The 57671-nt window shown below is 72.2% G+C and carries 45 protein-coding genes and 2 pseudogenes (2 of these 47 cut by a window edge); 18 read left to right on the forward strand and 29 right to left on the reverse strand.

Annotation, left to right across the window (positions count from 1 at the left end):
- The 3 genes from M8C13_RS33590 to M8C13_RS33600 all read right to left on the reverse strand — a co-directional run.
- On the reverse strand, positions 1-22 hold the 5' portion of the coding sequence (locus M8C13_RS33590; RefSeq protein ID WP_252484800.1) for a YafY family protein. The gene continues 956 nt to the left of window position 1, outside the view; the window shows 22 of its 978 coding nt (coding positions 1-22); it begins with the start codon at positions 20-22; its stop codon lies beyond the left edge, outside the window.
- Positions 19-990 (reverse strand): YafY family protein, encoded by a 972-nt coding sequence (locus tag M8C13_RS33595; RefSeq protein WP_252484801.1) that lies wholly within the window; start codon positions 988-990, stop codon positions 19-21. Before M8C13_RS33595 ends, M8C13_RS33590 begins: the two co-directional genes overlap by 4 nt.
- A gap of 101 nt (positions 991-1091) precedes the next feature.
- A complete protein-coding gene (locus tag M8C13_RS33600) occupies positions 1092-1895 on the reverse strand; it encodes a class I SAM-dependent methyltransferase (RefSeq protein WP_252484802.1) in 804 nt (267 codons plus the stop codon).
- Positions 1896-2010: 115 nt separating this feature from the next.
- Between M8C13_RS33600 and M8C13_RS33605 the strand changes: the two genes are divergently transcribed.
- The 4 genes from M8C13_RS33605 (at position 2011) to M8C13_RS33620 (ending at position 4757) form a co-directional block, all read left to right on the forward strand.
- A complete protein-coding gene (locus M8C13_RS33605) occupies positions 2011-2436 on the forward strand; it encodes a YciI family protein (RefSeq protein WP_252484803.1) in 426 nt (141 codons plus the stop codon).
- A gap of 66 nt (positions 2437-2502) precedes the next feature.
- Positions 2503-3759, forward strand: a complete 1257-nt coding sequence (locus M8C13_RS33610; RefSeq protein ID WP_252484804.1) for an RNA polymerase sigma factor — start codon at positions 2503-2505, stop codon at positions 3757-3759.
- Between the two features lie 33 nt (positions 3760-3792).
- Complete coding sequence (locus M8C13_RS33615; protein WP_252484843.1) at positions 3793-4128, forward strand: SRPBCC domain-containing protein; 336 nt, start codon at positions 3793-3795, stop codon at positions 4126-4128.
- Positions 4086-4757, forward strand: a complete 672-nt coding sequence (locus M8C13_RS33620; RefSeq protein WP_252484805.1) for an SRPBCC domain-containing protein — start codon at positions 4086-4088, stop codon at positions 4755-4757. Before M8C13_RS33615 ends, M8C13_RS33620 begins: the two co-directional genes overlap by 43 nt.
- A gap of 186 nt (positions 4758-4943) precedes the next feature.
- Here M8C13_RS33620 and M8C13_RS33625 read toward each other — a convergent pair whose 3' ends face one another.
- Complete coding sequence (locus M8C13_RS33625) at positions 4944-5189, reverse strand: hypothetical protein (RefSeq protein ID WP_252484806.1); 246 nt, start codon at positions 5187-5189, stop codon at positions 4944-4946.
- Positions 5190-5280: 91 nt separating this feature from the next.
- On the opposite strand from M8C13_RS33625, the gene M8C13_RS33630 reads away from it, so the two are divergent.
- Complete coding sequence (locus M8C13_RS33630) at positions 5281-5535, forward strand: hypothetical protein (RefSeq protein WP_252484807.1); 255 nt, start codon at positions 5281-5283, stop codon at positions 5533-5535.
- A 247-nt stretch (positions 5536-5782) separates the two neighbouring features.
- Here the strand turns inward: M8C13_RS33630 and M8C13_RS33635 are convergent, their stop codons facing one another.
- Positions 5783-6112: a hypothetical protein gene (locus M8C13_RS33635; protein WP_252484808.1), complete on the reverse strand. Its 330-nt coding sequence runs from the start codon at positions 6110-6112 to the stop codon at positions 5783-5785.
- On the reverse strand, positions 6109-7383 hold the full coding sequence (locus M8C13_RS33640; RefSeq protein WP_252484809.1) for a hypothetical protein: 1275 nt from the start codon (positions 7381-7383) through the stop codon (positions 6109-6111). Before M8C13_RS33640 ends, M8C13_RS33635 begins: the two co-directional genes overlap by 4 nt.
- A gap of 301 nt (positions 7384-7684) precedes the next feature.
- Between M8C13_RS33640 and M8C13_RS33645 the strand changes: the two genes are divergently transcribed.
- Complete coding sequence (locus tag M8C13_RS33645; RefSeq protein WP_252484810.1) at positions 7685-8449, forward strand: DUF3626 domain-containing protein; 765 nt, start codon at positions 7685-7687, stop codon at positions 8447-8449.
- 4 nt (positions 8450-8453) lie between these two features.
- On the opposite strand, the gene M8C13_RS33650 is transcribed toward M8C13_RS33645, so the two are convergent.
- Together M8C13_RS33650 and pafA are read right to left on the reverse strand one after the other, a co-directional pair.
- Positions 8454-9554 carry an NAD(P)/FAD-dependent oxidoreductase gene (locus tag M8C13_RS33650; RefSeq protein WP_252484811.1) on the reverse strand — a complete coding sequence of 367 codons (1101 nt, stop codon included), beginning with the start codon at positions 9552-9554 and terminating at the stop codon, positions 8454-8456.
- A gap of 129 nt (positions 9555-9683) precedes the next feature.
- Positions 9684-11042, reverse strand: coding sequence for a Pup--protein ligase (gene pafA / locus M8C13_RS33655; RefSeq protein WP_252484812.1), 1359 nt, complete (start codon positions 11040-11042; stop codon positions 9684-9686).
- Between the two features lie 67 nt (positions 11043-11109).
- Between pafA and M8C13_RS33660 the strand changes: the two genes are divergently transcribed.
- Positions 11110-12606 (forward strand): bifunctional phosphatase PAP2/diacylglycerol kinase family protein, encoded by a 1497-nt coding sequence (locus M8C13_RS33660; protein WP_374213239.1) that lies wholly within the window; start codon positions 11110-11112, stop codon positions 12604-12606.
- Here M8C13_RS33660 and M8C13_RS33665 read toward each other — a convergent pair.
- The gene (locus tag M8C13_RS33665) at positions 12592-13089 is read right to left on the reverse strand and encodes a hypothetical protein (protein WP_252484813.1); all 498 of its coding nucleotides are present in this window, start codon (positions 13087-13089) and stop codon (positions 12592-12594) included. The genes M8C13_RS33660 and M8C13_RS33665 overlap by 15 nt on opposite strands.
- A gap of 291 nt (positions 13090-13380) precedes the next feature.
- Here M8C13_RS33665 and M8C13_RS33670 point away from each other — a divergent pair, with 291 nt between their 5' ends.
- The 6 genes from M8C13_RS33670 to M8C13_RS33690 all read left to right on the forward strand — a co-directional run bounded on the left by M8C13_RS33670 (position 13381) and on the right by M8C13_RS33690 (position 18637).
- On the forward strand, positions 13381-14028 hold the full coding sequence (locus M8C13_RS33670) for a response regulator transcription factor (protein WP_252484814.1): 648 nt from the start codon (positions 13381-13383) through the stop codon (positions 14026-14028).
- A gap of 162 nt (positions 14029-14190) precedes the next feature.
- A complete protein-coding gene (locus M8C13_RS45880) occupies positions 14191-14316 on the forward strand; it encodes a keywimysin-related RiPP (RefSeq protein WP_374213242.1) in 126 nt (41 codons plus the stop codon).
- Between the two features lie 81 nt (positions 14317-14397).
- Positions 14398-16221: an asparagine synthase-related protein gene (locus M8C13_RS33675; RefSeq protein ID WP_252484815.1), complete on the forward strand. Its 1824-nt coding sequence runs from the start codon at positions 14398-14400 to the stop codon at positions 16219-16221.
- 11 nt (positions 16222-16232) lie between these two features.
- On the forward strand, positions 16233-16490 hold the full coding sequence (locus M8C13_RS33680; RefSeq protein WP_252484816.1) for a lasso peptide biosynthesis PqqD family chaperone: 258 nt from the start codon (positions 16233-16235) through the stop codon (positions 16488-16490).
- 20 nt (positions 16491-16510) lie between these two features.
- Positions 16511-16927: a lasso peptide biosynthesis B2 protein gene (locus tag M8C13_RS33685; RefSeq protein ID WP_252484817.1), complete on the forward strand. Its 417-nt coding sequence runs from the start codon at positions 16511-16513 to the stop codon at positions 16925-16927.
- A gap of 3 nt (positions 16928-16930) precedes the next feature.
- Positions 16931-18637, forward strand: coding sequence for an ABC transporter ATP-binding protein (locus M8C13_RS33690; protein WP_252484818.1), 1707 nt, complete (start codon positions 16931-16933; stop codon positions 18635-18637).
- Positions 18638-18693: 56 nt separating this feature from the next.
- On the opposite strand, the gene M8C13_RS33695 is transcribed toward M8C13_RS33690, so the two are convergent.
- The 3 genes and pseudogenes from M8C13_RS33695 to M8C13_RS33705 all read right to left on the reverse strand — a co-directional run bounded on the left by M8C13_RS33695 (position 18694) and on the right by M8C13_RS33705 (position 21807).
- The gene (locus M8C13_RS33695; RefSeq protein WP_252484819.1) at positions 18694-20178 is read right to left on the reverse strand and encodes an alpha/beta hydrolase; all 1485 of its coding nucleotides are present in this window, start codon (positions 20176-20178) and stop codon (positions 18694-18696) included.
- A gap of 16 nt (positions 20179-20194) precedes the next feature.
- Positions 20195-20423 (reverse strand): annotated as a pseudogene (locus tag M8C13_RS33700) (ABC transporter ATP-binding protein); the annotation flags it as partial.
- Between the two features lie 148 nt (positions 20424-20571).
- Complete coding sequence (locus tag M8C13_RS33705) at positions 20572-21807, reverse strand: multidrug effflux MFS transporter (RefSeq protein ID WP_252484820.1); 1236 nt, start codon at positions 21805-21807, stop codon at positions 20572-20574.
- Between the two features lie 60 nt (positions 21808-21867).
- Between M8C13_RS33705 and M8C13_RS33710 the strand changes: the two genes are divergently transcribed.
- Positions 21868-22356: a MarR family winged helix-turn-helix transcriptional regulator gene (locus tag M8C13_RS33710; RefSeq protein WP_252484821.1), complete on the forward strand. Its 489-nt coding sequence runs from the start codon at positions 21868-21870 to the stop codon at positions 22354-22356.
- 9 nt (positions 22357-22365) lie between these two features.
- Here M8C13_RS33710 and M8C13_RS33715 read toward each other — a convergent pair whose 3' ends face one another.
- On the reverse strand, positions 22366-23784 hold the full coding sequence (locus M8C13_RS33715; RefSeq protein WP_252484822.1) for an FAD/NAD(P)-binding protein: 1419 nt from the start codon (positions 23782-23784) through the stop codon (positions 22366-22368).
- A gap of 166 nt (positions 23785-23950) precedes the next feature.
- Between M8C13_RS33715 and M8C13_RS33720 the strand changes: the two genes are divergently transcribed.
- The gene (locus tag M8C13_RS33720; RefSeq protein WP_252484823.1) at positions 23951-25015 is read left to right on the forward strand and encodes a helix-turn-helix transcriptional regulator; all 1065 of its coding nucleotides are present in this window, start codon (positions 23951-23953) and stop codon (positions 25013-25015) included.
- Here M8C13_RS33720 and M8C13_RS33725 read toward each other — a convergent pair.
- The 5 genes from M8C13_RS33725 to M8C13_RS33745 are packed head-to-tail and all read right to left on the reverse strand — an operon-like array spanning position 25012 to position 30900.
- Complete coding sequence (locus M8C13_RS33725; RefSeq protein WP_252484824.1) at positions 25012-25644, reverse strand: TetR/AcrR family transcriptional regulator; 633 nt, start codon at positions 25642-25644, stop codon at positions 25012-25014. The genes M8C13_RS33720 and M8C13_RS33725 overlap by 4 nt on opposite strands.
- Positions 25645-25696: 52 nt before the next feature.
- Positions 25697-27304 (reverse strand): AMP-binding protein, encoded by a 1608-nt coding sequence (locus tag M8C13_RS33730; RefSeq protein WP_252484825.1) that lies wholly within the window; start codon positions 27302-27304, stop codon positions 25697-25699.
- A 4-nt stretch (positions 27305-27308) separates the two neighbouring features.
- Complete coding sequence (locus tag M8C13_RS33735) at positions 27309-28643, reverse strand: serine hydrolase (protein WP_252484826.1); 1335 nt, start codon at positions 28641-28643, stop codon at positions 27309-27311.
- A 25-nt stretch (positions 28644-28668) separates the two neighbouring features.
- Entirely contained in the window at positions 28669-30363 is a 1695-nt protein-coding gene (locus M8C13_RS33740; RefSeq protein ID WP_252484827.1) for a CocE/NonD family hydrolase, read from the reverse strand.
- Positions 30364-30381: 18 nt separating this feature from the next.
- The gene (locus M8C13_RS33745; protein WP_252484828.1) at positions 30382-30900 is read right to left on the reverse strand and encodes an SDR family NAD(P)-dependent oxidoreductase; all 519 of its coding nucleotides are present in this window, start codon (positions 30898-30900) and stop codon (positions 30382-30384) included.
- Positions 30901-30990: 90 nt separating this feature from the next.
- Between M8C13_RS33745 and M8C13_RS33750 the strand changes: the two genes are divergently transcribed.
- Positions 30991-31359: a DinB family protein gene (locus M8C13_RS33750; protein WP_252484829.1), complete on the forward strand. Its 369-nt coding sequence runs from the start codon at positions 30991-30993 to the stop codon at positions 31357-31359.
- 48 nt (positions 31360-31407) lie between these two features.
- On the opposite strand, the gene M8C13_RS33755 is transcribed toward M8C13_RS33750, so the two are convergent.
- The 3 genes from M8C13_RS33755 to M8C13_RS33765 form a co-directional block, all read right to left on the reverse strand.
- A complete protein-coding gene (locus M8C13_RS33755) occupies positions 31408-32478 on the reverse strand; it encodes a KR domain-containing protein (protein ID WP_252484830.1) in 1071 nt (356 codons plus the stop codon).
- A gap of 86 nt (positions 32479-32564) precedes the next feature.
- Positions 32565-33890 (reverse strand): amidohydrolase family protein, encoded by a 1326-nt coding sequence (locus M8C13_RS33760; protein ID WP_252484831.1) that lies wholly within the window; start codon positions 33888-33890, stop codon positions 32565-32567.
- A 65-nt stretch (positions 33891-33955) separates the two neighbouring features.
- Entirely contained in the window at positions 33956-34951 is a 996-nt protein-coding gene (locus tag M8C13_RS33765; protein ID WP_252484832.1) for a DMT family transporter, read from the reverse strand.
- A 70-nt stretch (positions 34952-35021) separates the two neighbouring features.
- Between M8C13_RS33765 and M8C13_RS33770 the strand changes: the two genes are divergently transcribed.
- Both M8C13_RS33770 and M8C13_RS33775 read left to right on the forward strand, forming a co-directional pair.
- Positions 35022-35507 (forward strand): Lrp/AsnC family transcriptional regulator, encoded by a 486-nt coding sequence (locus M8C13_RS33770; RefSeq protein ID WP_252484833.1) that lies wholly within the window; start codon positions 35022-35024, stop codon positions 35505-35507.
- Positions 35508-35630: 123 nt separating this feature from the next.
- Positions 35631-36332, forward strand: coding sequence for an MOSC domain-containing protein (locus M8C13_RS33775; protein ID WP_252484834.1), 702 nt, complete (start codon positions 35631-35633; stop codon positions 36330-36332).
- Positions 36333-36449: 117 nt separating this feature from the next.
- Here M8C13_RS33775 and M8C13_RS33780 read toward each other — a convergent pair whose 3' ends face one another.
- The 8 genes and pseudogenes from M8C13_RS33780 to M8C13_RS33815 form a co-directional block, all read right to left on the reverse strand.
- Positions 36450-37082, reverse strand: a complete 633-nt coding sequence (locus tag M8C13_RS33780; protein WP_252484835.1) for a TetR/AcrR family transcriptional regulator — start codon at positions 37080-37082, stop codon at positions 36450-36452.
- A gap of 4 nt (positions 37083-37086) precedes the next feature.
- Positions 37087-38271 carry an FAD-dependent monooxygenase gene (locus tag M8C13_RS33785; protein ID WP_308202886.1) on the reverse strand — a complete coding sequence of 395 codons (1185 nt, stop codon included), beginning with the start codon at positions 38269-38271 and terminating at the stop codon, positions 37087-37089.
- 48 nt (positions 38272-38319) lie between these two features.
- The gene (locus M8C13_RS33790; RefSeq protein WP_252484836.1) at positions 38320-41130 is read right to left on the reverse strand and encodes an AAA family ATPase; all 2811 of its coding nucleotides are present in this window, start codon (positions 41128-41130) and stop codon (positions 38320-38322) included.
- 90 nt (positions 41131-41220) lie between these two features.
- Complete coding sequence (locus M8C13_RS33795) at positions 41221-43557, reverse strand: hypothetical protein (protein WP_252484846.1); 2337 nt, start codon at positions 43555-43557, stop codon at positions 41221-41223.
- Positions 43557-44975, reverse strand: coding sequence for a type VII secretion protein EccB (eccB, locus tag M8C13_RS33800; protein WP_252484837.1), 1419 nt, complete (start codon positions 44973-44975; stop codon positions 43557-43559). The genes M8C13_RS33795 and eccB overlap by 1 nt, the downstream gene beginning before the upstream one ends.
- A gap of 4 nt (positions 44976-44979) precedes the next feature.
- Complete coding sequence (gene eccD / locus M8C13_RS33805; RefSeq protein WP_252484838.1) at positions 44980-46362, reverse strand: type VII secretion integral membrane protein EccD; 1383 nt, start codon at positions 46360-46362, stop codon at positions 44980-44982.
- The gene (eccCa, locus tag M8C13_RS33810) at positions 46359-51434 is read right to left on the reverse strand and encodes a type VII secretion protein EccCa (protein WP_252484839.1); all 5076 of its coding nucleotides are present in this window, start codon (positions 51432-51434) and stop codon (positions 46359-46361) included. The genes eccD and eccCa overlap by 4 nt, the downstream gene beginning before the upstream one ends.
- Positions 51431-57671 (reverse strand): annotated as a pseudogene (locus tag M8C13_RS33815) (hypothetical protein); its annotated part runs 3524 nt beyond the window's last position; the annotation flags it as partial. The gene eccCa and the pseudogene M8C13_RS33815, both read right to left, overlap by 4 nt.

Raw genomic sequence — 57671 nt, forward strand, 5'->3', positions numbered from 1 at the left:
CGGTGGAGGAGGAGGCGGTCATCGGGCCTCACCCGCCGCACCGGCGAGCAGCTGGTGCACGTGCGTGCGCAGCGACTCCGGTTCCAGCACCACCACATCGGGCCCGTACCCGGCGATCCAGCTGGCCGCCGAGTTCGGGTACACCAGGTCGATCTCCATCACCTCGCCGGCTTCGCCGTCCAGCTCCATCGCCTCCACCGCCTTGGCCCGCCGCCGCAACCCGTGCGCCCGCTCCAGCGCCACCCAGACCCTGGCCGGGGCCGACTGCGGCGCGTTGTCCTGGTCACCGGCGACGAAGTGCAGCAGGTCGACGCCTTCCGGCCGGCGCACCGCCCCGTCCCGCCCGGTGGCCTTGGGGATGCCGACCACCCTGGACAGCCGGAAGCAGCGCGGCGCGTTCCGGTCCCGGTCCTGCCCGACCAGGTACCAGCGCCCGCGCCAGGACACCACGCCCCACGGCTCGACGGTCCGCCGCTCCGGTTCGGGCGCGCTCTGCTTGCGGTAGTCGAAGCTGACCACCTTCCCGGCGTGCACCGCGGCCAGCAGCGGCCCGAACGCCGGCTCGTTCGCCCGCACCTTGGGCTCCACGATCGACGGCGCCGCCTGGTCCACGTCGACCCCGGCCGCGCGCAACTTCACCAGCGCGCCGTGCGCGGCGCCGGTCAGCTCCGGCGACTCCCAGAGCCGCACCGCCAGCGCCACCGCCGCGGCCTCGTCCGGCTCCAGGTCGATCTCGCCCAGCTCGTAGTCCCGCCGGGCGATCCGGTAGCCCTCGGGGTCGAACGCCGAGTGCCGGCCGGTCTCCAGCGGCACGCCCAGGTCGCGCAGTTCGGCCTTGTCCCGCTCGAACATGCGGAAGAAGGCTTCCTGGTTGGCCGCATCGGTGTACCCGGGCACGATCGACCGGATCCGGTCGGCGGTCAGGTACTGCCGGGTCGACAGCAGGCAGAGGACCAGGTTCACCAGGCGTTCGGCGCGGGCAACGGACACCGAAGCAGCTTACGGGTCCGCGCCAGCGCGCTGGGCCGAACGGGCCTTGTTGCTCCCCTCTCTGTGGTACGTGCCCGGTCAAGGACCGGCTGGTGGGCAGGTCAGCGGGTGCCGACGCCGATCAGCGAGTCCGCGCCGAGGTCGTTGATGCCTGCCGCGGCCAGCCGGTGCAGGAAGTCCGCGCGGACCGCCTCCACCTGCCGTTCGGTCAGCCCGGCCAGCCGGGCGCGCATGCCGGTGCCCAGCACGAAGCTCCACGCCAGCTGCTCGTCGATCGGGATGCGCAGGTCCACCTTGCGCACCGCCACCTCCGAGAGCCCGAGCCCGGCCAGCCAGCCGGCCAGCTTCTCCTCGGTGTTGATGCGCTGGGCGGCCAGGTTGACCGGCGAGTTGATCGGCAGCTCCGGCTTGTACACCCGCACCGCGTCGACCAGCTCGGAGCCGAACCCCTCCGTGGAGGCATCCGCCCAGGTGGTGACCACGAACTTGCCACCGGGCCGGACCAGCGCGATCAGCTTGCCCGCCGCGGCGTCCATCTCGGGCAGGAAGAACACGCCGTAGGCGCACTGCACCACGTCGTAGGGATCGCCGTCCGGCGCCGCCCAGACCGTGGCGTCGGCCTGGAAGAACCCGGCCTGGCGGAGCCCGCGCCGGGCGGCCACCTTGCGCGCGTAGGCCAGCAGCTCGCCTGCCAGGTCCAGCCCGTGCACCAGCCCCGCTTCGCCGACCAGTTCGGCCGCGGGCAGCGCGGAGGCGCCTGCCCCGCAGCACACGTCGAGCACCCGGTCGCCTGGCTCGAGCCCGGCCGCCTCCGCTGTCGCCGAGCCCATCGGGCCCCACAGCAGCGGCGACCAGTCCACGAACTCCGCGCGTCCCGCGTCGAACACCGCACCCACATCGGTCATGAACCGATCTTGCCAAAAAAAGACCGGCAGTCGTGTCGAAGTGCGCACTCGCCGATCGACGCACCGGTAGAACGGGGTCCCCACGATCCCGATGATCACGACGAAGGAGTCGACGATGCGTTTCATGGTTCTGGTCAAGGCCAACGAGGACACCGAGGCTGGCGCCATGCCCAGCGAGGCGGAACTGACCGCGATGGGCCGCTACAACGAGGAACTGGTCAAGGCGGGCGTGCTGCTCGCGGGCGAGGGCCTGCACCCCAGCTCGAACGGTGTCCGGATCGCCTTCGACGGCGACAAGCGCACCGTGATCGACGGCCCGTTCGCCGAGACCAAGGAGCTGCTCGCGGGCTTCTGGCTGCTCGAGGTCGGCTCCCGGGAGGAGATCATCGAGTGGGTCAAGCGGGCTCCGATGGAAAGCGGCGAGCTGGAGATCCGCCAGGTGTTCACCGAGGACGACTTCGGCGACGCCATGTCCCCCGAGCTGAAGGAGCACGAGGCGAAGCTGCGCGCGCAGGTGGAGGAGCAGCAGCGCGGGAAGTGACCCCGGCGGCCGCCGGGCCGGCTTGCTGGTTGCCTCGTCGCGGAGGGCCTGCTCTGATGGCCCTTCGTGACGGCAACCGAGGCCCATCGGGCGGTCGAGGCGGTGTGGCGGATCGAGTCCGCGCGGGTGGTGGCCGGTCTCGCGCGGCTGGTCCGGGATGTCGGCCTTGCCGAGGAGCTGGCCCAGGACGCGCTGGTCGCCGCGCTGGAGCAGTGGCCTGAGGAGGGTGTGCCGCGCAACCCGGGCGCCTGGCTGATGGCCGCCGCCCGGCGCCGCGCGGTGGACCTCATCCGCCGCAACGAGAACTACCAGCGCAAGCTCGCCGAGCTCGGCCGCTCGCTGGCCACCGAGCACGAGCCCGACCTGGCCGCCGCGATCGACGAGGACATCCAGGACGACCTGCTGCGCCTGGTCTTCACCGCCTGCCACCCCGTCCTGTCCACCGAGGGCAGGGTGGCGCTGACCCTGCGCATGCTGGGCGGGCTGACCACCAAGGAGATCGCGCGGGCCTTCCTGGTGCCCGAGCCGACCGTGGCGCAGCGGATCGTGCGGGCGAAGAAGACCCTGGCCGAGGCGAAGGTGCCGTTCGAGACGCCGAGGGGCGCCGAGCGAGCGGCCCGGCTGTCCTCGGTGCTGGAGGTCGTCTACCTGGTGTTCAACGAGGGCTATTCGGCGACCGCGGGCGAGGACTGGCTGCGCCCGGAGCTGTGCGCGGAGGCGCTGCGGCTGGGCCGGGTGCTCGCCGGACTGGTCCCGGCCGAGGCCGAGGTGCACGGCCTGGTGGCGCTGATGGAGATCCAGGCCTCCCGCACCCGGGCCAGGACCGGGCCGGACGGGACGCCGGTGCTGCTGCTGGAGCAGGACCGTTCGCGCTGGGACCGGCTGCTGATCGGCCGCGGCCTGGCGGCGCTGGAACGCGCGGAACAGCTCGGCCATCCGCGCGGCCCCTACACCGTGCAGGCCGCGATCGCCGCCTGTCACGCGCGGGCGCGCACCGCCGAGGAGACCGACTGGGTCCGCATCGCCGCGCAGTACCAGGCGCTGGCGCTGCTCACCCCGTCGCCGGTGGTGGAGCTGAACCGCGCGGTGGCGCTGGGCATGGCGTTCGGGCCCGCGGCCGGACTCGAGCTGGTCGAGCAGCTCAGCGAGGTGCCCGCACTGAAGAACTACCACCGGCTGCCGAGCGTAAAAGCCGATCTCCTGGCCAAGCTGGGCCGCCACGACGAAGCGCGGACGGAGTTCCTGCGGGCGGCGGAGCTGACGGAGAACACCAGGGAGCGAACCCTGCTCCTCGATCGGGCGAGTGCCCTGCCCTCGATTTGACAGCCTTCATGAACAACAAGTTATATGGCTTCCATGGCAATTACAAGTGGCTCCCTGGACCGGAACGACAACGCGCGACCCGTCCTGCGCTTCGAGCGCCGGCTGCGCCATCCCCCGGAGAAGGTGTGGCGGGCGGTGACCGATCCGGCCCACCTGAAGCACTGGTTTCCGGCGGAGCTCCAGACCGAGCAACGCATAGGCGCGCCCATCACATTCGTCTTCCCGGGCGCTGAGGCGCCGCCGGGCAGTGGCGAGATCCTGGAGTTCGATCCGCCCCGAGTGTTCGCCTCTCCTGGAAAGACGCAAACTCGCTGGACACGACCGTTTTGCGGTTCGAGCTGGTGCCCGAGGACGAGGGCTGCCTGCTGACTTTCACGCATGCCCTCGGCGGCCCCGGCGACCTGCTGGCCACGGCGCGCCACGCGGCGGGCTGGGACGGCAGGCTGGACGTCCTGGAGGGGGTTTTAGCAGGCCACGAGGTCGAGTCCACCATGAAGGACTGGTTCCGCCGAGCCGAGCGCTACGTCGAGGAGTTTGGGATCGCCACTGGCGAGTGCGTGGCAGTGGCTGACGGCTTCCTGCTGCGGGCGCAACGGGACCTGGTTCACCCGAAAGAGAAGGTCTGGGCCGAGCTGACCAAGGACGACCCAGCCGTCCTCGGCGCCGCTCCCCCGCTGCGCGCCACCCACGGCTACCAGGCCGCGGGCACCGTCACCGAGCTCGACGCCCCCGACGGCCTGACCTACACCTGGCTGCACGAGGACGAACCGGCCGGTGTGGTGCGCTGGCAGCTGACCGCGCAGCCCTTCGGCTCCCTGCTGACCGTCACCCAGACCATCCCAGCCCACCTGGCGGACCTGCGCGCGGTCACCCTGGCCGCCTGGCAGACCCACCTGGAACTGTTCTTCGCCGCCCTGTTCGGCGAGATCCGCTGCCCCTGGCCCACCGACCGCACCGAGGACTTACGCCAGCGCTACGCCAAAACCCTGGACGCCTGACCAAGCCCCGTCCCTGACCGAACCCAGCCCCCGGCTCCCCACCCTCGCGAGCAAACGCGCACCGGCAATCACGCCTTGATCCCGAATCTCGCGAGGGCACCGGGTCCCGCCCCGACCCCGCCCGGGCACAACAAGTTCCCCACCAAATCCGCCCGGCGGACAACCACGCCAGGCGTTCGGCGAGCCCTACGACCAGCACGGCCAACGCGACCCCGAAGCGCCGCTTCCCTGCCCGCGCAACCGGCATCGGCGACCGCTGACCAAACGCTGCCCGATCGCGAAGGCGACGGCGCGAGCGATCGCCGCCGGTGGCAGCACGAACTCGGTGCGCGAGGCCTCGACCTTGGCCCGGATCCGCGGGTTGGTGATCGTGTCCACGATCTCGGTCTCGACGTAGCCGGGTGACACCACGCTCACCCGCAGGTCGGCCACTACTTCCTGGTGGAGGCCCAGTCCTCGACCCCCTGGCGGGCGAGGGCGACCGGCCTCGGTGATGCGGGCGGCCAGCGCTTCCAGTCGCCCGGTGCGGCGCGCACCGAGCACGACCTCGGCGCCGCCTCGGCCAGCAGCAGGGCGTTCTCGCCGAGCGCCGCTGCTGGCCGCGAGCTTCGAGCTGCGCGTCGAACGGGGCCCGGCCGGGTTCTCGGTGGCGGAGCCGACCGAGACCGGTCCCGAGCCGGTCGACCGGCTCGCAGGCACCGCAGGCACCGCAGGCACCGCAGGCACCGCGGGCGCCTACGTGCGGTTCGTCGCCGTGCGCGGAGCGGGTTCGACGTGATCTTCGCCCGCGAGCTGGGCGAAGCGGGGGCGGGCGCACCGAGCCGGTGGCGGCTCTGCGGCCGCTGGAGCGGCTGATCGCGCTGGCCCACGGCTTCGCGGCCCTGGACACCGGCGGTTTCCTGACCGGCTCCCGCCTTGTCGAGGACGACGTCGCAACACGGGCCACCCAGGCTGCGGCCGCACTGATCCGCAGCGGCCAGTCCAGGGACGGACCGTGCGGCGGCGGTGTGGACGGCGGGCTGGGCTCAGTCCTCCTCGTCGAAGGGCTCGTCGCTCCAGCGGAACCAGGCTTCGTCGCCCTGGATGTGCAGCAGGAACTCCGCCACCGGCCCCTCCGGCGACACCAGGCTGAGCGAGCTGGTGATGCGCCGGTAGGCCTGTTCCCAGGCGTCGTTGTCCTCGTCGGACTCGCTCAGTGCGAGCTCCGCGTCGAACAGCGGTTTGACCTCGGCGAAGGCGGGCCGCGGCTGGAACCGGCCGTGCAGCCAGGGAAAGTCCGCTTCGGTGATGACGATCTCGCCGAGCGGTTCCGCGCCCCGGACCAGCCGCCACACCGCACCCGCGTCCAGGTTCACCGCACCTCCGACTCCGGCACCACCCGGGCGTCGCAGGCGTTCACGAACACCTGTTCCGGCCCGCCACCGGCCGGGACCAGGCCCAGCGCCCACAGCGGCGTCCACCGGTCGCCGACCCGGCGGGCCACCAGCTCGCCCCTGGCGACCTGCCTGCCGGGCCGGGCGGCGATGGCGGCCGCCTCGGCCTTCGGCTGGTCGACCGTCACCGCGCACAGCTCCGGCGGGGGCACCCGTGCGGTGCTGAACTGCACGAGCCCGCCGTCCCGATCCAGGAGGAGGTCCGCCCGCAACGGCAACAGCACACCGTCCTTGCGCTGCCGCCAGCTCGCGGAGAAGTCGCCGCCGGCGACCGGGGTCACCCGCAGCTCGGCCCCGAGCGCCCACGGGAAGTAGCTCTGCGCCCGCCGGATCGCGATGTCCTTGGCCGCGGCCGCGTCGATCGGCGCGGTGGCCGGGGTCAGCGGCGGGGTGAACTCGGCCGCGGTGACCTCGCCGGAGGGCCAGTCCAGGTGCACGAGGCCGCGGTTGGCCGTGCCGGTGACCAGTGCGGCGATCAGCAGGGTCTGCCCGTCGGCGCGGCGGATCTCGCGGAGCTGGTAGCCGCCGTCGGGGCCGAGGAACTTGCGCGCGGTCTCGCGCAGCAGGTCCTCCTGCTCCCGGCTGGTGCTGTTGGGCTCCGGCAGCGGCTCCTCGGCCACGGGCCGCACCAGCGCCACGGCCAGCCCGGCCACCACCACGAGTCCGGCTCCCGCCAGCACCCACGGCGCCCGCCGGAACCGGATCGCACCGGCCCGCCGGAACCCGGTGGCCACCCCGCCCAGCACCGCGCCGACCACCAGACCGAGGAGGTTGACCAGCAGCACATCGGAGTCACAGGCCCGCCCCAGCACCGGCAGCAGCGCCTGCGCCAGTCCCACCGCGGCCACCCCGGCCAGGCCCAGCACCAGCGTGAGCCAGAACCGCCGGAACACCACCACCGCGGCCAGGCCCGCCGGGACGAACAGCGCCAGGTTCAGCACGCCCGCGGTGGAGAGCAGCGTGTCCAGCGACGGCACCGCGACCCGGCAGGCGCCGAACGATCCGGTGCCGGCCCGCACCGGCGTCAGCGTGGTCGCCACCACCAGCGCCCCGGCCGCCCCGAGCAGGAACACCGCCCACCACCGGGCCCGGCCTGCCCGTCCCAGCAGCCAGCCCAGCACCGCGAACAGCACGGCCAGGCCGCCGAACACCGGCAGGGCATAGGGCTGAGCCCACAGGTAAGCGCCGATCACACCCGGCATCCTGACAGTCCCCGGGCGCAACCGTCAGCCCGCCGCGCGGCGCGGACCACCCCGTGGCGCGGAACGGTCCGCCCGCGATGCGGCACGGACCGGCCGTGACGAGGAGCGGGCGAGCTGTCTACGCGGCGCGAGCGGCCGTGACGAGGAGCGGAGCGCCTGGTGCGGCGCGGACGGTCTGCGCCCCTGCCGCCGGGGCCGCGCGAATTCAGTGGTCACGTCGTCGAGAATCGCCGGTATGACGGCACTGGATCAGGCTCTCGCTCATGTCGCCGCTCGGTCCGAGGGTGGGCCGATGGCCGGCGATCTGCGGGTCAGCCTCAACTTCCATCCCGACCGGGTGGTGGCGGGGCGGCCGATCCTGGCCATGCTGGGCGCGGACGGATGTTACCGGTCCCAGTTCGAGACCGGGACCAGCAACGGCGGGCTAACCGCGCATCCCGGGGGCGACCGGTGGCGGTGGGAGAGCCGGATGTTCGGCTCCGCCTACGACTCGGTGCCTGCCGCGCAGCGGCCCAAGTACGGGGCGCTGAACTTCCGGCGGCGGGTGGTGGGGGCGGCGCCGCGGTTCGGGTCGGCGCACTTCCGGCTGTCCGCGGAGTCGTTGCGGCGCACCACCTTCTGCTATCCGGACAGCGTGTTCGAGCCGGTGCGGTTCGGCACCGCCGAGCGGATGTCGCTGATCGAGGTGGCGCTGGCGGACTCCCCGGATCCGCTGGATGACTACGTCGAGGCGCAGGTGCACGGGCCGGTGCTGCTGGACCGCGATGTGGAGGCGCTGGTGCTGGACGCCTGCTTCCGGGACACCGAGGTCGCGGAGCTGGCCTCGGCGCTGCCGTGTCCGGTGGAGTGGCATCCGGGGTTCCGGTTGTCCGTGGCGCGGCTGCGGGAGACCGAGGGGTACCGGACGCCGGAGGCGGTCGCGCTGGGGGTGGAGCTGGCGGTGGACGGGGTGCTGGATCCGGCGGCGCTGGGGCGGGCCGCGGCCTCGGGGGCGTACGAGCCGCAGGTGGTGAAGCACCTGTGGCATCACCTGGCGCGGTTCGGGGCGCCGGAGTGAGGGGTCAGTGGGCGCAGCAGGACGGGGTCGGGCGGGGCAGCCGGCGGCGCAGGGTCTTCGCCACGTGGCAGGCGTCCCAGCCGACTCCGCCCAGGGCCGCCGAGTACAGGGCGCGCTGGCCGAGCAGGCCCACGTAGGCCAGGCCCGGGTGGGTGGTGGACAGGCCGTGGCGGTGGCGGGGGTTGCCCGCGCGGTCCAGCGCGCCGAGGGGGCGCAGGTGTTCCAGGTTCGGGCGGTAGCCGGTGGCCAGGATGACCGTGTCGACCTGCTCCGCGCGACCGTCGGGCCAGTGCAGGCTGGTGGCGGTGGCGCGGGTGAACATGGGGCGGGAGTCGGGTTCGCCCCGGCGCAGCGCGGCGCGGAACCCGCCGATGTTGTCCAGCACCTGCTGGCCGACGAGCAGGCCGGAGCGGACCAGGACCGCGCCCAGCGGTAGCCCGCCCAGGTGCTTCATGACCGTCCAGAACGCCTGCGTGTCCTTGCTCTCGGTGATCTTCACCGGCCGGCGGCTGACCAGGCTGACCCTGGCCACCTCGGCCAGTTCGACCGCGATCTGCACACCGGAGTTGCCCGCGCCGACCACGACCACCCGCTGACCGGCGAACTCCGCGGGCGCGCGGTACTCGCCGGCGTGCAGCACCCGGCCGGTGAACTCGCCGAGGCCCAGGTCAGGGCGGTGCGGCGTGCTGAAGTTGCCGGTGGCCGAGACCACCACCGGGGCGTGCCAGGTCTCGCCGGTGGCGGTGCTGACCACGAAGCCGTCGCGGTCGCAGACCACCGAGGTGACGCGCTGACCGGGGTGGATCTCGCAGTCCAGGCCCTCGGCGTAGCGGCGCAGGTAGTCGATCACCTGGTCGCGGCTGGGGTAGTGGCCGGGGTCGCAGGGGAAGGGCAGGCCGGGCAGGGCGTTCAGCCGCGCCGGGCTGAACAGGACCAGGCTGTCGTAGTACATCGGCCAGGAGCCGACCGGTTCCGGACCGGCCTCCAGCAGCACCGGCTGGAAACCGTGGGTGCGCAGCGCGCAGGCGGCGGCCAGGCCGGACTGGCCGCCGCCGATGACAATCGCCCGGCCGGGGTGCCGCGCACGCTGGTTGGTGATCATCATGCCGCGAACCGTACAGCCTACGGTTCGCAAGGGGCAATTGATTTGCGCACGCGGGAGGCGGGGCTGGCCCGGAACGGCCTGAGCCCGGAGCGACAGGTGCTCCGGGCTCAGGTGACAGCTGGCGTGTGGCTACAGCGAGGCGATCAGGCGTTCGACCCGCTCGTCCACCGCGCGGAACGGGTCCTTGCACAGCACCGTGCGCTGGGCCTGGTCGTTCAGCTTCAGGTGCACCCAGTCCACGGTGAAGTCCCGGCCGGCGGCCTGGGCGGCGGCGATGAAGTCACCGCGCAGCTTGGCCCTGGTGGACTGCGGCGGGGTGTCCTTGGCGGCCTCGATCTCGCCGTCGTCGGTGACCCGGTGCACCAGGTCCTTGCGCTGCAGCAGGTCGAAGATGCCCCGGCCGCGGCGGATGTCGTGGTAGGCCAGGTCCAGCTGGGCGATGCGCGGGCTGGACAGCTCCAGGTTGTGCTTGCTCTGGTAGCGCTCCAGCAGCCGGTGCTTGATCGCCCAGTCGATCTCGCGGTCGATCTGCCCGAAGTCCTGGGCCTCCACCGCGTCCAGGGTGCGGCCCCAGAGCTCGATCACCCGGTTCGCGGTGGGGTCGGGCTGGCGCTGGGCCACGTGCTCGACCGCGCGCTGGTAGTACTCCCGCTGGATGTCCAGCGCCGAGGCCTCACGCCCGCCCGCGAGCCGAACCTGCCTGCGACCGGTGAGGTCGTGGCTGATCTCGCGGATGGCCCTTATCGGGTTGTCCAGGGTGAAGTCGCGGAACTGCACTCCCGCCTCGATCATCTCCAGCACCAGGTTCGCGCTGCCCACCTTGAGCAGCGTGGTCACCTCGGACATGTTCGAGTCGCCGACGATCACGTGCAGCCTGCGGTAGCGCTCGGCGTCGGCGTGCGGCTCGTCGCGGGTGTTGATGATCGGCCGGGACCGGGTGGTGGCGCTGGAGACGCCCTCCCAGATGTGCTCGGCGCGCTGGGACAGGCAGAACACCGCGCCGCGCGGGGTCTGCAGCACCTTGCCCGCGCCGCAGATCAGCTGCCTGGTGACCAGGAACGGCAGCAGCACATCGGCGATGCGGGAGAACTCCCCCGCCCGCGCGACCAGGTAGTTCTCGTGGCAGCCGTAGGAGTTGCCCGCCGAGTCGGTGTTGTTCTTGAACAGGAAGATGTCGCCGCCGATGCCCTCGTCGGCCAGCCTGCGCTCGGCGTCGACGAGCAGGTCCTCCAGGATCCGCTCGCCCGCCTTGTCATGGGTCACCAGCTGGGTGAGGTCGTCGCACTCCGCGGTGGCGTACTCCGGGTGCGAGCCGACGTCCAGGTAGAGCCGGGAGCCATTGCGCAGGAACACGTTGGACGACCGGCCCCAGGACACCACGCGACGGAACAAGTACCGCGCCACCTCGTCAGGGGACAGGCGTCGCTGTCCGTGGAAGGTGCAGGTCACCCCGAATTCGGTTTCGATGCCGAAGATCCGCCGCTGCATGTGTCCACAGTAGGCGCTAGCGGCGCGTCTGACCGGACTCCATCCGGGCGCCAGTTAGCGTGTTGTTGTGTTCGAGTGGTTTCGCAGGGTGTTCGAAGATGTCGACAGCACGGATCGTGACCTCGTTCGGCGTAGCGCCGACCTGCCACGATCCGCCGCTGACCCGACGCTCAAGGTGATCACCACCGCCGCCAACCACAGTCTGCTGTGGTTCGCGGTGGCGGCGGTGCTCGCGTCCAAGAAGGGCCGGACCCGGCGGGCCGCGTTCCGGGGGGTGGTGGCGATCGCGGGGGCCAGCGCGAGTGCGAACCTGATCGCCAAGCCGCTGTTCCCCAGACGCAGACCGGCGGCCGAGCTGGTGCCGGCGTACCGGCGCATCCCCGACCCGCCCACCTCCTCCTCCTTCCCGTCCGGGCACGCCGCCTCGGCCGCCGCCTTCGCCACCGCGGTCGTCATGGAGGCCCCGGCCGCCGCCGTGGTGGTCATCCCGCTGGCGGCCACGGTCGCCTACTCCCGGGTGCACACCGGCGTGCACTGGCCCAGCGACGTGGCCGCGGGCGCGGTGCTGGGCGCCAGCATCGGCCTGGCCACCCGGCACTGGTGGCCGTTGCGCCGGGAGTCCCCCTCCGAGACCAGGCACCAGACCGAGGCCGCCGCGCTGCCCGAGGGCGAGGGCCTGCTGGTGGTGGTCAACCCGAACTCCGGCGACGACTCGTTCAACCAGAGCGAGGAGGTCGCCCGCAACTGGCCCAAGGCCGCCGTGGTCGAGCCCAGCGAGCGCGAGGACCTGCTGGAACAGCTGCGCCGGACCCTGGATTCGGCGGACCAACCCATCCGCGCGCTGGGGGTGGCCGGCGGTGACGGCACGGTCGCCGCGGTCGCCTCGATCGCCGCCGAGCGCGGCCTGCCGCTGGCCGTGCTGCCCGCGGGCACGCTCAACCACTTCGCCAGGGACGTCGGCGCGGAGGACGCGGGCAGCGTGGTGCGCGCGGTGGACAACGGCTCCGCGGTGGCGGTGGACCTCAGCTCGGTGATGGTGGACGAGCGGCCGCGCCGCTGGTTCGTCAACACCGCCAGCCTGGGCGGCTACCCCGACATGGTGCGGCTGCGGGAGAAGTGGCAGGGCCGCTGGGGCAAGTGGCCGGCCGCGGCGGCCGCGCTGGTCCGGGTGCTGCACGCCTCCCGTCCGCTGAAGGTCCGCATCGACGGCGAGACCAGGCAGGTGTGGCTGCTGTTCGTCGGCAACGGCTCCTACGAGCCCAAGGGCTTCGCCCCGACCAGCCGTCCCCGCCTGGACGACGGCCTGCTGGACGTGCGCTACGTGCGCGCGGACATGCGCTGGTCCCGCACCCGGTTCGTGCTGGCCGCGCTGACCGGGGCGCTGCACCGCAGCCGCACCTACTGCCAGCAGGACCGGCCCGAGGTGCACGTGGAGGTGCTGGGCAACAAGGTCGCCATCGCCACCGACGGCGAGGTGGGACCGGAAGGGCGCCACTTCCGGTTCACCTCACACGTGGCCGCGCTGGGCGTCTACCGCGAGACCGACGGCTCAGCCGAGCTGTGACCAGGTGTGGTCGCTGCCGGTGAACCGCTTCACCGGGGCGCCGTTGGCGGAGAAGAAGTAGGACCGGCTCGGCGCCTCGCCGAACCCGCCGACGACCAGTCCGTCCATGTTCCAGTTGTCCGGGCCCTCGGGCCAGGAGGGGTGGGAGACCAGCCGGATCTTCATGCCGGTCACCTCGCAGGAGTTCGCCGTCCAGTTCGGGTCGGCGAAGGCGACGCTGCGGTGGTGGGTGGAGTTGCCGCCGAAGCCGCCCCAGACCGGCTGGAGCGGGACGTCGCCGTGCCGGGTGGTCACCCAGATCAGCAGCTCGGAGTTGCCGCGCAGGTCGTCACCGCCGGTGCGGAACTCCAGGTTGAACGCGCGCAGGTTCGTGCACGGACCGATCGGTCCGGCGGCGGCTGACGGGGCGGTGGCGGCGAGCGCGCCGAGGGTGAGGGCGCTCGCGGTGAGCGCGGTGGCCAGGCGGCGGGATGTGCTGGTCATGCGGTGAGTCCTTCCTGGTCGCGAGCCCGTGGGAGCGGGCTTCCTGACCAGGTGTAGCTGTGCGGGAGTTGACCAGGAAGGCGGCGTTGACCAGCCAGGACAATCCTGGTCAATCCCCCGTCCACCGGCAGCCACACCGGCCGGCGCGCGAGCCAGTGGACTCCGTCGCCGCGGTGACCCGAACGCGTGAAGATCAATCGAGCTCCCGGCTCTGCCGTAACGGGGGGCCCACAACGATCGACAGCCTGGGCACTGATCAAGCAACGATCGTTGCGGGTCCCCTCAGGAAAGGTGGCCGAAAGTGTGAAATCGGTTCACTCGGGTGGTCTTGTCATCGCGGTGTTGGACGAGCGGCCGGTAATCCGGCACGGCGTGCCCCAGTTGCTTCGCGGGATGCCGGAGATTCACTGCGTGCGGTCCTTGGCCGATGTCCCCGAACCTGACGACGTGGCGCAATACGACGTCATCGTGTGCGGTATTTATTCACGGGACAGCCTGGCGGCATTGCGGAGAATTCACCATCTCGCCGGGCGGTCCCGGCTGGTGCTGCTGGCCGACTCGCCCACCCTGCTCGCCACGTTGCTGCTGGCCGACTCAGGCGCGCACGGCTACCTCACCACCGACGCCAGTGGCCAGGTGCTGCGGGAAGCCGTGCTGGGCGTCTGGCGTGGCCAGCTCTACGTGGCCAGGTCGGTCGCCGACCTGCTCAGGGACAGTGCCACGGCGGTGCTGAAGCCCCGCCTCGCCCCCAGGGAGGCGCAGGTGGTGCGGCACATCGCCGCGGGGCTGACCCATGCCGCGACGGCGCGCCAGATGGGAGTCAGCGTGGCCACCGTCGAGACCTATCTTCGGCGAATTCGCAACAAATACGCGATAAACGCGCCCCGGGATCTGGTGCGGCTGGCGTGGCAGGTCGATCTTCAGCGGTTGTTAGGGTAGCCATGCCAATGCGCCGCGCGAGTGGATGTTCGCGTCATCAGATCTGAGGACTGTCGACCGGCCTTCGATTTCGGAAAGGTCCTCCGCGAACAAGTGCGACGAGAGTTCGTCGCAGTGGATCGCCTGTTCGTGGGAATGGACATGGAAAGGAGGTGTATCGCAATGCGTGGCAAGCGACGTGCATACGAGCGTCCGACCCTGACCGGGGCCGGCTCGTTCACCAGGAAGACCGGTCTCGGTGTGACCGGCGGGCCGGAGCACATCCTGGTTCTGCCGAAGAGGCCGTGACCGACGGTCCACAGCCCGGGTGGCGGTGAAGTCCACACCCCCCACCGCCACCCGGGCGCCGCGACACAGAAGGACGGGCACATGGCACTCGAGCTGGATGATCTCGACGCCTGGCTGGTCGCGCTGCCGGACTGCGACAGCGCCACGCCGATCGACCACGCGTTGCTGGGGCAGGCGAAGCAGCGACGGTGCCATCCCTCGGGACGGCCCTGGCTACTGGGGCGCTGGGCCGAGGACGCGGTCCTCGCCTACGCCGGCGACACCGCGCTCGCGGTGTTCGGCGACCACGCCGTCGATCCCGGCGAACTCCAGCGGATCGCGGACCGGACGCGCACCCTCGCCGACCTCGACCGGCTGGCCGGGTCCATGGTCGGCAGTTTCCACCTGATCGCCTCGGTCAACGGGCGGGTCCGGGTGCGGGGCACGATCAGCTCGCTGCGCCCGGTCTACCGCGCCGTCGTCGGTGGAGTCGCGATCGCCTCCGACCGCGCGGACGTGCTGGCCGGTCTGCTGGAGGCCGGCGTGGACGAAAACCGTCTCGCGCTGCACCTGCTCGGCCCGTTCGGGCTGTACCCCCTTGCCGGGCAACCGGTCTGGACCGGAGTGTCCATTGTGGACACAGGCTGCGACCTGCTGCTCGATGAGCACGGCCGGGCCAGGACCCGGCGGTGGTGGACCCCGCCGGAGCCGGTGCTGCCGATGCGCGCCGGCGCGGCCGAGCTGCGGGCCGCGCTCAGCGCGGCGGTGACCGGGCGGCTGCGCAACGACACCTTGGTCAGCGCCGATCTCGGCGGAGTGGACTCCACCGCGCTGTGCTGCCTGGCCGCGCACGGCCCCGGCACCGTGGTCGCCTACACCACCACCGACCGGGACCCGCTCGGTGACGACGCGGACTGGGCACGGCGCACGGTTTCCGCACTGGACACCGACATCGAGCACCACGTCATCCCCGCCGGCGAACTGCCCCTGGGCTATGACTCGCTGCACGAGCTGACCGATCCCTTCGACGAGCCCTGCCGCACCGCCGTGGACCGCAACCGGTGGCTGACCATCGCCCGTGCCGCCGCCCGCCGCGGCTCGCGGCGGCACTTCGCCGGCTTCGGCGGGGACGAGGTGCTGGCCGGCTCACCGGCCCACCTGCACGGGTTGTCGCGCACCGACCCGCTGCTCGCGCTGAGCCGGTTGCGCGGTTACGTGGCGCTGAACCGGTGGTCCTACCGCGACACCGCGCGGCAGCTGCTGGACCGACGGCCCTACCGCGCGTGGCTGGCCGAGGCCGCCGACCGGCTCACCGGCCCGCCGCCGCCCGCGGACTCACCCGGTCTGAGCTGGGGCCGCCAGCCCAGGTTGCCGTCCTGGGCCACCCGGGACGCGGTCGGCGCGGTCCGCGACCTGATCCGCGAGGCCGCGCGCACCGCGGAGCCCCTCGCGGCGGGACACGGTCAGCACGCCGAGCTGGAGGGGATCCGCGCGGTGTCCAGGGTCATCCGGCAACTGGGGCAGATGGCCGCCCGGATCGGCGTCACCCTGGCCGCGCCCTACTACGACGACCGCGTGCTGACCGCGGGCCTGGCCGTCCGCCCGGCGGACCGGATCACGCCGTGGCGGTACAAGCCGTTGATCGCCGAGGCGATGCGCGGCATCGTGCCTGCGGCCAGCCTGACCAGGACGACCAAGGCGGACGGCTCCCACGACGCCTACCAGGGACTCCGGGAACACCGCGCGGCCGTGCTGGAGCTGTTCGAGGACTCCCGGCTCGGCAGGCTCGGCCTCATCGACGCCGGCGCGCTCCGCGAGGCCCTGCACCGGCCGGTGTCGGTCGCCGAGGAGATCGCCGCGCTCAATCCCGCGCTGTCGTGCGAGCTGTGGCTGCGCGCGCTCGAACCGCGGCCCGGCCACGACTGAAAGGACCGGAGATGGCGATCAGACTGCGCGCCGGCGTGCTCGACGCGGAGACCGAGTACGGAACGGTGCTGCTCGACGAGGACAGCGGGGAGTACTGGGAGCTGAACCCGACCGCCACGACCGTGTTGCGCACGCTGCTGGCCGGTGGCACCCCCGAGGGCGCGGCCGCGGTGCTGAGCGAGGACTACGCCGTCGACCTCGCCGCGGCCACCAGGGACGTGGACGAGCTAGTCCAAGCCCTGGTGGCGGCCAGGTTGATCGCGCGCTGAGCAGAAGCGGAGGACCTGTCATGACCATGCCCGAAGCCGTTCCGTACCACCCGCGCGAGGTGCCGCTGCCCCGGCGGCTGCTGGTCTGGGCCGTTGTGCCGGTCGCCCGGCTGCTGGCCAGGGCGCGGCCCCGGCGGATCCGTGCGGTGCTCCGGGTGTTGCGCACCGGCGCGCGGCCGGCCACCTTCGACGAGGCGCTGGCCGCCCGGCAGAGCGTGGTCGCGGCCAGTCTGGTCTGCGCGGTCCGCGAGGGCTGCCTGCCCAGATCGCTGGCCGTGGTGCTGCTCTGCCGCTTGGCCGGGCGGTGGCCGGAGTGGTGCGTCGGGGTGCGCACGCTGCCGCCGTTCGGGGCGCACGCCTGGGTCGCCGTGCAGGGCGTGCCGGTCGGCGAGGACTACCCGGCGGACTACTTCCGCACGTTCTTCACGGTGTCGTGACCCATGCCCGAACCAGACCGCGCCCGGCTGCGTGATGTGTTCCGGCTGCTGCGGGGACAGCGGCGGTGGCTGGCGCTGGCGGTCGGGTTGACGCTGATCGGGTCCGCGCTGGCGCTGGCCCAGCCGCTGGTGGTGCGCCAGTTGATCGACCGGGCGCCGGCTGAACTGGGCGGTTTCGGCCTGCTGGTGGCGTTGTTCCTCGGACAGGCGGTGCTCCGGGCGGCGGCGCACTACCTGCTCGCGCGGGTCGGCGAGGGTGTCGTGCTCGACGTGCGGCTCGGCCTGGTGGATCGGGTACTGCGGCTGGCCATGCCCGTCTACGACCGGCACCGGGTCGGTGACCTGCTCTCCCGGGTGGGTGCGGACGCGGCGATGTTGCGACCGGCCGTGGCCGACGGGGTGGCCGGCGCGGTGACCGGCGCGGTCGGCCTGTGCGCAGCCGTGGCGGCGATGATCTGGCTGGACGGCGTGCTGTTCCTGGTGGTGGCGGCGACCGTGACCGCCTCGGCGGTGGTGGTCCTGCTGGTGCTGCGCCGGATCCGCACGGCCGCGCTGCTGGCCCAGCGCTCCACCGGCCTGCTCGGCGCGGACCTGGAACGCGCGCTCACCGCGATCCGCACGGTGCGGGTCAGCCGGGCCGAACAGCGGGAGACCGAGCGCCTGGCCGGTCACGCCCGCCTCGCCTACCGCGCCGGGCTGCGGATGGCTCGGCTGCGGGCCGCGGCCGGACCGGCGGGCGACCTCGCGGTCAACGGCTCCCTGCTGGCGGTGCTGGTGATCGGCGCGGTCCGGGTGGTCGACGGCGCCGGCTCGATCGGCGAACTGGTCGCGTTCCTGCTCTACCTGACCTACCTGATCGGACCGGTCAACGCGATCTTCGAGGCGGCCGGAGTGATCCAGGAGTCCACCGGCGCGCTGCAACGGATCAACGAGGCCCGCGCGCTGCCCCGCGACCCGGGCGTCGACCGACCGGCCAGCGCCCGCCCGGCACCGGGCGAACCACCGAATCCCTTGCCGGCACTGGAGTTCCAGCAGGTCTGGTTCGGCTACACCGGCGACCGTCCTGCCCTGCGCGGGGTGTCCTTCCAGGTTCCCCGGCACGGCCTGGTGGCGCTGGTCGGCCCGTCCGGCGCGGGCAAGTCCACCGTGTTCGCCCTCGCCGCCCGCCTGCACCGGCCCGATCGCGGCCGGATCCTGGTGCGGCACAACGGTTCGCGGACCGCGCTGCTGGAACAGCACCACCCGCTGCTGCACGGAACCCTGCGGGAGAACCTGACCTACGCCGCACCGGAGAGCAGTGCCGGGGACCTGCGCCGGGTGGTGGAACTGGCCGGACTGACCGAGCTGGTGACCCGCCTGCCCCGCGGCCTGGACACCGAGGTCGGTGAACACGGGACCAGGCTCTCCGGTGGGGAACGTCAGCGCGTCGCACTCGCCAGGGCCCTGCTGACCCGGCCCAGCCTGCTCCTGCTGGACGAGCCCAGTTCCCAGCTGGACACCGAGAACGAGGCGGTCCTGCGCCGGACCATCGAAGAGGTGGCCAGGGAGTGCGCGGTGCTGGTCGCCGCCCACCGGTTCTCCACGGTGGCCGGGGCGGAGCAGGTGGTGCTGCTGGACGAGGGCCGGGTGGTGGCGGTGGGCAGTCACCAGGAGTTGGCGGGCGCCCACCGCCGCTACCGCGCCTTCGTCAACGGCGCGGGCCCGGCCTGACCTGCGTTGGGCTCCCGCCCGGCGGCAAGTGCGACGTCAAGGCCCTCGCCGTCCACTCAGTCCGCGTGGCAGGTGAGGTCGGTGCCGGGCAGGGCGCCGTCGCGGAAGTAGGTGTTCACCGCGTTCTGCACGCAGGCGTTGGGCAGCCGGCCGAAAATGCCGTGCATCCGCACATCCTGGAGGGTGACCAGGCGGGAAGCGGGCATCGCCCGGTGCAGGTTCACCCCTTCCTGGTAGACGGTGCGGGTGTCGCGGGTGGCCTGCAGGATGAGGGCGGGGACGTTGTTGCGCACGGTTGTCCGTGGTTCACGGGGCGATGGCCAGAACGCGCACGCCGTGATGTTGTTCGCGTACGGCCCGAACACCGGCTGATCGGCTCGGCTGCGCTGGATGTTGCGCCAGTACCATTCCGGATCTCGTGGCACGGCGGCGTCGCCGCAGATCACGGCCGCCTGGCTGGACAGGTCCTGCGGCTGGCCCCGCAGCATGAAGCGCAGCTCGTCGTCGAGGTCCTTGCTCGGCTGGACCGGCTTGCCCGTGGCCGCGTCAGCGATCTGCCGCACCCGTTGGGACAGGTGCGCGTTGTAGCGGGCATCGAAGAGCAGCGTGAACAGCGTCATGGGCAGGAAACGTTCGTCGAGGAGGTGGTCGCCGATGCGGATCGGCGACCTGGCCGCCTGCCTGATCAGGCCCTCGACCAGGGCCCGCACCTGCGCTCCGGTGGCGCCGAGGTGGTATTCGTGGTCGCGGGCCGCGGTCCAGCTCGCCCACTCCTCGAGCGCGGCTTCGTTGAGCGGCGCGCTGTTCCTGATCGACCCGATCATGTACGCGGTCGGGTCGATCGCGCTGTCCAGCACGATCCGGTCGCTGCGGTGCGGGAACAGCTGGGTGAAGACCGCGCCGAGGTAGGTGCCGTAGGAGTAGCCGAGGTAGGACATCTTCGCCTCGCCCAGGGCGCCACGGATGACGTCCAGGTCCCGCGCGGTGTTGCGGGTGGTGATGTGGGCGATCCGGTCGCCTTCCTGCCGCGCGCACCGCTGGGCGAGATCGGCCTGCGTCCGTACCGCCTCGTCGAAGGAGGCCCGGTCCGGCCCGGCCGACCAGAGCATGTGTCCGATGGGCCACGCGCAGTCGATCGGCGCACTCCGCCCGATGCCCCTCGGATCCATCCCGATCAGGTCGTAGCGCGAGGAGACCTCGGCCGTCATCGCCCCTTTGATGTGCAGCATGAACTGCAGGCCCGCGCCGCCGGGACCGCCGGGGTTGGAGAGCATGATCCCGCGTCGGTTCCCGGTGTCAGTCGCCTTGAGCCGTGAGATCGCCACCTGGATCGTGCGCCCCTGCGGCATTGCGTAGTCCAACGGCACGGTGATCCCGGCACACTGGGCGCCTGCCTGGTCCAGTGCGGCATCCCCGCAGGCCGCCCACTCGACGTCCTGCTGGTAAAAGCGAGCCAAACCGTCGGCGTCGGCGACCGCGGTCCCGGTCAGCAGCCCAGCTGCCACCGCCAGCGTGGTGAGTACAGAAATTACCCGTCGCATTTTTGTGTCCCCATTGCTCGGTCAAGCCGACCGCCGCGACGAGTTCGTCGGCGGCCCACGGCCGTGTGATCCGCTCGGTGGAGTAGCAGGCGTAGCACGAACCCAGATGCGCGAGCAGCTCCCGCGTCCGCCACTCCGTTCGGCCCCAGCAGCGCCACCAGCTCACCTTGGCGCACCTGGAAAGTCACGTCGTGCAGGACGTCGGTCGTGCCATAGCGCACGCGACACGCGCGCCCTGAGGTCACCCTGATCGATACCCGCCAGCCCGTCCCCGCGCCCCTGGGGGCACGGGAACCTCATCGAGCATGTAAGCAACCGTAGTTGACTAACTCGGGTTAGTCAACCGAAGTTGCTAACTGGTGGCGGCGAGTCCGAACGCGCCGCAGGGCCGCGCTACGAGTGATCCGCGGCCAAGCCCGCTGGTTCGGACTTCGGTTCCGCGGTGTCCTCTTTCGTCAGCAGCAGTGCGAACACGGCGAGCAGGGTGCACAGGGTCATGCCGGCGAACAGGGGCACGGCGGTGTGTTCGCCCGCGATGCCCATGAGGGGAGCGACAGCCGCGCCGAGGACGTTCTGCAGTGTGCCCAGCAGGGCCGATCCGGTTCCGGCCGCATGGGGCACGCGCTCGAGAGCCAGCCCGGTGGCGGTGGCGAAGACCTGGCCGAGTCCGATGAAGCCGACGCCGACGAGGCCCAGGACCCACACCCGGGTGAGCTGCCCGGTGACGGTGATCAGCAGAGCGGTGGCGCTGGCCGCCAGCAGGATGGCCAGCCCGGCCCGCAGCAGCAGTCGTGGGTGGTAGCGGCCGACCAGGCGGCTGGTGATCAGGGTGGAGGCGGTGGCGGTGAGCGCGCCGATCGAGAAGACCGTGGACGCGACGTTGACGCTGAAGCCGAGCACGTTCTGCAGGAGGAACGGCGAAGCGGCGATGTAGCAGAACAGGGCAGCGGTGGCCAGGCAGAAGGCGAAGGTGTAGCCGAGGTAGGAGCGGTCGGCGAGGACGGAGCCGACAGCCCGCAGAGTGCTGCCGTCGCCGTCGGTCCGGCGGCGATCGGCGGGGAGGGTCTCGGGCACCCACCACAGCGCGGCCAGGAACATCAGCGCTGAGGTGCCCGCGAGCACCCAGAACACCGCGCGCCAACCGCCCGCGCCCTCGACCACGAGCCCACCGGCGATGGGCGCCACGATGGGGGCAATGCCGCCCAGTCCCATCAGCAGGCCGAAGAGCCGCGCGGCGGCGGCGCCGGTGGCGATGTCGGTGACCACGGCACGGCCGATGACCACCCCGGCGGCGCCGGTGAATCCCGTGACGAACCGCAGGCCGAGCAGCACCTCGATCGAGGGGGCGACGGCGCACAGCGCGGTGGCCAGGGTGCAGATGCCCGCGCCGAGCAGGATCGGCCTGCGTCGTCCGTAGCGGTCGGAGAGCGGGCCCAGCACCAGCTGGCCTGCCGCCAGGCCGATGAGGAACGCGGTGAGGGTGAGTTGGACACCCGCGGCGTCCGTGCCCAGCTCGTGGGCGATCACGGGAAAGCCCGGCAGGTACATGTCGGTGGACAGCGGTACCACGAACGACAGCAAGGCCAGTGTCGCGGTCAGTGCGGCCGGCGGGGAGGCGGGCGTGGCCAAGGTGGCTCCTCGTACGAGATAGGTACAAGTATATATCTATATCTACTGCTATGCTCGGGTATGCGCAAGACCGATTCCGCGACCGACCGCGAGGTCCTGAAGCGTGAGGCCCGAGAGTTGACCCCGGCGCTCTACGCGCTCGCGCGGGTGCTGCGTTTTCGCGGGGTGAACGAGGCCGGGCTGCCGTCGCTGGCTCCCTCGGAGCTGGAGGTGCTGCGGTACGTGCTCGACACGCCCGGCACGGGGACGCGAATGCTGGCCCAGGAACTGGGCTTGCATTCCAGCAACGTCAGCGCGGTGGTGCGCGGACTGGTCGCGCTCGGCCTCCTCCGCCGCGAGACCGATCCGCGTGACCGCCGCGCCGTGCGGCTGTATCCCACCCGGGACGCCGAGCACGGCATGGCGTTGATCGAGGACGCCTGGGCGGGCATCGTCGCGGACGGGATCGCCACGATGGCTCCCGACCAGCGGACCGCCTTGGCGGCCGCGGTGCCTGCCCTGCGCGCGCTCGGCTCCGCGCTGCGGGAACGCCGCACGGCTCGTGGTTGACCGTTGTCCTCAGCCGGTCCCCGCCATGGTCGCCGCCCGGGCGCCCTGGGCGGCGATGCCCGGGATGCCAGCGGTGAGGTACGGACCACCGCCTGCGAGGTCCCCGATGACCCGCAGGCGCGGATCGGCGGGGACCAGCCCGCCCGCGGGATGCGGCTGGGCCAGGCCGGCCGCCAGCAGCGAGGTCACCAGCGACTCGGCCGCCTGCGGCACGGCATGCGGCGGTGGGTTCACCGCGTTGACGACGGCGTGCGCGATCGGCACAGCGGTGTCGCCGCGCACCCGGAAGTGCCCCCGCGCCGCCGCTATCCCGCGGACGCCCGCGATCACACTGAGCTGTCCGGTGTCCAGCAGCCGCATCAGGACCGACGCGTTGACCGGCACCATGGGCGAGGCCAGGCTGGTCGCCAGGCGGAGATGCCGCCGCAACCACCCGCGGTCGCGCTCGGGCAGCAGCCGCCACGCGTAGGGGCCGACGGTGTGTGCGGTCTCTTGGAGGACGCGGCGGCCGAGCGCGAGGTCGTCCACGGCGGCCAACTGCCGCCGCAACCGCTGGGCGGGCTGTTCGGCCTTGGCCGCCACCAGATCCGCGATCAGGTCCTCGAGATCCTCCCCCGCCGCCGACAGTTCAGCGCGCAGCAGCCCGATGAGGTCGTGCAGCGTGACCGCGCCGTGCCTGCGGTGCAGTGCCGCCACGCGCTCGGCCGTCACCTGCCGCGGCCGGTGCTCCAGCGGCCGTTGCCAGACGTGCGGCAGCAGACCAGTGCGCGACACCAGGGTGATGGGCCCCGAGTGGCCGTGCGCGGCGAGGGAGACGACGACGTCGACCGCCGTCAGACCGCTGCCGATGACCGCCACCGCGCTCTCGGGCGGGATCCGGTGGAGAGCGTGGGCGAGCGGGTACGGGTCGGCCACAAAACCGTCGGCGTGACCGAGGCCGTAGAGGTCGTGCGGCTTTCCCACGCCCACGCACACCGCCGCACGGTCAGCCTCGTGCCGTCCACCGTCCTGTGTGGACAGCACGAGCCGGTCTCCGGAGCGGGCCATCGCGGTGACCCGCTGCGCGAGCACGCGCACGCGCCATCCGCGCTCGCGAAGCGTGGTCAACGCCGTCTCTGCGGTGTGCGCGAGGTAGTCGCCGTACCGCGCGCGGGGCACAAGCGGCTGGCCCAGCAGTTCATCGACGTGGGCCGCCCCGCGCTCGCCCAGCCAGGCCGCGTAGTGCCCGGAGTCCGCGTGCCGGATCGACATGAGCGCGGGCGGGGCGTTGACCAGCACGCTGTCCAGGTCCGGCCCGTACGGGCGGCCCCGCCACAGGTGCGCGGACGGCTCGAACACGGTGATGCCGCCAGGTCCCGCGGCGGTGGCCGCCAACGCGTCCAGCAGCGCGACCGCGGCAGCGCCCGCCCCGACGATTGCGATGTCCATGTCTTCCCTTCGTGCGGTTCCGGGGCTTCGAGCCTCACCGTGACCGGAGCCGAACCCCATCCCCCGCCTGCGGCGGATCGGCCGGGCACACCCCCTCAAACAAGGGATTGGCGCTGAACCAGGGATCAGGCAGCGTCGCCCACGCACAGACCAAGGAGGAGGCCTGGTGACAGACCAGCGTCAGCACGCCGAAGTCGTCTCGGCCGCCGAGCGCGCCCGCGACGCGCTGGAACTGTTCACCCTCGCCTCGAACAGGCTGCGGCGGCTCGTCCCGTTCCACGCCGCCGTGTGGACCGCAACGGATCCGGAGACCGGCCTGGTCACCGCGCCCATGCTGGTGGAGAACCTCGGCTCCGGTGCAGGCTGCGCCGCCTACTGGGCGAGCGAGCTCCTGGAGGAGAACGTCCTCCCGTTCCGGGACCTCACACGCGCGGTCGTTCCGGCGGCGGCGCTGCGCGCGGCCACCGGCGGTCTGCCCGCGCGCAGCGCGCGGTTCCGCCGCTTGCTCGGTGACCACGGCGTCGACGACGAGCTGCGCGCCGTGCTCCGGATCGGCGCTCGGCCCTGGGGTGTGGTCAGCCTTTTCCGCATGCGGGGAAGCACCGAGTTCGGCGCGGAGGAGATCGCCTTGCTCGCGGGCCTGTCCGGACCGCTCGCGAGCAGGCTGCGCCGGTTCGCCCGACCATCCGGATCGGACGGCGACACGGCCGCGGCCGCACCCGGGCTCTTGCTCTTCGACGAGCACGGCGAGGCCACGTCGATCAACGAGGAGGCGCGGCGGTATCTGGCCCTGCTGCCGGACGGCCCGTCCTATCCGTCGGCGCTGGGGCTGAGACTGCCCATCTGGGTGATCAGCGCGGCACTACAGGCCCGAGCCATCGCGCGCTGCCGCGATCGCGGCAGCGCCCGCACGCGCATCCGCACGGTTGACGGGGTGTGGCTGACCTGCCACGCCTCATGCCTGCTCGGCCCTGACCGGCGGCCGGGAGCGGTGGCGGTGGTCATCGAGCCCGCTGCCGCTGGCGACCTCGCGACCATCCTCGCCCAGGCATACGGCATGACACCGCGAGAACTCGAGGTCGCCCGACTCGTGGCCCGTGGCCTGAGCACCACCGAGATCGCCGCGGCGCTGTTCCTCTCGCCGCACACCATCCGTGACCACCTCAAGAGCGTCTTCGGCAAGGCTGAGGTCTCCAGCCGCGGCGAACTTGTCGCGCGGCTGTTCGCCTAGCATCCCTGCTGGGCGACCATCTGCAGTGCCAGCTGTGCGTGGAACCGCGCCAGGCCGTCGATGTCCGCGCCCGGGTGTGGGCCTGCGGCCTCGGACAGCCGGATGGCGACGTTGGCCATCGCGGTCGCCACCAGTTTTGTCTCGTTGACGCCGTCGTAGGCCGGTGCGACGAACTGTCCGCTGGTCACGCCCGCTTCGATGATCTTCTCGATGCGTCGCCGGTTCGCGCGCCGGAACTCGATCTCCTTCGCGAGGTGCTTCTCGCTCAGTTCCACGTAGTCGACGTTGGCGACCTTGGTGGCCTCGGGGTTGACGAGTGCGAACCGGGTCATGGCCGCGATGACGTTGAAGAGTCGCTGGGCGGGGTCGTCCCGGTCGCCGGCTTCCTCGGCCTCGGCGACCATGGTGCTGAACTCGTTGCCGTACCTGGTCAGGATGGCGTGCAGCAGGTCGTCCTTGGAGGGGAAGTGGTTGTACAGCGCGCCGGGGGTCACGCCGCAGGCCAGCATGATCTCCTTGACCGGCGTGCCCCGGTAGCCGTGGGCGGCGAAGAGCTTCAGCGCCGCTTCCTCGATGCGGCGCTTGGCCGGGCTCTCGCTCGTCTCCGGCACGGGCGGGTGCTCAGCCACTGACTCGTCTCCTGATGCGATAGCCGGTGAATGTACGTTCATAACGGTACCGTCACCCGATTCGGTCCCGGCGTACCAGGATGTCGGCGGCCTCGCGGTCCCAGGTGCCGGCCGTGACACCGGCGCTCCGGAGCCTGTGCTTCTCCACCTTGCCCGAGGGTGTCTTGGGCAGTTCGGTCAGGTAGCGCACGTACCGGGGGATCATGAAGTGCGCCATGCGGGAGCGCAGGTGCTCGATCAGCTCCGCCGGTTCGAGCCGGTGGCCGTCGGCCAGCGCGATGACGGCCAGCACCTCCTCCTCGCTGTGCTCGCTGGGGATGCCGACCGCCGCCGCTTCGTGGATCGCCGGGTGGGTGAGGAGTTCGGCCTCCACCTCGAAGGAGGAGATGTTCTCCCCTCTGCGGCGGATGGCGTCCTTCGCGCGGTCGACGAAGAAGAAGTCGCCCTCGGCGTCGCGCCGGAACAGGTCCCCGGTGTGGAACCAGCCGTTCCGCCAGGCGTGCGCAGTGGCCTCGGGCATCGCGTGGTAGCCGGCGTTCATCGACCACGGGAGATCGGCGCGGACGATCAACTCCCCGACCTCGCCGACGTCGACCTCGCGGTCGTGTTCGTCCACGAGCCGGACCTCGACGCCGGGGCGTGGCCTGCCGCAGCTGCCGACCGCGGTCGGGTTGGGTTCGGACACCAGCGGGTTCGACGTCTCGGTCATGTTGTAGACGGTCAGCACCTGGACGTCGAAGCGCTTGGCGAAGGCGATGGCATCGGCTGTCAGTGGCACGGCCAGCACGTGTCTCAGCGGGTTGTCGACGTCGTCGACGCGGGGCGACTGCTTGGCCAGGAACGAGATGGCCGCACCGAGCAGGGTGCAGGCGGTGGCGCCGGTCCGCCGCACGACCTGCCAGAACTCCGTGGTGCCGAAGCCCCGGCTCACGGCGATCGACGCGCCGAGCGCCAGCGCCCCGTTGACGGCGAGCGTCGCGGCGCTGTGGAACAACGGCGTGTTGACCAGGTACCGGTCATGCTCGTCGAGGCGGCCGGCCAGCACGGCCATGGCCGTGCTGTGGGCGTGCAGGTGGGGGCAACGCACCCCTTTGGACGGGCCGGTGGTCCCCGAGGTGTACATGATGGCCTGGATGTCCCACGGCTGGACCGGGCGGGCCGGCGGCGTCAGGCCGGCCGGGTCACCTGCCAGCACCTCCGCCCCGACGACCGTCCACGGCGCTGGTCCGGCCGGCACCTCACCCACCACCACGACTGTGTCCAGGCCCGGTGTCTCGACCGCCCGCAGCCGGTCCACCAGGTCGGAGTGCACGACGGCCACCCGCGCCCCCGAGGTGGCCACCACGTGTCGCAGGAGTCCGCCCTTGTGCGCCAGGTTCATCGGCACGTACACCGCCCCGAGGAGGTTGGCGCCGAACCAGGCCGCCAGCACGTCCGGTCCGTTGGGCAGCCAGACGAGCACCGGGTCGTCCTGCTCGACGCCGAGCCGGCGCAGGCCGGCCGCGGCTCGCCTGGCCACGGTCCACGTGTCGCGGTAGGTCCACCTCACGCCGTCGTCGTCGAAGATCGCGAACACCCGGTCGGGGCAGGTGCTCGCCCACCGGTCCAGCAGGGCGGGCACGACGCACTCGGCGGCCGGCGGGATGACGGAGGAGCCCATGGCCTCAGCCGGCCTCACGGGCGCACGCGTACAGCGCCTCGACCAGGGGCGCGGACCGGTCGTCCTTGACCTTGTGCGCCATGTGGTTGCGGATGTAACCGGCGGCCAGCCCGGCGGCGGGGTCGGCGAAGGCGATGGTGCCGTTGGCGCCCGGGTGACCGAAAGCCGTTTCCGTTGGCGCGTCGAAGAAGATGCCGCCGGCGACGGCGAACCCGAGTCCCCAGGCCGTCTTCCCGAGCACGACCTTGTCCGGCCCGACCGCATGTGGCGTGCTGGCCCGCGCGACCGTCTCCGGCGTCAGGATTCGGTGGCCGTCCACCTCGCCGATCAGCGCCGCGTACAGGCGCGCCAACGACCGCGCGTCGGCGATGCCGTTGGCGGCCGGTACCTCCATGGCGTGATACCTCGGCGAGTTCATGTCCTCGCCGATCTCCACCGGTCCCATCGTCCGCTGCCCGATGGTGTGCTCGCGCTGGAACCACGACGGGTCCCGCTTGGCCGGGTCGGCGTACATCGCCAGGAACTCCGGATCCAGGTACAGCGCGGAAAGCTCGTGGAAGAACCGGTTGTAGTCCTCGTCGCCGTAGTCGGTGACCAGGGCGTCCGGGGTGTCGAGATCGATCCGGTGGACCGGGGCGACCCTGCCCTCGTGCTCCGCTGGCAGTCCGATCCACATGTCCAGGCCCAGCCGGGGAACCAGGTGCTGTGCGAGGTACTGCCCCGGGGTCAGACCGCAGACGCGCCGGATGAGTTCGCCGATCAGCCAGCCGATGGTGAGGCCGTGGTAGCCGTGCGCCGTGCCCGGTGTCCACAGTGGACGCTGCGCGGCGAGTGCCTCGACGATGGGGTGCCACGCCTCGCAGTCCTCCAGGGTGAGCCAGCGGTCGATGGCGGGCAGCCCTGCCTGGTGGCTGAACAGCAGCGAGACGGGCAGGTCGGCCTTGCCCTCGGCGGCGAACTCGGGCCAGTACTCGACGACGGGCACGTCGAGGTCGAGCAGCTTCTGCTCGACCAGCATCAGCCCGCAGATCGCGGTGAGCGACTTGGTGCACGAGTCGATGGTGGCGATCGTGTCGCGCTGCCACTCGGCGCCGGTCCCGGCCTCGGCGATGCCGCCCCAGAGGTCGACCACGGGCTTGCCGTCGAGGTAGGCGGCGAACGCGGCGCCCACCTCCATGCGCTCGTCGAAGTTCTCCGCGAAGACCTCGCGGACCCGCTCGAAACCGGGTGCGACGAAGCCGTCGACCTTCGCGGCGGACAGCTGGGACGGGTTGACCCGCTTGCGGATCGAGGTCATGCCGGTGCGCTCCTGGATGTCGTTGGTGGGACGGGTGGGCATGGTGGCCCGGCGCAGCGCCTGCCGGTCACGCCGGCTCCCCTGGCAGGACCGAGAGCCGCAGCACGGAATCGTGGTGGACGCGCTGGGTGGCGACCTTGCCGGTGGTGTCGGCGCCGACCGGGTTGCCGGTGTTCATGTTGCGGTCGAAGCGGGGGAAGTTGCTGCTGGTGACGGCCAGCCGCAGGCGGTTGCCGGGCTGGAAGCGCCACGCCGTCTCCCCGCAGTCGACCCGAAGCCGGGTCGGCACACCGGGCTCGAGCGGCACCTCGCGGTCGAGGCCGTCGCGATGACGGGCGCGGAGGATGCCGTCGACGACGGCGATCGAGCGGCCGTCGGGCAGCACCTCGCTGAGGCGGGCCACGAAGTCGGTGTCCACCGCGGAGGAGGAGACCAGCAGGTCGGCGACCACGGGACCGACGACGTCCAGCGGCCGCTCCAGCGGCGCCGAGGTGTAGCAGAGCACGTCCTCGCGGCGTTCCAGGAACGACACGTCGCGGGGACCGGTCACCTCGTTGCCCAGCACCACCCGGCCGCCGTGGGTGGGCACGGGATCGGCCGGGTCGTAGACGTACTCGTCGTACCGGTCCGCACCGGCCGCGCCGGGGCCGGCCAGCCGGCCGTCGCCGTCCAGGGTCCTGGCATCGCCGTCGCTGGTGAGCGCGAAGTCGCGGGTGACGACACCGGCAGGCGGCCACTGGCCCGCGGTGCGCCATTCGTTCGCCCCCATCAGGAAGTACTCGACCGGCGGCAGGTCCGCCTCGGCGCCCCTCAGGTGGCGGTCGAAGAAGGCGAGTTGCTTCTCGGTCAGCCCGGCCACCGCGCCCTCGGCACGCATCCCGAAGTTCAGGTCGCCCTGCTCGGCCGGGACGTGCGCGGCGTGCGCCCATGGTCCGACGATCAGCCGGTGCTCGCCGGTGAGCTGGGCGAAACCGCGCACGCCCGCGTCGCAGTAGATGTCGAACCACCCGGCCAGCGACAGGCTCGGCACGGCGATCTCGGCGAAGGAGATCTCGGCCGTCTCGGTGAACCGGCCGGTCAGGACGTCCTGGAGGTCGACGAGCGCGCCCGCGGTCAGGCCGGGCATCTCGCGCAGCGGCAGGTGGTGGGTGGCCAGGCTCGGTTCCGCGGCGACGGCGGCGACGCTGGCCAGGACCGCGGGGTCCACCTCCTCGCCCTTGACCTGCCTGGTCATGAGCCATTCCAGCGTCATGTAGGCAAGCCAGGACACGAGCTGGACCAGCGGCAGCGCCCCACCGTCGGCCTGCCGCTGCAGCTGACCGCCGGCGGCGATGGCGGGGGCGATCGCCTTCAGGTGCGGCGGGCGCAGCGCGGCCCCCAGCCACTGCACGATGCCGAGGTAGGAGCCGCCGATCATGCCGACGTTGCCGTCGCACCACTCCTGGGCGGCCAGCCACTCGACGGTGTCGTAGGTGTCCTCGGCCTCCTGGCCCCACATGACCGGCGTCCAGTCGCCGTCGGAGGCGTAGCGGCCCCGCGTGTCCTGCACGACGACGGTGTAGCCGGCGGCGACCGCGTCGGTGGTGCGGAACCAGTCGCTGTTGGGCATGGCAGTGGCCTTGTTGTACGGCAGCCGCCGCAACAGCACCGGCCGCGGCGCGTCGCCGTCCTCGCGCCAGAGGTCGCCGCGAAGCAGGACGCCGTCCCGCATCGGCATCGCCACGTCGCGGTGGACGATCATGCGCGGGGTGTCGGAAAGCACGTGTCAGCTCCTGTTTCCCTAGTTCCGGACCCAGCCGCCGTCGACGAACAGCGACTGGCCGGTGACGTAGGCCGCCCGGTCGCCTGCGAGGTAGGTGACGGCCTCGGCCACGTCCGCGGGCAGCCCCAGCCGCGGCACCGGCTGGGTGGACACCTGCTTGTGCGCGATCGAGGTGAGGGCCGCCGCGCCGACCAGTCCGGTGTCGACGAACCCCGGGCAGACCGAGTTCGCGCAGATCCCCTCGCGGCCCAGTTCGACGGCCAGCGAGCGGGTCAGCGTGAGCAGGCCGCCCTTGGACGCGTCGTAGGCGATCTGCCCGAAGAACCCGATGACAGCCGTCGAGCAGACGTTGACGATGGCGCCGTGCCCGGACCCGGCGAGGTGGTCGGCTGCTGCCTGAGCGAGGAAGAACGGGCCGCTCAGGTTGGTCGAGAGGACCTGCTGCCACGTCTCGGGCGTCCAGTCGCGGATCTTCAGCCGGTGATCAGCCTTCCGTTCGGGGGCCGGCCAGCCGGGCGGCATCGCCTTGGCCACCACGGAGCCTCTCTAGTGAATGAACGTTTATTATCGTACGGCGATCATGATGCTCCACGAGATCCCGGAAACGCAACCCCGCTCGGAGGAGAGATGACAGACCCGACGAACCCGCCGGTCACGGACATGTGTGGGATCTACTTCGACCTCGAGTCCTGGGAGAGCTACCTGCGTGCCTTCGCCGCCCCGCTGGCGCGGCACGCCGGCATCGAACCGGCGCGGTACCGGACGGCAACGCCAGCCGGCTGCTCGGAGGGCACACGTGAGCCGGGCCGTCATCGTGGACGCCGTCCGGCCGGGGCAAGCCGGACGGGGAGCGGCACGAGTCCATCCGGCCACGGCCGCCCGGTGGTGGACATCGGTGCCGGAACTGGCCGCCAAGGCTGCGGCCACCGGGACCGCAGCCACGCGGGCCACGCCGACATCCTGCGCGAGCGGATCGACGGAGCAGTCGGCAGGTGAGCGGGGGCAGAGCCGGCGGAACCGATGCCGCGCGGCGATCCACCGGCATCAGCTCTGGAGCAGGTCGTCCAGCCGGGCGGCCCGAGCGGCGAGGTCGGCGATCGGGAGCGGTTCGGCGATGTCGGCGGCGATGTCGGCGACCGCCTCCTGGCAGGTCGGGGTGAAGTGCACGGTGCCGTCGTCGTCGATGTGGTCGATGCCGTCGCCGGTGCTCATCCGCTGGTTGAACGCAATCGCATCCTCGGCTGTGACGCCTTCCGGGAGGTCGAGCGAGACGGCCTGGTCGTGGATGCGCACCGGGTATCCGCCGGGCAGGCCGTGCGGGGCAGGCGCGGACCAGCGCAGCGGCGGCGCGTCGGGCAGCAGCGCGGTGAGCACGGGTAGTGCGGCCGCGGCCGTGACGTGGTTGTAGCGCGGTCCGGGGGCCAACCCAGGGGCCTGGTAGGCGAGATCGTCATCTCGATGTCCTGGCTCGTCGAGGTAGATCCGGCAACGGCGGGCGGGATCCGCGGGAGGGTCGGCCCGCATCACGTCGAACACCTGTGCGTGGTGACCGACCACCCGGATCAGCGGCGTGTTCGCGGCGTCCGGATGGGCGGCCCGCCACGCGGCTCTGGCACGCAGCAGAACCACGCCCGCGTTGCCCAGGCCGATCGTGGGTGCGAGGTCCAGCGCGGCCAGAATCGGGCCGGTCACGTCGGGCAGGGACAGGTTGGCGATGGGCCCCGGGAACCCAGCCTCCCGCGCGGCACGCATGACGGCGTGTGGCACCGCGAGTTGGTAGGGCAGACGCAGCGCGATACCGGCGGCCGCCACCGCCCGGGCAACCGGGTCGTCCCGGCCCACCAGCTCCCACGGACTGCGCCGGGAGGCGCACTGCACAACCAGGTCGGGCCGGGAAGTGGCCAGCAGCGACGCGACGTCCTCGACCCGGAGGGCATCAAGCCGGACCGGCTCCACCAGGCAGTCGTGGCTGCTGAGCACGGTGGTCACCGCGTCTGCCACCTGCGGGCCGGATCGACCGGCCAGCAGCAGCCTGCGCACTCCGGGGTGGGCGGCGAGTCCGGCCGCGAGCCGCTCACCCAGATCACCTGCTCCGATCACCAACACCGTGCTCACTCGTCAGCCTCCCGTCGGACCGGTGCGAACTGCCGGCCGGGCCCGACGAATCCCGGCGAGCACGGCGACAGTTGTTGCTGCTGCTTTTAGGGGACCCGGCCAGCAGCCCAGACGCGCGTGGCGGCGACTTCGGCGTCGCGGATGAGCTCGGAGGTGTCGGCATACGCGAGTCGGCGGTCGGCGACCAAGAGAGCACCGTCGACCATGACGTGGGTGACGTCCCGGCCGCTGGCGTTGTAGACCAGGACACCGAATGGGTCGTCCAGCGGTGCCAGGTGCGGCTGGTCGATGTCGACAAGAATCAGGTCGGCCCTCTTACCCGGCTCGAGTGATCCGACGCGGTCTGCCAGGCCGAGAGCATCGGCGCTTCCTGAGGTAAAACGCCGCAGCGCTTCGCGGGCACTCAGGGCGAGAGGGTCGTTGGTTTGCAGCCGCAGGCCTACAATCCCGGCGCGCATCGCGTCCCAGGGATCCATGGTGACCCAGTCCGTGCCCCAGCCGACGCGGAGCCCGGCGGCATAAACCTCACTCATAGGACCGAGCATTCCAGACGACTTTATGACATTTCCCGGGCAATGGGCGGCCGGTGTTTCAGTGCGCCGCAATATCTCGATGTCGCCGGTGTCGGCGTACAGCAGGTGGACGGCAACCGTCGACTGGCCGAGAACGCCGTTGTCTTCGAGGAATCGCACCGAGCTCTGGCCGTAGCGGTCACGCAGGTATTCGTGTTCCGACCGGCCCTGCGCGACGTGGGTGTGGATACCGGCACCTCGCGCCCTCGCCTCGGTGACAATTTTTCGATGCAGGCCCGGAGAGCAGGTGTCGGCGGCGTGCGCACCGAACCTGACCTCAATCCGGCCGTCGGCGGCGCCGTTCCACTTCTCGTACAGCTCGACGTTCTGGCCGAGCTTGCGCACGCCTCTGTCCGGTGAATAGTCCCGCCGGCCTCGCCCGATACCGGGCAGGTCGACGTCGTAGGTCTTGTGGGCGATCTGCGCCCGGATGCCGGCTTCGGCCGCCGCGCGGGCCGTTTCAGCGGCGTGATGGAACATATCGTTCATCGTCGTGCAGCCGGACAGCAGCAATTCGGCGATCCCCAGTCGACTGAGCACGTGGATGGCGTCGGCATCCATGTGTTGCTCCATCGGCATCGCGTAACCGTAGAAATTGTTGGGCCGGTCCTCCAGCTGCCCGCGGAAGATCGCGCCGGCGACATGCGTGTGCGCGTTCACGATCCCGGGCAGCAGAACGTGCCGGGGAAACCGCCGGATCTCGTCCCCGGTGACATCGCCGGCCGGACCCACTTCGACGATCTGGTTTCCCTCGATCGCCACCGCGCCATTCCGGATCACGTCGAGTTTCGCGTCCATCGGCAACACCCAACCGGCCTCCAGCACGAGCCGCTTCTCCATCGGAATCCTTTCGTCGCGGTACGTTCTTCGAAAACCGCCGGCATTGAGCGTACCGACGTACCTGACTATGTCGTCTCGCGATGGCTGGACACACCCTCGCCCGCCGATGCGAGCGCGATCGCGATCTGTGCCAGTGCGACGCCGGCGAGCATCACCACGCCACCCACGAGCTGAACGCCGGTCGGCGCCTCCCCGAGGGCCACGTAGGCGGCCGCGGCGCCCACGACGACCTCCAGGGTCAGCACCAGGCTGGCCGTGGTCGGGGCGAGCCATCGCTGGGCGGCGATCGCGAGCAGCGCGCCGGCAGCGGTTCCGACGAGTCCGACCCACAGCACCAGCAGCGTCATCGGCACCCTGGTCCCGTTCAGGTCGACCTCGCGCGCCAGCTCGGCCAGCGGGAACGGCGCGACGGATCCGGTCAGCGCCAGCACGCCGGCGCTGACCATCGCCCCCCACGCCGCCAGCACCAGCGGGTCATGTCGGCGAAGGCCCTGCTCGGCCAGCACGAAGCGAGCTGCCATCGTGGCCGCCGCGAGCACCCCCAGCCCGAAGCCGACCCCATCCAGCGCGTTCCCCTCCCACACCCGGCCGACCAGGCTGAGGCCGGCCAGGGTGCCCGCGATGCCGAGCCACACCAGGCCGGAGACGGCCTTGCGTTGCACGAACCGCACCCACAGTGCGACCAGGACCGGGGCCAAGTACTCCAGCAGCAGCGCCATCCCGACCGGGAGCCGGGACAGCGACATCGTGAACACCAGTTGGTTGACGGCCAGGCTGACCACGCCGTACGCGCCGACCAGCCACCAGTGGCGCCGGGCCACCCTCATACGGCCTCGGCGCAGCACCAAGGCGACGGCCATCAGGACGACAGCACTGACGATCGTGCGGGCCTGGACCACGTTCACCGCCGACAGCTCTGTCGAGGCCAACGCCTTCAACGCCGGTGCTCCGCTGCCCATCGCCAACGCGGCGCCCAGGGCCAGCGAAACGCCCGGCACCAGACGTGCCCTGGGGCTCGTCGGCACCCCGATGTCCCTGGCCGGCACTACTGCGTTCGTCATGGTGCTCGACGCTATTCGGGAGCGTGATCATCGCGATTGACGATTTTGCAGTCAGACGCAACAATTTTGCATGGATGAGATCGATGTACGGCTCCTCGACCTGCTCCAGCAACAAGCCGACCGGACGTTGCGGGACCTGGGCGACCAGGTCGGGTTGACGCCGAGCGCGGTGCAACGGCGGATCGCCAGGTACAAGAAGCGCCACCTCATCCGGACCGTGAGCATCCTCGAGCCCGACCACTCCCACGAGATCGTCCGGTCCATCGTCCTCATCACACTGGTGACCGAGTCGCGCGAGCACCACCGCGCCTTCAAGGAACGCGTCACCAAGCGCGGCGAGGTCCAGCAGTGCTACGCCGTCGCCGGGCGCTGGGACTACGTCGCCGTCCTCGCGGCGCCCTCCGTCAACGCCTGCAAGAACATCGCCGACGAACTGTTCAAGGACGATGACAACATCCGCCGATACGAGACGCTCATCGTCTTCGACACCGCCAAGTTCACCACCGCCACACCCGCGACCATGCTCCAGTGGGGCCGCCGTGGTGGTAGCCGGTGATCGTCTGGCCTCACCGCACCGAGGTTCTCGGTGCTGGTCGAGCGCCCTGACATCGCGATCCGGGGTGCTGGCGTGCGTGGTGGCCACGTGGGTGGGTGGGTCTCGCCTGGATAGGGTGCGGTGGTGCTGGGAGTGGTTGAGCGCCTGTGGCGTTACCCGATCAAGTCCACTGGCGGGGAGCGGCTGGATCAGGTGGCGGTCGAGTCGCGAGGTTTGGCGGGTGATCGGCTGTGGGCGGTGCGAGACGCCGCCGGCAAGTTCGGGTCCGGGAAGAACACCCGCCGGTTCCGTCGTATGCCAGGGCTGCTTCGGCTTGGTTCCCGATATCCGAACGGGCTCGGTGAGCCGCAACTGCTTGACACGGCTGGACAGCCGGTGGCCGACAGCGATGCGTATCTGCGGGCCTATCTTCGCCGTGACGATGTGGCGTTGGCACCCGAGGGCGAGGTGTCGCACTTCGATCAGTTGCCGCTGAGCGTGCTGACCACGGCGACCCTTGACTGGATCCGGCGGGCCCTGCCTGGCGTACCTGTCGACGAGCGCCGGTTCCGGCCGAACATCCTGGTGCGCACTCCGCCGGATACCGTGCCCTTCGTCGAGGACGACTGGCTCGGCAAGACCGCTGTGATCGGCGAAGGAGCACGGATCGAGTTCGTCCGTTCCAGCGAACGCTGTGTCATGGTCAACGAGGCCCAGCCTGACCTGCCGCATTCCTCCCTGGTGCTCAAGAAAATCGCCGCCGCGCATGACAATCGTCTCGACGCGCTGGCCCGCGTCCTCACCCCAGGGCACATCGCCGTGGGCGATCCCCTCATGCTTGCCTAGCGCGGTGTGCTCGCTCACTCCACTGCGCACATTGAGGCCGGGTCTTGAAAAACGATCACGGTGGTGCGAGGAGGATCCCCGGGAGGCGGCAACCGCTGAGGTCTGGACGTATCCTGGTCAACCCGCGCGGGCGGCGCCCCTGAGGAAAAACGTGACGACCTTTTCCACGTACTCGGCCCGGTCGCCGCGCGAGGGCGGTTGTTCGATGCCCAGGAGCAGTCTTTCCCGGGGATCGAACAGGATCATGCCGCTGAACATGCGGGCTGCCTCGTGTGGGTCTGGGCATTCCAGCAGCCCGCGCTTGGCGGCGTCGCTGAGGATGGCGGCGACGGCGTCGTCGAAGTGGCTGATCCCCTCGTCGTAGACAAGTCGGCCCAGCTCGGGGAACCGGCCTGATTCGGCGAAGGTCAGGCGTTGCATCTTCAGGCCCTCGGCACTGGTGAGCACGTCGTAAAGCAGGGTGCCGGCGTGGGTGAGCACCTCTTTCAGATCGCGGCCGGTCAGGGGTGCGGCGGCGGCTTGGCGCAAGGGTTCGACAATGCGCCGCCGGAGGGAGTTGACCAGTTCGAGGAACAGGGCTTCCTTGTTCTCGAAGTGCCGGTACAGCGTTTCCAGGGAGCAGCCGGCCTCTTTGGCGATGGCTCGGATCGAGGTGCCCGCGTAGCCGCTGTCGAGCAGAACGGTCAGGGCCGCGGCCGCGATCTGTTCTCGGCGAATGGGGCCTCGGCGTTGCCGTTCCCGGGTTGTCATCGGGTCAGCTTACCGATCGGCCGACTGATGCCACGGCGTCGCTGAGGTCTTCATCGAGTTCGCGGACACCGTTCAGCGAAGCCCGCACCGCCTGGAATCCGTCCCGCCGGAGCAGGTTCTCGTAGTCGCCGATCGCGTGCTCCCAAGTCCGGCCGCCGGTGTGCACGGAATGAATCGCCTCGGCGAGCCTGCGCGCGTCCTGGAGCGCGGAGTTGGCCCCTGACGCCCTGGTGGGCAGCATCGCGTGGATGGCGTCGCCGAGCAGGGTGACCCGGCTCGGTGTCCAGGCGGGGACCTCGCGGGCGGTGCCCATGGCCAGGCCGAAGAACTGGTCGGGGAATGCCTGGTCCAGCAGGATGCCGAACACGGGATGCGCGGTCGCGGTGACGGTCCTGAGGTGGTCGGCCAGGCTCGCCGATGACCGGCGGGTGAAGTCGTCGGCGAGGTCGCCGAGCTGGTGGCGGCGCAGCAACAGTCCCCACATGACGTAGTCGTGCTGGTCGCCCGGATCAAAACCGGGGAGGAGCCGGGCCGCGGCGGCAGCGGGTTGTTCGCCGAAACGGACCGCGCCGATGATGGCCTGCACGCCGCCGATCGCGGTCAGGGTGAAACTGCCTTCGATCCGGTCCATCAGACCGGTGGCGATCAGCTCGGGCGTGATCGGTGTCTTCGCCTGCACCAGTCGCAGTTCGCTGTCCTCGACCGCGGAGCCGATTCCGTCCGCCCCGACAAGAAGGTCGGCTTCGGTCACCGTGCCGTCGGCGAACTGGGCGGTGACTCTGGCCGCGTGCTCGGTGTAGCCGGTCAACGCCGAACCGAATCGGATCGCCTCGGGCACGCCGTGGGCGAGCAGGCGTCGCACGATGCGGCGGCTTGCCGACGCGCCCGGCCGAATCGCGTCCGGCCTACCTTCTCGGCCGTTGGATTCGCGGCGTTTCACGATTTCGAGGTCGGTGTGGTCGAGGACGGTGACGTACTCGTCGGGCTGTCCGAGAGTCGCGTCCAGGAACTCGCTTTCGGGGGCGGACAGGCAGGCGTGCAATGCGCCGAGTCCGCGTTCGTCGAGGTGGATTCGCGCGCCCTGTGACCGTTGTTCCAGGGCCTCGTCACGTTCGTGGACGGATACCTCGATATCGGCGCGGAGCAGGAATCGGGCCAGGGCGAGGCCGCCGAGTCCCGCGCCGACGATGACGAGCTAACCAGAACGGCCGATTCGGATCAAGCGAGAGCCGAGGGGTCAGCCCGGGAAGTCGATCTCGCGGAGCTCGGCGCGGCCGGTGATGCCGAGCTTGCGGTAGGCCGCGCTGAGGTGGCCTTCGACGGTGCGGCAGGTGAGGCTGAGCTGGTCGGCGATCTGCTGGTTGGTGTGGCCCGCGGCGGCGAGCTCGGCGACGCGGTGTTCGCCGGGGGTCAGGCCGCCCGCGCCGTGGTTGCCGCGCCGGCGGGGGCGGCTTTGCAGGGTGGTCAGCTGGGTGTGCGCGGCGGTGACCAGGCCGGTGGCCCCGCAGGTTTCGGCCAGGGTGCGGGCTTCGGCACTGTTCTGCCTGCCCAGCCTGCTCTGCGCGCTGAGGTGCTGGGCCGCGCCCAGGTCGAGCAGGGTCCGGGCCAGCTCCAGCGGGGCGTTGGCCTGGCGCAGCGCGCTGACCGCGTGGTGCAGCAGCTCCAGACCTTGGGCGCCGCCGGTGACCAGGCCGAGGGCGCGCAGGGCCAGGCCCCTGGTGCGCGGGGTGTCCCAGTGGTTCGCGGCGGTCATGGCCTGCTCGGCGAGTTCCCTGGCCGCGGCGCGGTCGCCGAGGGCCAGGTGGGCGCGGGTGGCCCAGCCGCGCCAGTCGCAGATCGCCGGGTTGCGGCTGCCGATCACGGCTTGGCGGCGGGCGCAGTCGAGCAAATCGGCCAGCGCGTCCTCGATCCGGCCCTCGGCGAAGAGCGCCCGGCCCCTGGCGTAGCGGTAGTGCGCGTACTGCAGCGACTCCTCCAGGCTGGGGCTGCCCGCCAGCTCGGCCAGCACGGTCAGCGCCTCGGCCGGGCGGCCCAGCTCGACCAGGGCTTCGGCGCGCACCGCGGTGGCGATGATTCGCGGGAAGCCGTCCGCGCCAGGGGGGATCAGGTCGGCGGCCTGGCTGGCGGCGGCGACCGCGGCGGCCGGCGCCCCCTCGGCCAGGGCCACGCCTGCCTGGCAGGACAGCATCATGCCGGTCTCGAAGGTGGAGCCGCGCTGCTGGGCGTGGCTGAGGGTGGCGGCGCAGGCGGCCGCGGCGCGCTGGTGGTCACCGGCCCACAGCAGCACCCAGACCGGTCCGGTGGTGACCCGCTGGCCGAGCAGGGACAGTCCGTGGTCCAGGCTGCGCGCGGCCAGGTCCGCGGCGCGGGCGGCGGAACCGCCGGAGACGGCCACGGCGAAGGCCAGCGCGCCCAGCAGTGACCGCTCCCCCGCGCTGCCGCCGGTCAGGCCCTCGGCGAGCGCGGCCAGCCCGGTGCGGGCCTGGGCTGCGGTGCGTTCGTAGAGCATGGACCACACCAGCGCGCGGGCCCGCAGCAGCAGCGCCGCCTCCCGGTCGGCCGGGGTGAGCCGGTGCGCCATCCGCTCCAGCAGCGCCACCGCCTCCTCCACCCTGGCTTCGCGGACCAGGCTGTGCGCGAGGGTCTGGGTGATCTCGCCGAGCCGGAGCAGGCCGGTGTGGTCGCCGGCGTCGAGGGCGTCCATCGCCTGGGTCAGGTGCCGCACCGCGGCGGCCGGGCGGGTGAACGCCTCGCACTCCCCCAGCTCCACCAGCAGGTCCACCCGCTCCTCCGGTTCGGGCGGCTCCTCCAGCGCGCGCCGCAGGTAGCCCGCGGCCACATCGGGCGCGCCCCGGTGCGCCGCCTGTTTGGCCGCGGCGCGCAGACCGCGCACCACCAGCGCGTCCCCGGCCGGGGCGAGCTGGACCAGGTGCGCGGCGACCTGTTCGGCCTCGGCGCCGGTGGCGGTGAGCAGCTCGGCGGCCCGGTGGTGCAAGGCGGTCCTGCGCTCGCGGGACAGGCCGCCGTAGACGGCTTCGCGCAGGCCGGGATGCGCCCAGCGCACCCGGGTCCGGTCCAGCAGCAGGCCGATCTCGGTGAGCTGTCCCGCGCAGGTCTGGCCTTGGTCAGCGGTAAGCCCGGAAAGTTCGGCGGGCAGGGTGACCGGCACTTCCTCGCCGAGCACGGCGGCGGCGTCGGCGAAGCGGCGCACGGTGGCGGGCAGGCCGGTCATCCAGTCCAGCAGCGCCTTGCCGAACAGCTGCCCGGTGTAGCGGTCCAGCACCGCGGCCGAGCCGGCGGGTTCGCCGCCGCCGAGCTCCAGGGCCCGGCGCAGCAGGCGCACCAGCAGCGGGTTGCCGCCGGTGATCTCGTGGCAGGCCCGGCTCAGCCGGGGGTCCAGCGGCGCGGGCAGGACCGCGGCGACCAGCCTGGCCACGCTGGACTCCGACAGCCTGCCCGGCCGCAGCACCACCCCGTCGGCCAGACCGGGCTGCGCCGGGGGTCTGCGCAGCAGCAGCCGCAGCAGCGGCAGGTGCGGGGCGGCCGTGCCGAGCTGGGCGAGCCAGCGCAGCGAGGGTTCGTCGGCGGCGTGCAGGTCGTCGACCACGAGCACGGTGACCCGGTCGTGGCTGCGGCACAGGTTCGCGGTGACGGCGCACAGCCCGGAGACCACGGCCAGCGGGTCGGCGGGCGCGGCGGCGGCCTCCAGCAGCACCGGCCGCGCCGCGGCGGCCGGACCGGCGAACAGCGCGGCCAGTTCGTCGGCGTCAGCTTCGGCGAGCACCGGTTCCAGGAGCTGGCGCACCACACCGAAGGCGAACTCGCGTTCCAGCTCGTCGCAGCGGGCGCGCAGCACCAGCGGACGGTCCGGCCGCCGCCGGTCCAGGAACTCCCGCACCAGGCTGGTCTTGCCGATCCCGGCCGGGCCTTCCACCACCACCTGCCGGGACGCACCCGAGGCACAGGTCTGGAACTCCTGGGCCAGCGCGGCGAGCTCGACGTCCCGATCGAGCAGGCCTGCGGACCGCGGAACAGGTGCAGCCGTCACAACCCGAACACTCCACCACCGCTAAGCCCCAGACCAATCCCCCGTACGAGAGTAAACGGTTTCGGGTTGGCCTTGGGGCGCGGGTGCGGGCTACCGGCTTGCGGAGCCGAACGGCAGTGCGTAGCGGACCGGGTTGGCCGGTGAGCTGCGCGCTTCGACCGGCACCGCGGCCCGCCGGTCCACCACCCGGCGGAGCTGTTCGGTGATGGCGGCCTGCTGGCCGGGCACGTGCTCGGCCAGCAGCAGGGTGCGCGGGCGTGCGGCTTCCGCCGGCAGTTCGGCGAGGACCTCGAACCGCACGCCCGGCGGGAAGACCACGCGGTAGCGGTCGGTGTCCTCCTCGGCGAGCACGCCGGTGCGGCGCGCGGTGCGGGACCAGATGACCAGTTCGGTGTCGCCGGGCAGGTGCATCGCGGGGGTGGCGAAGGCGTTGCGGAAGGCGGGTTCGGCGTGCACCGAGCCGACCGGGAGGTCCGCGGCGGACAGGGTCGCGCCGGTCAGCGCCGCACCGCGGTAGGCGGGCAGGCGGCGCAGGCCGGAGACCACGCAGGCGATGAACGGTCGCACCGGGGCGAAGCGGCCGGCGCGCAGGGAGTCGTCGGTGGTGGTGGTCTCGGCGCCGAGGTAGACGAGCAGGGCGACCAGGTCGGCGACGACGACTTCCGGCGGATCGCCCGCGCCGCAGCGGAGGCCGGGCAGGCCGGCCAGCAGGCGGGTGACGCGGCCGGCGATGCGGTCGTAGTCGCGGCCGAGGCTGCGGCGGAGCCAGTCGCGTTCGGCCGGGGTGCTGTGGTGGGTTGGGGGGATGGGGGTGGGGAGGGTGACGGCGGCGGAGGTTGGGGCCGGGGCAGGCTGGGTGACGGCGGCGGAGGTTCGGGCCGGGGCGGGCTGGGCGGAGGTTGGCACGCGCTCCGGGGCGGGCGCGGCGGCAGCGGGGGCGGCCTCGGCGGAGGCAGGTTCGGCGATGGTTGGGGTGGGAGCTGGTGCGGGAGGTGGCTGCGGCGGGTCGACAGGCTCGGGGGCGGGGGTGGCAGCAGCGGTTGGGACGGGTTCCGGAGCGGGCGCGGTGGCAGCGGAAGTCGGGGCAGGGGCGGGCTCCGGCGGACGGGCGGGCTCGGCGGCGGGCGCGGGGTCGAGGGGCGGTTCGGGGGTGCGCACGACGATCGGGACGTGGGCCGGTTCGGGAAGCGGGGCCGGTTGGGCGGGTTCCTCGGCCGACAGGGCTTCCAGCACTGACTGGCGGCGGGGCGGAGCGGCCGGGGGGCGGTCGTCGGGGCGGCCCGCGTCCAGTGGCACCAGGCGGAGGGCCTGGCGGGTCAGCGGGTCCAGGCGGGCGACCAGGGTGGCGGCGGCTTCGGCGAGCTCGGCTGGAAGCGGGGTTCTGGGGGTGCCGATGGTGACCCTGGCCCATTCGGCGTCCCACGGCACGGCGCGGACCTCGTTGCCGTTGGCGGGTTCGGCCGGGGGGCGGATCCACAGGCCGGACTGGACGATCTCGACCACCGCGCCGGGGGTGAGGCGGTAGGTGCCGGGGGTGGCTTCGGGCAGGCCGGGGGCCGGTGGGCGGCAGCCGCGGAGGGCGGGGACGGGGAGGTCGCCGCTGGTGCGCGGACGATAGGTGAGGGTGGTGGCGAAGGGGCGCCAGGTCTTGGTGAGCGGGTCGGTCCACAGGGTGACCTCGGCGCCGGTGCGGTCGGCGACCAGTTGGCCGACGGGGGTGCCGCCGTCCTGGATGGGGCCGTGCTGGGCCAGGCGGATCTGGACGCGGACCGGGGCGGGCAACTCTGCGAGCAGGCGGCAGATCGCTTCGGTGCCCAGTGGGGGTTCGCCGGGGGCGCCCAGGAGCAGGGTGGGCGTGGGCTGGGTGGGGACGGCGTAGACGGGGGCCGCACCGGCGGCGGCGGGGCCCAGGGCTCGGCCCGCGTGCAGCCAGAGGCCGGCCGGGATGGGTTCGGCGAGGACGCCGTCGCCCGCGGGCCACGGCTCGATCGGGGTGCCGGTTTCCCAGGCGGGGGTGGGATAGCGGAGCTCGGCCGGGTCGGGGAACCAGGACGGGCGGAAGCGCCACCAGCGGCCGCCCGCGACGAACAGGCCGCCGGGGACGGGGAGGAGCTCGCCGTCGGGGGCCAGGACTTCGGTGTGCAGGGTTTCCGCCAGGGCGCGGGCGGGGGCTTCCGCGCCGCCCGCGCCGGCCCGGGAGCAGAACAGGCGCAGGCGGCCTGCTTCGCGGAGCAGTTCGGGGAGCTGGGCCCAGGACTGGGCGTCGGGCAGGTCGAGCACCACCGGGGTGTGCGCGGGTTCGGCCGGCAGGCCCGCGACCAGGTGGGCCAGGGCGCGGGCGGGTTCGGCAGGGCCGGTGGGGGCGGCGACCACCAGCACCGGGCCGAGCCGGTGCGCGGTGAGGGACTTGCCTCGGGTGCCGATCATCATCGTGGGACCGCCAGTTCGGTGCGGGCCGCCGCCGGGTCGAGCGCCGGTCCGGTGGGCAGGAAGGACAACAGGCCGGTCGGCACCGGCACCGGGGTCGCGCCGCCGTACCCGAGCAGCGCGGCGACCTCGGCGGAGGGCACCGGGTACTTCACCCCCAGGTCGGTGAGCACGAACCGGGTGCCGGAGGAGACGCCCGGCGCGGGCTGGGCCTCGATCAGCGCGCCGGAGCCCGGTGGCACCCGGACCAGGTCGGCGATCCTCGGGTCGGCCTTGGGGGTGGCGCGGCTGAGGTCGAGCCGGCCGCGGGGCACGGTGACCAGCCGGGCGATCGGGCCCGCGCGGTCCATGGTCAGGCGCAGGCACAGGGTGCGGCCGTCCGCGCCCAGGTCGCCGACGGCCTGCGGCGGGGTGCCGGGCAGGTTCGGCGCGGCTCCGGTGGCCGAGCGCTTGGCCTGGGCCGCGCCTGCCGCGGAGATCACGATCGGCTGCACCGGGCGGCCCTGGTAGGCCTGCGCGGTGGCCGGATCACCTTGCACCAGCGCGAGTTCGGTACGGGACAACGGGGCAAGGCCGTCGTTGCGCATCAGGAAGTAGTCCTCCGCGCCGGCGGCGTTGCGGGTCTGGAAGATCTGGCCGACCACGGTCGGGCGTCCGTCCACAGTGGACCCCGCTGAACCTCGGCCTGGCACCTGGGGTGAGGTGAGGGCGGGGCCGGGCTCGATCGCGTTGAGCCAGGCCGGGTCCACCGGCAGCGGGCGCACGCTGGCGTAGCCGAGTGCGGCCAGCACCGCCTCGCCGCCGATGCGCAGCCGCCGGTCCCGCCACACCAGGTGCAGTTCGCCGTTGACGTCGCGGACCAGCACGGCCTGCTCGTCCGGGACCTGCGTGGTGGGCCAGGCCGTGTCCAGGCCGAGGGCGACGGCGGGTCTGCTGGTCTCGTCGGGGTTGGCGGCGAAGGCCGCGCAGACCAGCCACGGCGCGGTGCTCAGCCGGGCCGGGTCGGGCAGCACCTCGGGGGCGTCGGGGATGCCGATCGGCCTGCCGTGCGGCACCTCGCGCAGCGAGTTCGCCGACACCGAGCGGACCTTGGCCTTCTCCCCCGCGGCCAGCAGCGCGGAGGCGTAGTTGGCCACCGGGCGCAGGGTGCCGTCCAGGTAGAGGAAGCGGCTGCCGGTCTCCTCGGCCACGATGATCGCGCCGGGCTGCTGCCAGCTGGTGTTGCCGCCGCGCACCACGAGACCGTAGACGAAGTAGCCCAGCAACAGTGCCACGCCCAGGCCCGCGCCGATGAGGGTGCCGGTACCGGCGCGGCGCAGCGGGGTGTCCTGCTGGTCGGGTTCGCCGCGCACCAGGGCGGTCACCAGCCTGCCGGTGACGAACTGGTGTGCCTGCAACTGGTCTCGCTTGTTCTGCACGGGGTCACCCGGCCAGTGCGCGGATCAGCGCGTACGCGTCGAGCACCGCGAGCAGCAGCGGCACCACGGCGATCGCGGCGGCGGTCTCGCCGAGGTCGGCGGCCCGGCCCCAGTAGGGCAGCAGCCGTTTGCCGGGCAGTCGCCAGGCGCCGAGCACCAGCAACGCGGCCAGCACGGCCAGTCCTACCAGGGAGATCACGCGCAGCGCGGGCAGCGGCGCGTGCGCCCCGGCGTGCAGCAGCACGGCGAACCCGGCCGCGCCGGGCAGGGCCACCGCGAGCCGCTGCCCGGTGCTGACCAGCACCCGGGAGCGCAGCAGCAGCGCGGCGCACATCGCGGCCAGGAAGGCGGGCGCGGTCCAGCCGGGGGCCGCCACCACGGGCAGCAGGCAGGCGGCGACCACCACGGCGGAACCGGCCAGCAGCGCGGTGAGCAGCCGGTCGGCGGACTTGGCCTTGGCCAGCACCTCGGGTTCGGACAGCGGTTCGATGTCCTCTTGCAGCTCTTCGGCCCCTCCGGGCAGCTGCGGCGGGCGCAGGCGCACCATCCTGGTGGCGACGCCGGGTGCGAGCATGGTCAGTCCAAACGCGACAGTGGCGACCACCGCGGCCGAGCCACCCGGGCTCAGTTTTGACCACAGCACTAGCAATCCGCCCAGGGCCGCGGCGACCGCGGCCACCCCGGTGGCCAGGAACACCGGCACCGCGGTGCGCACCGCGAGCACGGCCAGCACGGTGGCGGCCATCGCCGCCGAGCCCGCGCCGAGCAGGTTGGGGGCCCCGAATCCCGTTCCCGGCACCAAGGATCCGGCGACCGCGGCGAAGGGGGCGGCGGCCAGGCCGAGCTGGGCAGCCACCGGGGCGTCGCCGATCGCGCGGGAGGCGATCGCGCCCGCGGCCAGCAGCAGCACCGCGACCGCGCCGGATCCGGTGGCGCGCAGCCACAGCGGGCCGGGCACGGTGAGCAGCGCGAGCAGCAGCACCAGCAACGCGGTCGCGGCCAGGCCGAGGAACAGCCACCGGGTCAGCTCCGGCCGCCACCGGTCCGCCCGGCCCCGGATGGCCACCCCGACGCCGTCGGTGAGGTCGTCGAAGCCGATGGCGGGCAACGGGATCCGCGCCGGGCGCAGGTGCAGCACCTCGCCGTCGCGCAGGCCGAGCGCGGCCGGGGTGGCGTCGGTGTCCAGTGGCGTGTCGCCGAGGCGTTGCAGCACCCACTCCCGCTCGCCACCGGCGGCCACGGTGAGGCCGGGGTCGACGTGCCGGAGCAGCACGGGCAGCAGCTCGGCCAGCGGGATGTCCTGGGGCACAGCGAGATCGGCGCGGCCGCCGGGTGCGGCCACGGTGAGCCGGCAGAGCTGGTCGGCCGGGTGGGCGGCGGTGGTCATCGGGACTCCTGGCTGGGGGCGGGGCAGTGGCCGAGCTGGATGAGGGACACGCCGCGGCGGGTGACCAGCTGCGCGCGGCCGGGGGGCAGCTGACGGGGCGCGGCCTCGCCGAGGAACTTGCCCTCCTCCTTGGGATAGGAGAGCAGCAGGCCGGGGCTGCCCAGCTCCCACATGCGCCGCAGCACCGGGTCCATCATCGCCCTGATCGCGCTGGAGCTGCTGCGCGCGGTGACCAGGTGCAGGCCGATGTCCGCGCCCTGGGCGAGGAACGGATCGAGGACCTCCAGCGGGCCGCCGATGCCGCCGCCGAAGAGCTCGTAGTCGTCGACCAGCACGAACAGTCGCGGTCCCTGCCACCAGTCGCGGCGGCGCAGCCGGTCGGGGGTGATCTCCAGGCCGGGCAGGCGTTTGTGCATGGATCCGGCGGCCTTGACCGCCAGGTCGGCCAGTGCCGGTCCGCTGACCGCGTAGCCGATCTTGTACTCCGCCGGCACCTCCTCGGCCAGCTCGCGGCGCACGTCGCCGAGCAGGATGCGGGCCTCGGCTGGGGTGTAGCGGCGCAGGATGGCCTGGATCAGCATGCGCAGCAGGCCGGTCTTGCCGGTCTCGGTGTCACCGAAGACCATCAAGTGCGGGCTGGTCTCGAAGTCGTGGTGTACCGGGGCGAGCCGCTGCTCGTCCCAGCCCAGCGCGATCCGCAGGTCGCCGTCGGGCTCGGGCAGGTCGGCCACGGGCAGTTCCAGGGGCAGCAGCCGGACCGGCGGGGCGGGTTCGCCCGGCCAGCAGGCGGTCAGCTCGCCGATCATCACCTTGGTGGCCAGCTGGAGGTCCTGCACGCCGGTGCCGCCGTCGACCCTGGGCAGCGCGCCGAGGAAGTGCAGGCCGTCGGAGGTCAGGCCGCGGCCGGGTTCCTTGGGCACGCTGGCCGCGATCCGGCTGCCGATCTCGGATTCGAGGGGGTCGCCAAGGCGCAGCTCGTAGCGGGTGCCGAGCAGGTCGCGCAGCCAGGGCCGGATCTCCGACCAGCGGTTGGCGGTGACCACCAGGTGGATGCCGTAGCCGAGGCCGCGGGAGGCCAGCTCGGAGAGCCTGCTCTCCAGGTCCTCGTAGTCCTGGCGCAGCGTGAACCAGCCGTCCACCACCAGGAACACATCGCCGTAAGGATCGTCCACAGTGGACTCGCGACGAAGGGCGCGGTAGGCGGACATGGAGTCGATGCCCAGGCGGGCGAAGTCCTGTTCGCGGCGTTCCAGCAGGGCGCTGAGCTCGGCGATGGTGCGGCGCACCCTGTCTGTGTCAAGGCGGCCAGCCACCGAGCCGAGGTGCGGCAGGCCGTTGAGCGCGCCGAGCGCGCCGCCGCCGAAGTCCAGCGCGTAGAACTGCACCTCGTGCGGGCTGTGCGTGACCGCGAGGGCCATCAGCAGGGTACGGACCAGGGTGCTCTTGCCGGACTGTGGCGCGCCCACCACGCCGACGTGACCGGCGCCGCCGGAGAGGTCGGCGATGAGCAGATCGCGCACCTGCTCGAAGGGCCGGTCCACCACGCCGACCGGGGCCTGCAACCGGCCGCGGCCGGGCCAGTCCAGCGCGGTCAGGCCGCGCTCGGGGCTGGGGTCCAGGCCGGGCAGCAGGCTGTCCAGACTCGGCGTCTCGGCCAGCGGCGGCAGCCACACCTGCCTGGCCGGCGGACCCTGGCCGCGCAACCGTCCGATGAGGACGTCCAGCAGGCTGAAATCCTGTTGTGGCGCAGCGGCTTCCTCAGTTCCGGTGACCGGTTCGGCCGGGGTGAGGGGCTGGTGGGTCAGGCCGAGCGGGCGGACCTCGGCGGCGCGGCGCAGCGGGGCGGGTCCGCCGGTGACGACTGGGGCGGCGGGCGGTGCGGAGACGTAACCGGCCTTGAACCGGACCAGGGTGGTGGTGTCGTACTTGAGGAAACCGTTGCCGGGCGCCGACGGCAGCTCGTAGGCATCGGGCACGCCGAGCACGCTGCGGGACTCCATGGCGGAGAAGGTGCGCAGCGCGATCCGGTAGGACAGGTGCGACTCCAGCTGGTGGATGCGGCCCTCGTCGAGTCGTTGCGAGGCCAGCAGCAGGTGCACGCCGAGCGAGCGGCCGAGGCGGCCGATCATCACGAACAGGTCCATGAACTCGGCCTTGCTGGCCAGCAGCTCGCTGAACTCGTCCACCACCAGGAACAGGGTGGGCATCGGGTCCAGGGTGGCGCCCTGCGCGCGGGCCGCCTCGTACTCGCGCAGTGAGCTGTGCCCGCTGCGCCGCAACAGTTCCTGCCGCCGGACCAGCTCACCGTGCAGGGCGTCCTGCATGCGGTCCACCAGCGGCAGCTCGTCGGCCAGGTTGGTGATCACCGCGGAGGTGTGCGGCAGTTGTTCCATGCCGAGGAAGGTCGCGCCGCCCTTGAAGTCCACCAGCACGAAGTTGAGCAGCTCGGAGGAGTGGGTGACCGCGAGGGTGATCACCAGGGTGCGCAGCAGCTCGCTCTTGCCGGAGCCGGTGGCGCCGATGAGCACGCCGTGCGGGCCCATGCCGCCCTGCGCGGACTCCTTGATGTCCAGCTCCACCACCGATCCGTCCGCCGACAGGCCGATCGGCAGCCGCAGCTTGCCCCAGCGGGAGTTGCTGCGCCACAGCGCGTGCACGTCGAAGTCGCGCGGGTCGCCGATGCCGAGCAGCTGGGCCAGGTCGAAGTCAGCGGCGAGCGGTTCGGCGGCGTCCGGGACGCCACCGGTGCGGTAGGGGCTGAGCCTGCGGGCCAGCGCCTCGGCCTTGGTCGCGCTGAGCCCGTCCGGCAGGCCGAGTGGCCTGCGCCCGTAGTTGTCCATAGTGGACAGTCGGCCGTCTTCGGTGTGCAGCACCAGGTCGCAGCCGGTGAGCTGCTCGGGGTCAGCGGCGGCCTCCAGCACCACGGTGTTGCGCAGTCCGCCCTGCCGCAGCCGGGAGTGCTCGGGCAGTTCGGCCCCGTCCAGCAGCACCACGGTGAACGGCTCGCGGGCGTGCGGAGCCGCGGTGCGGTCGAAGCCGGGTCGCTCGGTGAACGCGGGCCCCAGCAAGGACATCAGCTCGTCGTGCTCGGCGGCGTAGAGCCGGACCTCGCCCGCGGCGTCGCTGTCGGTGGGGTGCGCGGCGTGCGGCAGCCACTTCAGCCAGGCCCAGTCCGCAGCCCGCTCCGGACCGGCCAGCAGCGCGATCCGCAGTTCCTCCGGCGCGTGGAAGGAGACCAGCTGGGCGATCATCGCGCGCAGCAGGGCCCGCGGCCGGTCCTCGGTTCCGGTGACGCCGATGTGGGCGAAGCCGCGCAGGTACAGCGCGGTCGGGGTGTCCGGCACCGAGGTGTAGGCCCGGATGAACCGGCGCAGCGCGCTGGCGCACAACGGTTCCAGGTCCTCCACCGGCCGGGTCTCCGGCGGCACCAGGCGGATCAGCGAGCGCTGGGTGCCGGTGCCCACCCTGATCTCGGCGAAGTCGTCGTCGGATGGCCTGCGCTCCCACAGCCGGGGTCCGGCCGCGATGGTCCACAGCCGGGCCGGGTCGGGGTGGTCGTAGGTGAGCGCGACCCGGTGCTCCAGGATGGCCTTGCGCACCTGTTTGCGCACCTGGCTGAGGTAGCGCAGGTAGTCCCGCCGCTCGCCCTTGAGCTTGCGCTTGCGGTCCCCCGCGGCGCGGCCGAGCTGCATGACCAGCATGCCGATGGTGGAGACCGCCATCAGCCCGGAGGCGATGTAGGTGACCGGCCCGGCGCCGGGGTTGGCGAACAGCAGCACGGTCGCGCCGGAGCCCAGCGCCATCGGCAGGTAGGTCATGGCCATGCTGATGTCGGCGGCCTGCGCCTCCGGCAGCGCGGGCGGACACGCCCCAGCGGAACTTGCTGCGCGCCAGCGGCGTCGTCTTCCCATGGGCAGCACCACCCAGCCGATGGCGGCCGCGCCCGCCAGCAGCACCGCGGCGGCGGCCACCAGCGCGGCACGCAGGACGCGCGGGTCGCCGGGGCCTTCCGGTGCGCGGGCGGGCACCGTCACCGGTCCTGGCTTGGCGGCCTGCGCGCCCTGTTCTTCGGGCAGCACGGCGGTGACCGCGTTGTGCGGGTTGACCACGCCCCAGCCCAGTTCCCGGTCGGGGGCCCGGCGGGGCGGTGGGTCGGCGGTGGCTTCCAGGCGGTGCTTGACCTGGGTCGCGGTCAGCTCGGGCCGGTAGGCGCGCACCAGTGCGGCGACCCCGGCCACGAACGGCGCGGAGTAGCTGGTGCCGTTGTCCTGGAAGTGGCCTGGGCCGCGCGGGCCGACGCTGATCACGCCCTCCCCCGGCGCGGCCAGGTCCAGGAAGTCACCGGCCTCGGAGAACTGGGACCGGTTGCCCTGCTGGCCGATCGCGCCCACCGCGAGCACCTCGGGGTAGGCCGCGGGATAGCTGACCGGGTTGCCGTCCTGGGCGTTGTTGGCCGCGGCGGCGACCACCAGCACGTTGCGCTCGGCGGCGTAGCGGACCGCGGCGCGCAGCTCGTCGGTGCCGTAGACCGAGGTGACCGACACGTTGACCACCCCGGCCCCCTTGTCCACGGCCAGCCGGATGCCCTTGGCGATGCCGCTGACCGTGCCGTCGGAGGTGCCCACCGACTGCCGGATGGGCAGGATCCGGGCATCCGGGGCGATCCCGGCGAAGCCGACCCCGGTGGCGGGTTTGGCCGCGATGATCCCGGCCACGAAGGTGCCGTGCCCCGGACAGTCCACAATGGACTTGGGACTGCCGGTGACGTCCAGCTCCTCCTGCACCCGGCCGGACAGCTGCGGCACCGAGCCGTCCACCCCGGTGTCCACCACGGCGACCAGCTGGCCCGCTCCCCTGGTCAGCGGCCAGACCCGTTGCGGGGCAAGGCGGTGCTGCGCCCACGGCACCTGGGCGACCAGCGAGGTGGAGCCGGGCAGGCATTTGCCGGAGAGGCCGCCCGGCGGGGTGAGCGGCGGCGCGACCGGGTCGCCCGGCGCGGGCTGGGCGGCGGCGGGCAGCCCGGTGGCGAGCAGCAGCAGGGCGGTCAGGCAGGTGGCGGCGGTGCGGTTCATCCTGGCAGGCCTGCCTTTTCGCGTTCCTCGACCGGCTGGTCCAGCAGGTGTGCGCGCAGCCGCTGCCACACCGCGCGGACCTCGGCCAGCCGTTCCGGCGTGGTCCCGGCCAGGCCAAGGGTGACCACCGGACCGGCCGAGCCCGCCTGCCTGCTCCACAGCCCGCGATCGTCCGAAGTGGACACATCCTCGGCGTGGTGCAGCACCAGTCCGGCAGGCACCACCCGCACGAGTGTGTCGCCGGAGCGGAAGGTGTGCTCGTCCACCCTGGTCAGCCCGTGGCCCGGCGCCAGCCACCGCTCCGGCGGCAGCACCGCGGCCACCTGGGGCGCCTCGGCGGTGTTGCTGGGGACGTGTTGCAGCAGCTGGGCGTAGGGCGCCCAGCCCTCGGGGTCCAGGTCGAAGACGCGTACGGCGTCGCCGTCGCTGGTCCCGTTCACCGCGAGCACCGGCCGGCCGAGCTGGTCGGCGAGCTGGCGCGCGGTCCAGGCCGCGTCCCGCTGGGTGAGCACGATGCGCGCCTGGCCGGGCAGCTGGCCGGCGGCCTCGGCGATCTCGGCCGGGGTCAGCCCGCGCGCGGTGGCCACCAACAGGGTCTGCTGTTGCGTGGGCGGCAGGTCCAGCGGCGGCCAGCTGCCCCCGTGGTTGTCGCGCAACAGGAAGGCCTCACCGGTGGGCACCAGCGTTAGGTCCGATGTGGACAGTGCGATCGGCTCGGGCCGGGACACATCCGGCGGGGCGAGGTCGGCCGGGGTCGGCTGGCTGTCGCTGCCCAGCCGGTTCCGGTGCGCCAGCAGGGTCTCGTCGGTGGCGAACATGGCGGTGAGGTCGGCCATCTTGGCGTCGTTGCCCGCCTCGCCGGAGTAGCGGAAGTGCCGGTTGTCCGGGGTGCGCGCCAGCTGCTCGCCGTCGGGGAGGAAGCGGTTGGTGAAGGCGTTGGGCCCCCGGTGCTCGTGGCCGTCCGCGTCGAGGAAGCTGCTGTTCCTGGTGTAGGAGGAGAAGTCCGCCTGGTAGTACTGGTGGAACTCCTCGAACAGCTTCCTGGTCTCGGCCGCCGTGCCCTCGCCGTGCTTGCGGGCCAGCCGGTCCAGGAAGGCGAAGGTCTCATCGGCGGTGAGCTTGCCGCGCAGGTAGAAGCCGAACGGGTCGGAGTCCATCACCGCGACGGCCAGCCGGAAGTCCCGGTCGCTGCTCCACAGGCCACGGAAGCGCCGCACCAGCTGCGCGGCCAGCAGGTGCTCGGGTTCCCGGTCGTGCACCTCGTAGCCGTCGCCGAACTGGTTCTTCGCGTTGTTCTTCTCGATGTCGTGGAACAGGATCGCCTTGGCGAAGGCCTCCACCGGCACGAACCTGTCTGCGTGCGACTCGTGCGCGGTGAGCTTGAGGTACTGGCCCAGCACCATCTGCGCGTGCTCGTGGAAGGTGTGCCCGTTGGGCTGGCTGGGCGTGCGGTCCGGGCCCTTGTCCGGGGTGCGCGGCTCGGTGCACACCGCGTCGAATTTGCGGGCCAGGTCCCGGGGGTACTTGGTGCGCAACAGTTCCACCAGGTCCCGGGTGGAGCTGCCCTCGCCGAGCATCCGGTTGAGCTGGTCGCCGGTGGCGCGCTGCTCCCGCCACTCCTGTTCCCGGTTGGCCTTCCACTCGGCGTAGCTGTTGGGGAACGCGGCAGGGCGCTGGAGCAGCAGGTCTTGGTCGAAGCTCACCGTGAAGCGGCCGTTTTCCTGGGTCAGGCGGGCGCCGATGGCCGCGGCGGTGGCCATCTGGTTCAGGCTCTCGGTCAGCCTGGGCAGCTGGTCCGGCGTGACCGTTGACTCGACCACCACGTTGCCCAGGACGGGGTTCAGCTCGGCGCCCATCCTGACCGTGCCCGCGGCCTTGCGCAGGTCCGCGTTGGTCTTCTCCCAGGTCTTCGCGTCGAACCGGTTGTCGGCAAAGGTGATCTCGATGGTGTCCCCGGCCACCACGGCGGCGGCTGTGGTGGTCGGCCTGACCTGCCGGGCCACGTTGGTCAGCGTCGCGGCCAGTCCGTCCAGCTTGGCCGGGTTGAGGAGTTCGGGGGCGAACCGGACGGTGAACCGCTGGACCTCCAGGGTCACCGTCGCACCCCGGTCCGCGGCGCTGATCGCCTTGCCCAGGTTGGCCATCAGCCGTTCCAGCTTCGCCGGGTCGAAGACGGGCACGTTGAAGTCGATCTTCGTGCGGTCCACGTCGGCGGCCAGCACCGCGCCGATCTCGGCCTGGGTGGCCAGTTCCGGCAGGCCCTCCATCAGCTTGGTGATCTCGGTCTGCTCGACCTGGCGGAAGGTGAACCCGGCCAGTGCCGCCTCGGCCCGCTCCCTGGCCAGCTGAGGCACCTGCTGGGCGAGGGACCGCTGGAACTTCGGGTCCAGCACGGCCAGCACCGGGTGGTTGTCCAGGGCCTGTTCGGTCTGCCTGGTCAGCTCCGCGAGCACCTCGCCCACCACCAGCTCGCGCAGCTGGTCGGCGCTGGAGCGCGCCAGGTCCTGCTGCCGGAAGGCGGTGAGCGCGGCGTCGGTCACCGGGCCGAGCACCTGCTCGCGCACCACCGCAGGCACCGAGCCGGTGTTGACCTCCAACTCGGGCAGGGTCACCGCGTCCAGGCGGCCTCGCGCGTCGGTCACGACCCGCTCCCGGAAGGCCCGCGCCCGCTCACCGTAGAGCCAGCTCTGCTTCTTGCCCTGGACCCGGGTCGGCTCCGGCAAGGTGCTCAGGTCCTGGAACTGCTGCTGTAGCGCGGCTTTCAGGTGCGGACGGATCTCGGTGGCCAGTGCGATCCTGCTGTCCTCGGTGAGCAGGGCCAGGTCCGGGTGGTTGACGAGGCCTCCGGTGCGCTGGTCGGTGCCCTTGACCGGAGCGCCGAAGGCCAGCGCGTCACTGAGCGGGTTGAGCACCAGGTCCTCGAAGGAGGTGGGCTTCTTGCCCGGCTTGCCGGTTCTGCGCACCAGTTCCGCCATCGCGGTGTCGGTCTTGGGCACCGTGCCGCTGGGGGTGCCCTGGCGCAGGAAGGCGTCCAGCTCACGCAGTCCGTTGTCCAGCACGGCTTGCACCACGCGGTCCCGCACAGTCGCCAGCACCCGGCCCCGATCGGCCTCGGGCGGCGCGGTGAGCCCCTCCGGCAGGGTGCCCGCACTGGGCTTGAGCACCTCGTCGGCGACCTTGGCGACCATGTTCGCGCCGGGGCCGTGGGTGTTGAGGAACTCGTTGAGCCGCTTCTCCCGCGCGGGCGGGCTGAGGTCCGGCAGCGAAGTCTCGGTGTCACCGGGGATCTGGGTGGCGTCCCGCTCGAACAGGGCCTCGGGGAACCGGGTGCCGTGCCCGGACTGGGTTTCCAGCCAGGTGTAGTAATGCTCGCGCAGGTCCGCCGCGAGCCGGTGCAGCTGGTTCGGGTCGTTGCGGAAGCCGTCGAAGACCTCGGTGCCGTCCTGCTCGCGGGTGGCGGCGAACCACGGGTTGTAGGCCAGCGGCGTGCGCGCCGGGTCGGGGCTGAAGTTCCGGTTCAGGCCCAAGCGCTCGTAGAGGTCGGCGACCGGCCGGATCCGCCCGGCCCGTGTCGACTGGTCCAGCGTCTCCTGACCGGCGGGCAGGTAGGTGATCAGGGAGCCGGGGCGGGCGGTGGCCATCAGCGGGCCGAGGTGCCCGCCACCGATGCCGAACTGGTTGCCATCCCCGCGCTGGTCGACGTTGACGGTGTTCTTGTGCAGCACCGAACCGGTGTGCCCCTCGACCGCGGTCTCCTGGGTGAACCGCTGGTACGTCTCCAGCGGCACCAGCCAGGAGCGCAGCACCGGCTGGGGATTGAGCGCCTGCATCTTCGGCTGTTTCGCGTCCTCGAGGTACTTGGCCAGCCACTGCACCGCGCGCAGCGGCCGTCCGCCGCCTGCCCACAGCCCACCGTTGGCGCCGCTGGAGATGTGCACCATTCCGCTGTCCGGGTCCTGCTGGATGTCCTTGAAGTCGGAGAGGACCTGCTGGCCCAGCGGCCCGTCCTTGAAGTCCTCCGGCTTGAAGACCGCGGTGTAGAGGCGGACGAAGTGCTCGCCGCGGATGGTCTCGACCTCCATCTCGCTGCGGTGCAGGGCGGCCAGCTTGTCGCCCTCGGTGATCCGGCTGGAACCGGGGTAGCTGATGTCCGGCCGTCCGATGTGGACGTTCTCCACCACCCCTTGGTAGCGGCCGTCGGCGGTGCGCAGCACGTGCACGGGCACACCGGTGGGCGGGCCGAAGGTGCTGAAGCCGCCGTCGCACTCGAACACGTGCACCTGGAGCCCGGCCGCCTCGGCCAGCGCCTGCTCGCTGGTGGCGGTGGCCGCGTGTTCGCGCAGCAGCCGCCGCGGCCCTTTCTCCACTGTGGACAGACCGGTGTCCAGGGCGCTGGCGAAGGTCTCCAGCCGGGTGCCGCCGCGGACCGGGACCGGGTCCACGCCGTGGCGGTCCAGCTGGGTGCGCAGCGGTGCGGGCACCGGCTCGATCCCGTGCACCGGCAGCGCACCCTGGGCGATCCGGTTGATCAGCCACAGGTGCCGGGGCATCAGCTGCACGTCGTCCTCGTGCACCCGCACGCCCATCAGGCCGGAGTCCTGGTGCACGCCACTGGGGTGGATGTCGCCGCGCGGGCGCAGCAGCACGCGGGCGGTGTCCGGCTGGCCGGGGTTCGAGCGTTCGGCGTACTCGTCGGGCAGGCCGAAGTAGTGCGCGATCTCGTGTGCCAGCACCGAGTCCGAGGCGGTGACCGACCAGTGCTGCTGGGTGCTCCGGCCCTGTTCGCCGACCTTGACCGTGGTGTGCGCGAGTTCCGGCCGGTCCACGAACTCCACGGTGGCGGCGAACTGGTCGCCGCCGGGCAGCCGGTGGCCCTGGTCGAGCAGCCTGCGCACCCCGTCCTGGGCCCGCTGCTTGACCTGCTCGACCTGCTCGTGGGTGACCCTGCCCTCGGCGGCCAGGTGCACCCGCAGGGTGAACTCCTGCACCGCGCCGCGGTCCGGCACCTCGATCCGCCGGTGGTCGTAGCGGATCAGGCCTTCGTAGTGCGGCACCAGTCCACTGGTCACCGGCGCGTTCTCGGCTGCCTTGAACCGGGCGTCGCCGCGCACGTCGAGCACACTCGTGTTGACCGTGCGCACCGGCGCGTTCTGCCTGGCCTCGGCCCAGTCGTTGCGGTTCAGCGCGGTGTCCGCGCGGTCGAACCAGGGCGCGGTGCCGCGTTCGCTGTGCCGCCAGCCCTCGTCGTCGGCGACCTTGGACCCGTTGTCCACCTTCGGTTCCGGCCAGCCGCGGCCGGTCGTGTCGGCGGGCGGGCCGGTCGGCGCCTGCCGGGTCTCGGCCGCGGCCTGGGCCGCGCGCTGCCGCTGGATGGCCTCGTCGGTGGCGAACAGCGCGCGCAGGTCCTCGAACATCTGCTTCAGCGGCGGGACGCCGTCGGCAGGCGGGGCGTACTGGAGGGTGCGGCCGTCCGGGGTGAACAGCGGCCGGTCCTGCGGGTCGGTGGCGAACCGGTTGCTGAAGTGGTTCGGCCCGGTCTGCTGTTGACCAGCTCGGTCGAGATAGCTGCTGTACCTGGTGTAGGAGGAGAAGTCGGCCTGGTAGTACTGGTGGAACTCCTCGAACAGCTTCCTGGTCTCGGCCGGGGTGCCCTCGCCGTACTTGCCGGCCAGCCGGTCGATGAACGCGAATGTGTCCTCTTTGGACAGTTTGCCGCGCAGGTAGAAGCCGAACGGGTCGGAGTCCACGATCGCGGTGGCCAGCCGGAAGTCCCGGTCGCTGCTCCACAGGCCACGGAAGCGCTGCATCAGCTGCACCGCGAGCAGGTGCTCCGGTTCCCGGTCGTGCAGCTCGTACCCCTCGCCGAACTGGTTCTTGGCGTTGACCTTCTCGATGTCGTGGAACAGGATCGCCTTGGCCAGCGCCTCCACCGGCACGAACCGCGTGCCGTCATTCTCCAGCGTGGTGAGCTTGAGGTACTGGCCGAGCACCATCTGCGCGTGCTCGTAGAAGGTGAACGCGTCCTTGGTCTCCTGGGTGCGGATCGGCTTCAGGGTGTGCTTGGTGCACACCTCGTCGAACTTGTGGTCCAGGTCCGCGTGGAAGTCCGCGATCAGCCGCTGGACCAGCGCGGTGGCCTTGTGCTCCGGGGTGTCGTCGCTGTCCAGCAACGCTTTCAGCGCCTCGCCGGTGGCCCGCTGGGTCAGCCGGGTCTGCTCCTGCTCGGCCCGCCAGCGC

The organism is Crossiella sp. SN42, from assembly GCF_023897065.1.
Taxonomy (GTDB): domain Bacteria; phylum Actinomycetota; class Actinomycetes; order Mycobacteriales; family Pseudonocardiaceae; genus Crossiella.

What these genes read in the sequence shown, in the direction of transcription:
- M8C13_RS33600 (WP_252484802.1), bottom strand. Translation starts at nt 1,895, where the DNA reads ATGACCGATGTGGGTGCGGTGTTCGACGCGGGACGCGCGGAGTTCGTG.
- M8C13_RS33605 (WP_252484803.1), top strand. Translation starts at nt 2,011, where the DNA reads ATGCGTTTCATGGTTCTGGTCAAGGCCAACGAGGACACCGAGGCTGGC.
- M8C13_RS33615 (WP_252484843.1), top strand. Translation starts at nt 3,793, where the DNA reads ATGGCAATTACAAGTGGCTCCCTGGACCGGAACGACAACGCGCGACCC.
- M8C13_RS33645 (WP_252484810.1), top strand. Translation starts at nt 7,685, where the DNA reads ATGGCCGGCGATCTGCGGGTCAGCCTCAACTTCCATCCCGACCGGGTG.
- M8C13_RS33650 (WP_252484811.1), bottom strand. Translation starts at nt 9,554, where the DNA reads ATGATGATCACCAACCAGCGTGCGCGGCACCCCGGCCGGGCGATTGTC.
- pafA (WP_252484812.1), bottom strand. Translation starts at nt 11,042, where the DNA reads ATGCAGCGGCGGATCTTCGGCATCGAAACCGAATTCGGGGTGACCTGC.
- M8C13_RS33665 (WP_252484813.1), bottom strand. Translation starts at nt 13,089, where the DNA reads ATGACCAGCACATCCCGCCGCCTGGCCACCGCGCTCACCGCGAGCGCC.
- M8C13_RS45880 (WP_374213242.1), top strand. Translation starts at nt 14,191, where the DNA reads ATGCGTGGCAAGCGACGTGCATACGAGCGTCCGACCCTGACCGGGGCC.
- M8C13_RS33675 (WP_252484815.1), top strand. Translation starts at nt 14,398, where the DNA reads ATGGCACTCGAGCTGGATGATCTCGACGCCTGGCTGGTCGCGCTGCCG.
- M8C13_RS33680 (WP_252484816.1), top strand. Translation starts at nt 16,233, where the DNA reads ATGGCGATCAGACTGCGCGCCGGCGTGCTCGACGCGGAGACCGAGTAC.
- M8C13_RS33685 (WP_252484817.1), top strand. Translation starts at nt 16,511, where the DNA reads ATGACCATGCCCGAAGCCGTTCCGTACCACCCGCGCGAGGTGCCGCTG.
- M8C13_RS33690 (WP_252484818.1), top strand. Translation starts at nt 16,931, where the DNA reads ATGCCCGAACCAGACCGCGCCCGGCTGCGTGATGTGTTCCGGCTGCTG.
- M8C13_RS33695 (WP_252484819.1), bottom strand. Translation starts at nt 20,178, where the DNA reads ATGCGACGGGTAATTTCTGTACTCACCACGCTGGCGGTGGCAGCTGGG.
- M8C13_RS33710 (WP_252484821.1), top strand. Translation starts at nt 21,868, where the DNA reads ATGCGCAAGACCGATTCCGCGACCGACCGCGAGGTCCTGAAGCGTGAG.
- M8C13_RS33715 (WP_252484822.1), bottom strand. Translation starts at nt 23,784, where the DNA reads ATGGACATCGCAATCGTCGGGGCGGGCGCTGCCGCGGTCGCGCTGCTG.
- M8C13_RS33730 (WP_252484825.1), bottom strand. Translation starts at nt 27,304, where the DNA reads ATGGGCTCCTCCGTCATCCCGCCGGCCGCCGAGTGCGTCGTGCCCGCC.
- M8C13_RS33735 (WP_252484826.1), bottom strand. Translation starts at nt 28,643, where the DNA reads ATGCCCACCCGTCCCACCAACGACATCCAGGAGCGCACCGGCATGACC.
- M8C13_RS33750 (WP_252484829.1), top strand. Translation starts at nt 30,991, where the DNA reads ATGACAGACCCGACGAACCCGCCGGTCACGGACATGTGTGGGATCTAC.
- M8C13_RS33760 (WP_252484831.1), bottom strand. Translation starts at nt 33,890, where the DNA reads ATGGAGAAGCGGCTCGTGCTGGAGGCCGGTTGGGTGTTGCCGATGGAC.
- M8C13_RS33765 (WP_252484832.1), bottom strand. Translation starts at nt 34,951, where the DNA reads ATGACGAACGCAGTAGTGCCGGCCAGGGACATCGGGGTGCCGACGAGC.
- M8C13_RS33770 (WP_252484833.1), top strand. Translation starts at nt 35,022, where the DNA reads ATGGATGAGATCGATGTACGGCTCCTCGACCTGCTCCAGCAACAAGCC.
- M8C13_RS33780 (WP_252484835.1), bottom strand. Translation starts at nt 37,082, where the DNA reads ATGACAACCCGGGAACGGCAACGCCGAGGCCCCATTCGCCGAGAACAG.
- M8C13_RS33795 (WP_252484846.1), bottom strand. Translation starts at nt 43,557, where the DNA reads ATGATCGGCACCCGAGGCAAGTCCCTCACCGCGCACCGGCTCGGCCCG.
- eccD (WP_252484838.1), bottom strand. Translation starts at nt 46,362, where the DNA reads ATGACCACCGCCGCCCACCCGGCCGACCAGCTCTGCCGGCTCACCGTG.
- eccCa (WP_252484839.1), bottom strand. Translation starts at nt 51,434, where the DNA reads ATGAACCGCACCGCCGCCACCTGCCTGACCGCCCTGCTGCTGCTCGCC.